The following is a 57,671-nucleotide window of genomic DNA, read 5'->3' as shown; positions in this document are numbered from 1 at the left end:
GCGGCGCGCCGCCGAGCACGAACAGCGTGTCGGTGTTGAAGCGCAGCGTCGCGCCGACCATCGTGAACTCGAGGCCGGCGGCGTCGCGCGGATTGCCGAGCAGCGCATTCGCGAGATCGAACGCGCGATCGTCCATCGGCCCGGACGGCGGCACGCCGACGGCCCAGTAGCCGACGCGGCCCGGCGTTTGCTGCACGGTCGTCTGCACGCCGCCGTCGAGCACGTCGATCGTGTGCGGCGCGAACGCGAAACGCGACAGGAACGCGGTGGTCTGCGCGCCGCGCGCGAACGTGTCGGAACCGGCGATCGCGCGCAGGTAGTCGAGATTGGTCTCGATCCCGTACAGCTCGGTGGCGGCCAGCGCGTCGCGCAATGCCGCGAGCGCATCGCGGCGCGTATCGCCGCGCACGATCAGTTTCGCGAGCAGCGGATCGTAATAGGCGCTGACCTCGGTGCCCGCATCGATCCACGTATCGACGCGCACCGCGTCCGGAAACGCGACATGCGTGAGCACGCCCGCGCTCGGCCGGAACTGCTGGTGCGGGTCTTCCGCATAGAGCCGCACCTGGATGCTCGCGCCGCGCGGCGCGACGGCGAGCGTATCGAGCGGCGGCAGGTCGCCTTCGGCCTGCAGGATCATCCATTCGACGAGATCGATGCCGGTCACGGCTTCCGTCACGCAATGCTCGACCTGCAGCCGTGTATTCACCTCAAGAAAATAGCAGCGGCGCTCGCGTGCATCGAACACGAACTCGACCGTGCCGGCCGACGCATAGGCGACCGCGCGCGCAAGCCGCACCGCGCTTGCGTGCAGCGCGGCGCGCTCGCCGTCGGCGAGATCCGGCGCGGGCGTTTCCTCGATCACCTTCTGGTTGCGCCGCTGCACCGAGCAGTCGCGCTCGCCGAGCGCGATCACGCCGCCGCGCCCGTCGCCGAAGATCTGCACCTCGATGTGCCGCGCGTGCTCGACGAACTTCTCCAGATAGACACCCGCGTGCGCGAAGTTCGCGCTGCCGAGCCGCACGACGGATTCGAACGCCGTCGCGAGCTGCGCGGCGTCGCGGCACAGCGACATGCCGATGCCGCCGCCGCCCGCCGTGCTCTTCAGCATCACCGGATAGCCGATCGCATCGGCTTCGGCGAGCGCCGTCGCGACATCCGCGAGCAGCCCGGTGCCCGGCAGCAGCGCGACGTCGTGCTCGCGTGCCAGTTCGCGCGCGGTGTGCTTGAGGCCGAACGCGCGCATCTGCGCGCCGCTCGGCCCGATGAAGCGCAGGCCGGCGGCCTCGCATGCGTCGGCGAACTCGGCGTTCTCCGACAGAAAGCCGTAGCCGGGATGCACGGCCTGCGCACCGGTCGCGCGCGCCGCAGCGAGGATCGCGGCGACGTTCAGGTAGCTGTCGGCCGCCGGCGCGGCGCCGACGCAGACGGCTTCGTCGGCGAGCGTCACGTGGCGCGCATCGCGATCGGCTTCCGAGTAGATCGCGACCGACGCGATGCCGAGCCGCTTCAGCGTGCGGATCACGCGGCAGGCGATTTCACCGCGGTTCGCGACGAGGACTTTTGCGAATCTCATGTTGCCTCCCGCCGGGCCGCCCCAAGGCAGGCAACCGCCCCTTTGGGGGGCAGCGAAAAATAGTGAGCGTGCGGGTCGTTCATCATGCCTCCCAGATCGTCAGCCGCACCGGCGTCGGGTTGTAGCCGTTGCACGGGTTGTTGAGCTGCGGGCAGTTCGAGATCAGCACCGTCACGTCCATCTCCGCGCGCATCTCGACATACTTGCCGGGCGCGGAAATGCCGTCCTCGAACGTCAGCCCGCCGAGCGGCGTGACCGGCACGTTCATGAAGAAATTGACGTTGCCGACGAGGTCGCGCTTGGTCAGCCGCGCGCCGGTGCCGCATGCGCAGTGCGCGATCGCGTTGAGGAAGCTGTCGCGGCAGTTGTGCATGTGGCGCTTGTCGAGCGCGTAGCGCACCGTGTTGCTCTCGGCCGCGCACGCGCCGCCGAGCGTGTCGTGGCGGCCGCAGGTGTCCGCCACGATCGTCACCATCGGATTGCCGAGACTGGACAGCAGCACGCTGCCCGCGCTCAGGTACAGGTTGCGCTGCTCGCGGATCGTGTCCTGCGCGCTGTAGCGCTCGTCGGGTGCGTCGGTGCGATAGAACAGCGTGTCGACGGCCTGGTTGCCTTCGAGGTCGAGGATGCGCAGCACCTGCCCGCGCTTCACGTCGTGCAGCCACGGTTCGCCGGCGTTCAGCGTGGTGTCGTAGATCGCGTGCCGCGGGTCGAGGCGGCTTTCGATGATCGGCATGTCGGGTCTCCTCAAGCGAACAGTCGGTCGGTGTTGACGAAGCCGCGCGTGTTCTCCGCGCACGCGGTGCGGCACGGATCGTCGTCCGGCGCGGCGCCGTCGGCCGGATACGCGCGGTATGCGATCAACTTCACGGGTTTCGGCGCATAGGCCGGCTGCGGATCGAGCGGATGCGGCGCGGTCGAGAACGCGGCGAGCGTGTTCATCTCGAAGCGCAGGTCGAACGCGCTGCCGGCCGGCGAGTGGCCCGCGACGAAGTCGAACGACCCGTCGTCGCGCGGCGCGAGCTTGCTGAAGAAATTGACGTTCGCGACGAGGTCGCGCGCTGACAGCCCGTATTTCGCGAGTTCGAGCACGAGGCTGTCGCGGCCGTTGCGGATCATCGCGTTGCGATCGGCCTGATACGACGACTCGCCGTACTTGCGCGCGAACAGCCGCGCATCGCCGATGCCGCCGAGCGGATCGTGCCAGCCGAGCGTATCGGCCGTGATCGATGCGATCACGCGGCCCATGTCCGTATACAGCGCGTGGCCGCGCGTCAGGTGCGCGGTGTGCTGCGCCTTCAGCGTATCGGCCATGTTGTAGCGTTCGAGCGGATCTTCGTGACGATGAAACACGGCGGACAGGTTCGCGCCGCCATCGAGATCGACGACGCGCAGCGCGAGGCCGCGGCGCAGGATGCCAGACCAGTGGGTTCCGGCGGGAACGACCGTTTCCCACACGACGTGCGGCAACGGGGCAAGCGGGGCTTGGGGGCTCGGCGACATGGCGGCTCCTCGGATCGGTTGGACAAAAGGCGTGAGAGGGCGACCGAACGACATCGCGACCTCCCGGGCTTTTGTCCCTCCGTGGAGCCTCGCCGGATCCTCGTGACAAGGCAGGCGGCAAGACCGGATTGCTCTCGGACCAGACATCGCACGGCGTGTGACGCCGCGCGACCGGAACCCTAGCGATCCTGAAGATGATGCAAATTGCTTCGCACCTCTCGGACGGTGAATAAGCGAGTTGCGTGCCAGCGCATGCATCCGAGCACGCGCGGCCCCGTTCGGCGGGGCATGCGAGGACGAACGGCGCGCCATGCACGCGCATCGGCCCGCCCTCCCGTTGGGCAGCGTGCGCACCACTCGAACGCGGCCGGCACCAGCGCGGGGCAGCCGCGGGCCAGCAATACGCACGCGCACCGCGTGCGATCGCAATGGCACGGCCATTGCTGAATACGCACACCGTCACTCTGTCCACCGATCGCTCATGAACAAACTCGACCTGCTTCGGCGCGCGCTGGCCGCGCTGTTTTCCGCGCGTTTCATCGAACTTCAGCGTGCGGCGCGCAGTCGCTGAACGGCGCGTTTCCGACGCACGTCAGCGGCCGGATCACATCGCTGGCATGCTTCTCGCTCGCTCCGATGCCGAGAGGTGCGGCGGAGTCGCATCTTAGGGATGCTAGGGTTCCGGTTCGTCGAACGTCTGGTCCGAGAGCAGCCCGGCGTCGGTGCGTACGGTCGTCTGACCGTGCGCGCGTGGCGCTACACGGCGGGACAAAAGCCCGGGAGATTGGCGATGGCGACGGCCGTCGCGCCTCTCCGTGGCCGGTCGTTCGTCCCGCATCCGCAGGAACCGGTCACGCGGCCGGATCGCGCATGGGCGCGACCCGTGCCGACGATCCCGATCCCGGTCTCCTGGAGAAAACGATGACCCGCCTCGCCTCGCCGTTCCGCCGCCTGCTGTCCTCCCGGCACCTTCGTTCCGTCCGTCATGCGCTTGCCGCCGTCGCCGTCACGACGTCGCTGTTCGCCGCGCCCGCCGCGCATGCGGCCCCGCCGCTGAAAATCGGCTACAGCGACTGGCCCGGCTGGGTCGCGTTCCAGGTCGCGCTCGACAAGGGCTGGTTCAAGGAAGCCGGCGTCGACGTCGATTTCGAATGGTTCGATTACTCGGCGTCGCTCGACGCATTCTCCGCGGGCAAGCTCGACGCGGTCGCGGTGACCAACGGCGATGCGCTCGTCACGGGCGCGTCCGGCGCGAAGAACGTGATGATCCTGCTCACCGACTATTCGGCGGGCAACGACATGATCATCGCGAAGCCGCCGCTGCGGACCGTCGAAGGCCTGAAGGGCAGGAAGGTCGGCGTCGAGCTCGGGCTCGTCGATCACCTGCTGCTCGAAACCGCGCTGCAGAAGCACGGGCTGAAGGACGGCGACGTCACGCTCGTCAACGCGAAGACCAACGAACTGCCGCAGGTGCTCGGCTCATCGTCCGACATCGCGGCGGTCGCGGCGTGGCAGCCGAATGCCGGCGAGGCGCTGAAACGCGCGCCGGGTGCGCGCGCGATCTTCACGTCGGCGGATGCGCCGGGGCTGATCTACGACGCGATCACGGTGACGCCGACCAGCCTCGCCGCGCGCCGGGCCGACTGGGCGAAGGTCGTCAAGGTCTGGTATCGCTGCGTGGCCTACATCAACGATCCGAAGACGCAGGCCGACGCGGTGAAGATCATGTCCGCCCGCGTGGGCCTCGCGCCGGCGCAGTATCTGCCGCTGCTGAAGGGCACGCACCTGCTCGATGCCGCGGCAGCGAAGCAGGCGTTCCGCAAGGGTGACGGTCTCGATTCGATCTACGGATCGACCCGCAACGCGAATGCATTCAACGTGCGCAACGCGGTCTACAAGCAGTCGCAGGACATCGACGCGTATATCGATCCGCGTCTCGTCGAATCGCACTGAAGGCGGCGGGCGGGCCGCCCGGAACGATGTCATCTGTCGATATCGAGCGGCCGCCGCCGGGATCCGAAAGGTGTCGAGGAGCCCGGCGCAGGCGTGAAGGCGGTGGATTGCCGGGCGAACGCCACGCCCTCGCGCGACTACAAGAAATGGCCCCACAGCCGGGCTGTCCACTCCTTGACGCGCAGCAGCAGCGACCTGTGCTTCCAGCTTTCCCTGCCGATCTCGTCGGAAGCGGCCATGTCCTCGTCGAAAGCGCTCTCCATTCGTTGTGCGAATGTCTGGCCCAGGACGACTGCATTGATTTCATCGTTGTCCAACGCGCTGCGCCAATCCAGGTTGCTGGAACCGACACATGACCAGACGCCATCCACGATCGCGGTTTTGGCGTGCAGCAGCGCGCCCCGCCTCTCATAGATTTTGACGCCTGCATCCAGCAGATCCTCGTAGTGCGAGCGGCCGGCATAAAATGCCAATGCCGAATCGGAGCGGCCGGGGAGGATCATTCGGACGTCGACGCCACGCTTGGCCGCGTCGACCAACGCGTTGACCAGTTGCGGATCGGGGACGAAGTAGGCGTTGGTGAGATACACACGTTGCTCCGCATTGCTGATCGCCGCGATGAGCATCAGATAAATGAGGCTGAACGGATCATCCGGCGTGCTTCCGACCGCGCGAACGATTTCCGGACCTTGCGGCCGCAACTTGGGAAAATAGTGGCGCTCGGCCAGCGGTTTTCCGTTCTGCGTGCTCCAGGTCTGCAGGAACAGTTTCTGAAATTCGGCGACGACCGGGCCGCTGATCTGCACGTCGGTGTCGCGCCACCCGCGTGCCGCGCCGGCCTCGTCGGTCGAGGCCGAACGATGCCTGCCGGATGAGCCGCTCGAGTAGACGCTGCTGATGTTGATGCCACCCAGAAATGCCGTACGCCCATCGACGATCAGCAGCTTGCGGTGATCGCGATGATTCAACGCCCAGGGCTTGCGCGTCGACAACGGATTCACCGGATTGAATTCCAGTACCCGTATTCCGGCGGCCCGCAGACGATCGAAATAGGTGCTGGGCGTGCCGAGTGCACCCACGCTGTCGTAGATCAGGTTCACCTGGACGCCGCGCGACTGCTGCGCGATCATCGCATCGGCGAATTGCCGCCCTACGTCGCTGTCGTCGATGCCGAAGGTCTCCAGGTTGATGTGATCTTTCGCCGCGGCCATGGCCTCGAACATGGCCTGGTACGTTGCCGGACCATCCTGCAACAAGCGGACCTCATTGCCGACCACGAGCGGGCTGCCACTGATGGCTTGCTCGAGTGCGATCTGCTTGTCCAGAAGCACTGTGCCCCCGGCGCTGCGCTTCAGATCCTTGACGATGGTGGCGCTACGCTTCGCCGATAACGGTCCCCAGGCGCTTTCAAAGCGTGCCGCCTGGGTGGCGTAGCGGCCGCTCAGGAACTGCGTATCGGGCAAGCTCGTGCAACCGCCTGCGATCGCCAGGCCGCAGGCGGCTGTCGCAATCCCTGTCAGTGCGCGAATCATCATCGACTGTTCCGAAAAACCGGTGCGGCGTGCCTGGCTTTATCTCATCGCACGACGCGGCAACGTACCTGCCATCCTCGCATTTGCGCGTCAATTTCCATGACGAATCGCAGTGCACCGGGGCCGGCGCCTGCGTATCTCGCCGGCTCGTCCACCCGAAGCTACTGCTTGGTCTGCTGGCGCTGGTATTCGTCGTATTTCATCTGCATGTACTGCTGCCGATCCATTTCATGCAGTTGTCGCGGATATCGCTCGCTGGCGTCGAACCAGTCGGTCAGGCGTTGCTCCAGCCGCTTGTCGGGCGGGCTGGACAGCGCGCCGAGGTACGCATCGATGGCCAGGTAGTAGCGCATCGTGTTGCGCTCCATGAGGCCGCGCACCCCGCCGATGTATTCCGCCTGAGCCGCGGACGGATCGGCGATGTCGGTGAAGCCGACCTTGCCGCGACCGAAGGCGGCCAGATAGGCCTTCATCGCAAGACGCCCGATCACGCCGTAACTATAGGCGTAGGTCAGATGCAGGAACGTGCGGTTGCCGTCAAGCGCCAGCGCTTCCAGCGCGATCCGGTAATCGCGGGTGTTCAATGGTCCTCGGTCCGCATGGAGCTTGACCTGCAAGTAGCCCGGGCCGGTGGTCGCCGCGTCGTATTCGAATTGCACCCGGTAGGTCGTGCCGAGTTCTTCGGCAACTTCTTTCTCGCTGACGTTCACGATCAGCGTACTGCCGCGGCCGCTGGTGGTTCGGCAATACTTGATGTTGGGGTGCAGGATCAATGCGTCGCACCAGTTCGACGGGCCGCGCGAAGGGTCGTTGAACGCGCCGTTGACGGCCGCGAACGGGTAGGCCATCACCGCGTAGACCTCGCCCTTGAGCGTGGAAGACGATTCTTCCGAATCGAGATACAACGGGCGTTTGAACTGGTTGTGATCGAGCCGGGGAATCAGCTTCCGGTACGCTTCGCGCAAGTTGGCCGCCTCGTCCGCACCGTCCGCAGGCGTCCCTCCCATGCATGGCAGGGAGCACGCCATCAGCACGGACGCCATCAACGCCGCCTTGCGTAGCGCGTGGCTGGCTGGGTTTCCGGCAGATGCACTCATTCGTTATGCTCCGGCTCGCGACGGTATTGTGCGGCGATCGGATGCCGCAGTATCGCGGCGTCCCTGTATCGCGACTGACGCTGCGATCAATGCGTCTTCTTCGCCTGCTTTTTGATCGCTTCCTTGGCGTCGCCGTACTTCTTCTGCGCTTCGCCAACTGCTTGCTGGACATCGCCTTTGACTTCCTGCTTCGTGTCGCCAGTGGCTCGGCCAACTACCTCGTTGACCTTGCCCCTCGCCTTCTCTGCGACACCCTTGACTTGATCCTTGTTCATGATGAACGCTCCGGTTACACCTGTTGCCTGGATGATCTGCCGCCCGTCGCGAGCAGCGCGTTGAGCGATGCGCGCGATACGGCAGAATCTGAAAAAATCAGCAATCGCTCACTGCATTCCGCAGTCACGCTGACGCGTGCATGGCGGAAAGCCGGCCAAGCCTGCTGCTGACGTACCACTACATCGGCGGCGTGTTACCCGAATGAAGCGCCCACGCCCATTGCGAATCCGCCATCGCAGGCCAATGGTCCTTGTCGAATCCGGAGGCGCTCTTCATCCGCTCTTCCGTTGCGTCGAGCCGGAAGCATTTCTCGTCGGTATCCAGGGTGAACGCTCCCCAAGGCACGGCAAAAAGTTTGTCGCCCATCCCGAGAAAGCCGCCACAAGACAGCACGACATACGAAATCCGGCCGTTGCATACGTCCAGCATGATGTCGATAACCTTTCCGATCTCCTTGCCATCGGACGATAGAACCTTGTCGCCGGTCAGCGTGGTAGCCGCCATGACGTTGGGGCCGGCCCCGCCTGTGCTGGTTGCGTGACCGATGATCCGGGCGCCGCTGCTGTTGCTCGGCGGTTGATTGCTGGGAGAAACGAGTGTCATGACCTGCTCCTGTGTTCATTGCGCGAAATGCCGGCGCGCGTCGCCGGCTAGCGTGACGGTGCGACGCTCGCGCCGATCCGGCTCTGTTTCGAGCCAGCGCGCCGCACGCTTCGCCTGCAATCGGCCGCCGTCATGCGGGCCGAAAAACATGCCCGATTCGAGTGTTTCGTGCCGGCATGCGCGCGGGTTGCCGTGACCTGCTCACAGCCCGAGCATCGCTTTGAGCGCCATCGTTTCGCGGTCCCGGTATCCGTAGTTGTCGAGGCGATGACATTGGAAGCGCGGCGCATGAACGATGCTCGTCGAGGTGCCCTGTCGAAGGTGTTCTGCACCGATGCGTGTTCTGTTCGCATCGCGCGTATGCGGCAGGAGGACACATCCGAACTGGCGCGACATGCGTTCGAATCAGGTCAACCTACCCTATGCGCGACCAGTCCTGAAGTCGGTACGCTGCCGTACCCATGCGGGGAGCAGCGGTAAGGCGATCGCGGCGCCGGTGGCGGCGCTGTCGCGGCCTCAAACGTCGGTTGCAAATGGCAAGCCGATTTTCGACGCATGCGGACATCGAGAATGGCGCACACGCCTCTGCCCCTCGAATGCCTGAGTCGCTCCAAATATGTCGGGCAAATCGGTGACCGGCGGCTTAACTGAAGCGATTCAGCGATCCGGGGCTGGAAAGCGTGTTGCCAGTCAGCCCCTGTCGATGCGCATCGCTAGAAATCATGCCGTCCTCCAGGACCGCGCACATCGCGACGAACAACATGATCGCGACTGCCATGAGGCCCGCGTAGCCGATGATCCTGAGCGTCTTCATTTCGCCTCCTGCCATAAACGATGGCTGTCGCGATCTGAATCATCTTGCGGCTTCACTGCCACGGATGAGATCGCCGCCGTTGACCAGCCATCGCATGACGAGCACGTGAACGCGACGCCCTATCTCAATCCGAAATAGCCGAGGACGAACAGAACGATGACCACGGCTCCAACGAGCCAGACGATGTTGTACATGACAAACCTCCCCTCAAGTTAGACACTGGCCTGCTCGGTTGCGCGACTGGTGGGCCACTGGGCCACACGGGCGGAACTTGCAGCGATACCCGGCGTTCTGCCGCAACAAAGGCTTGCGCGGTTGCGCCGGTTATCGGTTCAAATGCGCGCCTCGCGACCGAGATCCTGGAATCCCGGTGCGCGAAGGACGCAACGTCACGTTCTCGCATGCGGCAGCGTATGTCTGTACGGTAGTAGCCGAAGTGAGGTCGCGATGCGTTCCGTACGATATGCATTCGCCAACTCGGTTTGAGCGCATCCCTCGCCAGGTATACGAACCCGAATGGCCATGACCGACGGCCGGCTGCGTCAATGGAGCATGCGGCGCTCGTCGACGACGCATATTCGCGATGTGGTGCCTGGTCCCGCTGCCGTTGCCGAGCCGGGGGCTTCTATTTTTATTCTTCCGATTCGCGTCGCGATGTTCGATCGCACACGGCCGACCCCATGCCAGTCGGATGTAACCCGTTTCGTGAAGCACGGTGCGAGGGGGAATGCCCCCCCGCCCGTGAAGCCCCCGTATTCAATCAGGTCTTTTTGACAGATTCCTTCGCGTCGCCAAGATTCTTTCGGGCCTGGCCGGCCGCTTGCTGGAGATCGCCTTTGACTTCCTGTTTCGTGTTGTGCGTGGCCCGGCCAATGACTTCATTCACCTTGCCTTTTACCTTCTCGGCAGTTCCCTTGACTTGATCCTTGTTCATGGTAGAGCTCCAATACGTAACGGGTTCGTGGATGATGCAGCGATCTTTTGCCGTCGGGTGATGACACGGTCCGACCGATGGGTCGGCATTCGATGAAAATCCTCTGTTATCCAGATCGTTCGCCCGGCTGGCGAGTGCGCTTCAGTGTTGCGGCGGACGATTCGTGACAACGTCGCGCGTCGCTATCCAGTACGGCTGCCGATCGTAGAACTTGTGAAGCGACGCCCCCCACTGCTCGTCCGCCATCGACGGCCAATGGTCCTTGTCGAACGCGGGGGCATTTTTTACGTGGTCCGCGGTAACGTCGAGCCGGAAGCATTTTTCGTCCGTGTCCAGGGTCAGCGCACTCCACGGAATCGCGTAAAGTTTGCCGCCGATGCCGAGAAAGCCCCCGCTCGACAGCACGGCATACGCGATCCGGCCGCTGCGTACGTCCAGCATGATTTCTGTAATCTTCCCGATGTCCACCCGGTCGGACGTGAAGAGTTTATTGCCCTTGAGCGTATCGGCCTCCATCACGTTGGGGCCTGGTCCCTCGCCGGTCCCGCTGCCGACAATCGAGGCACCTGTATCGCTGGTCGATGACCGATGGGTCTGGTCTGGTATCGTCATGATTCCCTCCTGGGTTCGTTTCGCGGAACGCCGGCGCGGATCGCCGGCTCGCCGTGATGGACGGCACACACACCGGTCACGCGATATGCGTCGCATGGCCGCCGTTCGCGTCGTCTGCCAATGCCCGCCACTACACGAGCAAGATCGAGTGTTACGTTCAAACAGCCTTTCCGCAGCGGCACGCGCTACCGGAGCAGTCGTTGCCCACCGCCCGGTTTGCAGACCTGCCGTTGACGACGGCATCAGAATTCGCCGGCTGTCCCGGCCGTGATGGCGTCGGGTACACACAATGCCGACGGTTACGTGTCGTACAGGCATCGCATCTCGCCGCCCTGTGCACTGCGCGCCCGCCGTTCACGTGGGAGATCCAGGACATTGAAGATGGAGAGCGAATCGCAACAATGCGCGTAGCCAGGATAGGAAGTCGGTACGGCGCCGTACGGGGCCGCGAAAAGGAACTGGCGGATCCACAACAGCATGGCAGCGGCGACGTCTGCCGTGAGGACAATACGGGAGAGCGGGCGGTTGAATCCGCAGCCGGATTCGGTCATCGGGCCGAGCGTTCATGCCGACGTTCGAGCATCGGCCAAGTTCAGCTATCGGATGTTCGAGCACTGCTTCTTCACGAGTGGACCGAGCTTGTAGCCGGAGTTCCGCCAGAGCGATTGAGAGGCGCTCGCTCGACAGACGCACTGGATAACGATCGGCGCCCCCACTCGACCGCATGCCGATCGGAGCCGATCCTCAGATGAAAACGAACATAGCGATCACTTGGATTTCACCTTGGTGGTGATCCAGCTATCGGACACCGCGCGCTCCGTCTTCGCGACGGCGCCAGGTTTGGCCGGCTTGCCGGCATCCACCGGCACCGCGAGGTTGTCACTGACACGCTGAACCCCGTCGACCGACCGGGCCGCCGATTCGGCCACCGACTTCGCGTGCAAGCTGCTTACCGTTCCGTCGAGTGTGACCACGTCGTCGACGGTGGTGACGCTGATATCGGATTTTCCGAGACCCTCTTCACCCATCAGCCTGGCTTCGACCTTCGCCGCGATGGCGGTGTCGTCGATCGCGGTACCGACGCTGCTGGCAGTTTTGGACATCGAACTTTCGCCGGCAGCGAAGCACGCCGCGCCGGTGCCCAAACCGGCCACCAGCCCGACTGCAATCAGTGCAGTGCGGATCGATGTATGACTCGACAAGATCCTTTTCACGAGCTGCCTCCAATGCGTCGTATGAACGACTTGATCCGAACAACATGCACGATCTCCCGGTATCGAAACGTACGGTTCAATCGGCGTCCGATGTGCAGCGATGCCGCAGCCCGTTGGCAGCGGCGAAATCCTCGCGGATCTCGTGACGACAGAATCGCATCGCTGCGAGCCAATCTCGGTCCGGCGCGTAGTTATGCACGGGATGTACGGGCTCAGTCTGTCCAATGCCGGACGGTTTGCTCGCGCGCGCGGCGCGCGGAACCGGAGCGGACTCCGTACTTGCTCGAACCGGCCAGTCTCAGGGCCTTGCACAGACGACGGCAGTGAGGATGAACGGAATGACCTGATGCGCGACGGCCTTGCTGCCCGCTAACCGAGAATGCGCTTCGACCGAATCGATCGGCGCCTTGACGACTACGCCGTAAATCGAACCCGGCAGAGGTCGACCGGTTCCCTGCCTGAACAGCGCGTCATACTGCGCATAGGCGAACACGGCATAGACGCTGAAGCCGAACACCGTGAGCGCTGCGTCGCGGGTGGGTCGGAACGCGTTGACCGAATTCTGTTCGACCCGCATCGGATCGCGATCGATATAGCCGTGATTGAACAGGCGCACGATGAACGCGTGCGCGTCGGTGGTGCAGTCGAACTGCGCGTCCAGCGCATAGGCTTGGCTCGGCGCGGGGGTGAGCCCGACTCCGCCTGCAAAGCATGCGGCCAGCGCGTTGAGGAGGGTTTTTCTCATGACAGTCTGCGCGGACCTGATAAGTCCGCCATGCTCGTTAGCCGTACCACCTGCCCGGCCGCCTTGCGTCGGAATCGATTGCGGGCGATCTGCGCAAGGCGGCGCTTGCCGCGTCATACCCGGCAACCGCAAGCGCGCCGACCCGGTCTCACGGATGCGCGGCGGCCACCCGTTTCGAGATGCAACGGTACGCCAACGATGATCCACGAAGGGACCTTTCCCGACAGGATTCTCGAGCCTCCTATATCCGCCCCAGCAGGAGGAGCACAACTACGACGAGCAGCACCACGCCCAGCAGGCCGCTGGGCATATAGCCCCACGAACGGCTGTGCGGCCAGGTCGGCATCGCACCGATCAATATGAGCACCAGCACGACAATCAGTATTGTTCCCAACATGGACCTTCTCCTTTCGACTGAGTGTTTCGACGAACCCGTCGCCGCCCGCGCTTGGGACCCGGAACCTTCCGGGCCTTGCGCGAGGTATCGCCGCACAGTTCAATTTGATGCCGTTGGACATCTGCAATGTGTGTGAGAAACCTGCCCGGCAAAGTGAAATTGACATCGATCAGCCACGCAGTCGGTACGGTGGAGGACATCGAGATATCCGTTTTGCTGCCCCCGGGATCGGCAACGCCGCAGCGAACTCGACTCCTCGCGTCGTCAGCGTGCGCTGGCATGACTGTGTCCCGGGTACGGCACCGTACCGACTTCAATCCAGACGGCGAGCAACGTAGGCCGTACGCTCGAAGTGTCTGTTTTATCGCGTTCGATACGTATCGTCCCGTCTTACTTTCATCGTTCCCGCCACGCCGCGCCGCGTGACATGCACGAGAGTGATCGCTGACGCAACGCGTCGATCGCCCGTCGCAGTGTCTGAATCGACGGGCCGATCGCCAATGGGGTTGGGTTGGCAAGTCGAGTTTTTCGGCCTGCATGGGACGCATCCGCGCCGAAAGCACCCATCAGAATGGACGATATCGCGGGCGTCAGCCGTCATGTTCGATTTCAAGGAATTGCGCCCCGCGAGGCCAGCAGCGCGCATCGAGCCTCCTGAAACACCCAGCGTGCAGGGTTTGATTACGCTTGCCGTTGGCGTCACGGTCATCGCCGCGCTCTATTTTGCGCGCGAGATCCTGATCCCGTTCACGCTGGCGATTCTGCTCAGCTTCCTGGTCGCTCCCCTCGCCAATCTTCTTGGCCGCATCAAGCTTGGCCACGTGGCCTCGGTTCTCCTTGCGGTGACGATGTCGGTCTCGGTGATCGTCGTGCTTGGGGGGATAATCGCCACCCAGATCACGGACCTCGCTGTCGGCATCCCCCGTTATCAGGCGACGATCGACAAGAAGATCTCTGTCGTGCATGGGCTCACGGTCGGAAAATTGAACCGGCTGGCGGGTACCGCCGGTCAGGCGCTTCAACGGGCAACCGTCGATCAGCCGAAAACGATCCACGAATCTTCGTCATCCTCGTCCGGCGCCCAACCGCCTGCGGCGCTTCCCGTCGAGGTGCGCGAGCCGGCCCAGACACCATTCCAGCTTGCACGGCGCATACTGTCTCCCGTCGTCAGTCCGCTCGAGACGGCCTTCATCGTATTTGTCGTCACCATCGTCATTCTGTTGCAGCGCGATGATCTTCGGGACCGGGCTATCCGCTTGTTCGGTTCGAGAGATCTCCATCGGACCACCACCGCAATGGACGAAGCCGCGCGGCGCCTCAGTCGATATTTCGTTTCGCAACTCGGCTTGAATGCGGGCGTGGGCGTCGTGATCGGAACCGGGCTGTTCATCATTGGCGTACCCAGCCCGGTGCTGTGGGGGATTCTGGCCGCGCTGTTGCGTCTTGTCCCCTACGTCGGAATCTGGATCTCCGCCATTCTGGCTACCGCACTCGCCGCAGCCGTCAGTCCGGAATGGACGATGGCGATCTGGTCGATGGTGCTTTTCGTGACCGTCGAGCTGCTGGCCGGTCAGGCCGTCGAGCCACTGCTGTACGGCCATAGCACCGGCCTTTCCCCGTTTTCGGTCGTCGTCGCTGCAATCTTCTGGAGCTGGATATGGGGGCCAATCGGGCTCATCCTGTCCACTCCGCTGACACTTTGCCTGCTGGTCCTCGGTCGCCACGTAACGCGGCTCGAATTTCTCGACGTGCTGCTTGGCGACCAGCCCGCGCTGTCTCCAGTCGAAAATTTCTACCAGCGAGCGCTCGCCGGCGACCCCGATGACGCAGTAGAGCAAGCCGGGATACTGCTTCGCGACCGGCCGCTGTCCTCCTATTACGATGAAATCGTTCTCAAGGGCTTGCAGCTTGCGGCCGACGATGTCTTGCGCGGCGGCGTAACGCCGGCACAACTGGCGCGAATCGAGACTACGGTCAACGACCTCATCGAGGGCCTCGATGGTTTCGCGGACACCGATCCGGCTATCGATGCAGCAGCAGCCGACAGGGGCACACCGGCTGCGCCTGCTGCCGGACAAAAGGCATCGTGCCAACCGGCTCAGAACGCTCCTTCGCCTGGCATCGAAGCTCGCCCGGTTCGGCATGCTGACAATCAGGTCCTTTGCATAGCAGGCCGGGGGCCGCTCGACGAGTTGGCATCGGCCATTCTCGTCCAGCTTCTCGGCAAGCACGATCTCGATTGCCGGGTGGTCAACCATGATGCGGCCTCGCGCGTCCGGATCGACGGTCTGGACGTCACCGCAGTGACGATAGTGTGCATTTTTTATCTAGACATCAATGGAATCCCGTCCCACCTGCGTTACCTTTTGCGACGCGTGCGGCAGCGCTTGCCGGACGCGTTGATCGTCGTCGGCCTCTGGCAGGCAGGCGATACCGATCAGTGGCCCGAGGATCTCCAGAGTGCGATCGGCGCCGATCACTATGCCACTTCGATCAGGGATATGGTCGACGCATGCATTGTCTCGACCGGCACGGCAAGCGTGTTCGGACCCGAGCCGAAGCCTGACGGCGTTGCAGCGTAACTGGCATACGGCGACAAGGACGTGTGGCTGCTTGCATTTGCGGCGCAAGCGCCGGTCTTCGAGTCGGGTCACGCGCTGCTCCGTCGATCCGGTCGTGCAACGGCGGCGCGCAAGCGTCCGGCACCGGACAGACGCCGGTCGGGCGTCGGCGCACAGATGATCTATTCGATCGAACTCGCGCGCAATGACGGCAATCCCTTCGCGAGTCCATCGAATTCCTTTGGAGATCGATCATGAGCCTCATTGCCCCCCCATCCCGACCGCGAACTGCATCGGCGCTCGCGATAGCGGTTTTTCTCGCGATAACGGCATTCGCCAATCCTGCGAACGCTGCCTCCACCGTGCAGACTCAAGCACCTGCAAGCGCGATGACCGTTGCGACCCACGACCAGATCGATACACGCATCAATAACCTTCACGACAGGCTTCAGATCACCGCCGCGCAGGAAGAACTTTGGCGCAAGGTCGCGCAGGTCATGCGCGAAAACGCGGCCACGATGGACTCGCTCAGACAGGCGCGAACCAGTCACGCCAACAGCATGAGCGCCGTCGACGATCTCAAGTCCTATGGCCAGGTCGCCGACGCCCATGCGGACGGCATCAGAAAGCTCACTCCTGCGTTTCAGGCGCTGTACGACAGCATGTCCGACGCCCAGAAGAAGAATGCCGATCTGATTTTCCGGACTGACCATCAACACTCCGCAAAGAAGGGGTGATCTCGAGATACCCGCAGCAGGAAGCGGACCGGCGCCGCAGTCAGGTTCCGGATCTCAGACAGGAGAACATCATGAAAATCCCAGAAGTACACACCGCGTTCATAGGCTCGATGACGACCAGAATCATGACGACGGTCGGCTTGGCCCTGGCTATCGGCGGCATGTCCACGGCGCCGGCTTTCGGCGCAGACTACGGCAACTACGAGAACCAACAGCAGTATGGCGCGAATGACGGCTATCAGCGTTACCCAAGCCAACCACAGCAACATCGCATGGGTGACGGTTATTGGCAGAACCACGGGCATCAGTGGGATCACCGCAATCGGCAGGTTTATCGACATCCGGGCAATGACTACCGTCGCGGCGACTACTACGACAACCGGGACTATGTGTATGCACCACCACCCGTGGTGTATGCGCCACCACCCGTGGTCTATGCCCCGCAGTCGTCGCCGGGCGTCAGCCTGTTCATACCGCTCCGGTTCCGGTAGGGTGCGGGATCGCACGGGGCTTTGTCCGCTGGGTCGGATGGCAGCGAAACCGGGAGAGACCGCTGTTCGGGCTGTCTCGGTTTCTTTGCTTCGCGATTGCCGCGCAACCAGCCTTTTGCGGTGACCTTATTGCGATTCCATTCTGTTCGGATTGCGCGACCGCGCGGAGGACAACATGCATAAACCTGCGGAGCTTGCCGAAAAATTCTTTGGCGTACCCTATGAATCATTGGACGAGCGCGCGAAGAATGTTGCACGTCTCGTTTCGGAACGAAAGCGCATAGCGAGAGACTCCACGAAAGAACTGGATGCAGCGGCAACGCGCGGCCAGCGCGCGGCAGATGCCGTTGCCGCCTTCGGCGGGTCGTGGATATTCATCACGTGCTTTATTGTCGTCATGGTCGTGTGGGTCGGCCTGAATTCGCTGATTCTGGCAACGTACAGCAAGGCCTTCGATCCTTACCCGTATATCTTGCTCAACCTGTTTCTCTCGATGCTGGCAGCGATCCAGGCACCCATTATCCTGATGGCCCAGAACAGGCAGTCATACAAGGACCGGGTGTCTGCCGAACATGATTACGAAATCAATCTGAAGGCCGAACTCGAGATCATGTTGCTCCATGAAAAGCTGGACGGGTTGCGCGAGGAGCAATGGACTGAATTGCTGAACATGCAGAAGGAACAGATGGCGGCGCTGAAGAACCTGCTCGAGTCCGGCAGGACGTGAGCGATGGGGCATCAGGTTCGCCAGCGTCGCGAAACGACGCGAATCGGTCATGATGATGCGCGCCGGGCGAACGCTGACCGGCGATGTTCATGTGATGACCGCGGCCGACCTACCATCCTTCCCGCTGCCCGTCCTTATGCGGCCACCGGTCATCGGGATGCCAGGAATGATTCATGTGGTCGCGGGAAGCGCCGCCTCGGTTCCATCCGCTTTCGTGACCGCCGCCGTACGCGCCGCCGTACCCCCCATTTCGATCACCGCGATAGCCGTCGCCGGGTACCCAAAGGCATCCGGCAAGCACGGTTGCAATAGCCGCAAGACAGACATAGATAGACGCACGCATGTTGCTCTCCTTGCCAGTCGCATTCGAGTGTGGCGCTTCGTTCGATCGACCGGGGACGCATGACGGAATCGTTCGCCGCCGATGTGACCCACGTCGATGTTCGTGAAAAGATCACGCACGAATGGATGGTTTCAGCAGATATCCTCCGGTCAACGAGATCGCGTGTCTGTACGGTGAAGGACGCTTGCGGAGGCGGGCCGGTTGCGCGACATCGACCGACATTCACCCGCACACGACGCACGTGCTGCGAAGCTGAACGACACACCGGCCGACGCGGATGTCGCGTCTTTGTACGCTGTCGTACCGCGTCCGCGGCCGCCCTGGCGTAGCGTCGAAGCTCCACGAACAACCAGGAGACGATGATGCTGCGACGAACATTCCTGTGGGGCACGCCGGGATCCATCCTGGCGATCGGCCTCGCGGTCTCGGGATGCACGACGACCGGTACATCCGACGCGAGCGGCCACCAGGTCGACAAGCGCCACACCATCGATGCAGGCGTCGACTCGACCCTCGCACGTCTTTACACCAGCGCCAAAGGCTCGCGCGAACTCGTCGGCAAGGCGCGTGGCGTACTGGTGTTCCCGTCGGTCATCGCGGCCGGATTCTGGATCGGCGGTCAGTACGGCGAAGGCTCGCTGCGCGTTGCCGGCAGCACGGTCGGGTATTACAGCACCACGACCGGCTCGATCGGGCTGCAGATCGGTGCGCAATCGAAGGCCATCATTTTCCTGTTCATGACCCAGGACGCGCTTGACCGGTTCCGTAACAGCGAAGGCTGGTCGGTGGGCGGCGACGCATCGGTGGCAGTACTGAAAGTCGGCGCGAACGGCAACATCGACACCAGCACCGCGACCGCGCCGATCGAAGCGTTCGTGCTGACGAACAGCGGATTGATGGCGGGTGTGACGCTTGAAGGAACGAAGATCACCAAGCTGACGGCGCTGTAGCGCTCAAAAGCCAGCCAGGCGAACGAGCGGCCAACGCGGCGGCGAATCTGGACTCAACTCGCCTGATACGCACGTAAGCGCAAGCGTGTTCGTGCGTGGCGCTTGTCCGGCAATGTACCTGATGCACGCGAATCATCGCGGCGCGTCATTCCGCGGTCGACGCCGCCCAGGCCTGGCGACCGCGATTTCCCGTCAATCGCGCCGTGAGATATCGGTTCCGTATCGAGCGCGCGCGATTGCGCGTACCTTGATGAGACATGTATCGGCACTATAATTTTTGAAGGTCGATTCGCATTCGAACGGTCGGTCATCCCGAACTCATCGGGAAAAGGGACACATTGTCGTCACCCTCCCGTCCGGTCGCCGGATCGATAACGTATGATGGTTGGCCGCTCCCACCGATTCCCGCTGCATCCACGTCGGCCGGAGTCTCCATCGTCAACCGAGTGCAAGCGCAGGAGCCACGCATGCAGGACAACCCGCCCATTATCGAAAACCACCTGCTTGCCGCGCTGCCGGAAAACGAGCGCGCCCACCTCGCCGCACACCTGACGCTCGTCGACATGCCGTTGGGGAAAGTGCTGTACGAGTCGGGCGGCCAGCTTCATCACGTCTATTTTCCGACCACGTCGATCGTGTCGCTGCTGTACGTGATGGAGGACGGCTCGTCCGCGGAAATCGCGATCGTCGGCCATGAAGGCATGATCGGCGTGTCGCTGTTCATGGGCGGCGAAACGACGCCGAGCCGAGCCGTCGTGCAAAGCGCGGGGCAGGCCTACCGGCTCGACGCGGGCATCCTGAAAGAAGAATTCCGGCGCGGCAACTCGATGCAGCGCCTGCTGTTGCGCTATACCCAGGCGCTGATCACGCAGATGGCTCAGACCGCGGTATGCAACCGGCATCACTCGATCGATCAGCAACTGTGCCGCTGGCTGCTGCTCAGCCTCGACCGTCTGCCGTCGAACCAGCTGCGCATGACGCAGGAGCTGATCGCCAACATGCTGGGCGTGCGCAGGTCGGGCGTGACGGAAGCGGCATTGAAGCTGCAGGACGCGGGCCTCATCCGCTACAACTACGGTCATATCGAGGTGCTGGATCGGCCGGGGCTCGAAAAGCGCGTGTGCGAATGCTACAGCGTGGTCAAACGCGAATTCGATCGCCTGCTTCCTGATCTGAAGCGCCTCTAGCCGCGACTGCGACGCACCGTGGCGCGAACGGCCCGAATGCGATATTCCGTGAGCATACGACTGTCGACGCGACGAAACCTCTGCGTGACATCGTTTCATCCGGCTACCCAGTACGGCGTCCGGTTGTAGTACTGGTGAAGCGACATTCCCCACTGCGATTGCGTCATCACCGGCCAATGCTCGTCGTCGAAGCCCGGGGTGTCCTTGACATGCGCACCGGTCACATCCAGATGGAAACACTTGTCGCCGATATCGTATTTCATCGCACTCCACGGAATGGCGCAAAGCATCTCGCCCGTTCCTCCGCTGGAAGCAACCGCATAGGCAATTCTGCCGTGGTGCAAGTCGAGCACGATGTCGAAAACACTTCCAACATCCTCGCCGTCCGACGCAACGATCTTGCTTCCCTTCAGTACATCCGCAGTCCTCACCATAGGGCCGGGCTCGTCGCCTGAATCGCGTTCGACAAGCTTGCCCCCGTTGCCGTCATCCACAGGTCGATCGGGGGGGTGAAGCGTCGTCATGATGTCCTCCTTGGACAAGATTCGGGAATATCCGTCTCGTGCGCAGCGTCGACATCGACAATGGCACTCGACGCACGAGAAAACGCTGCGCGCACCGGCATCGGAAGTCGGTACGGTTCCGTACCCGGGAAGACCGGGAATATCGGCTCGCCGTCGCTCTGACCGATGCCTCCGCGTTCATCGATATCGCTGAATGCCGGCGACGACTCGATGGATCCCGGTCACGCAAGGCGTTGGCACGCATCGCGCAACCTGCGCTAACGGTGCTTGATGTGTGACGATTTCCGGTGATGCTTTCGATGGGCCGGGCGGGAAATCATCCGGGTGACACCGCCTATCGACGGCGGATCGCTGGCGGGGAACGTCCCCTCGACCGCGTCGTCGACATTGCGCTCGCTCTTGCTGCCGTTCGTATGCTTCTCTCGATACCTGCTGCGCATAACCGCCTCCATGGAGCTGATGGTCGGACCGGGCTGCCCCGGATTCGACTGGCCGCCTGCGGCCGGCCCGCCAATGTGGAATACCGCTGGTCACGACGCCAGCATAGGCCCCATTTGAAAATTACGCAGGGCACGAGCGGACCCTGGCGATCTTCACCGCTTCGTGATCCTGATGACAAAAAATCGACAGGATGTTTCGCGACATGTCGGGAGGGGGACGGTTCGCCGCCGGATCGCCCCCGCACACGCTTTGTACGGTTTCGTACCGCATCGGCCATTCGTCGCGTGTAGCGTCTCAAGCATGCCGGCCATCCGAGGGGACGCGCTCGGCAGGAATCGCTCCGCACCGACGGACGTACGGCTGGACGCCGCCGCACGGCAGGCATGCCAGCCGGATCACCGACGTGCCGAGCATCGATCTGGCGAGGAAATCATGTTACGAAGCATCCGAAGGTTGCACGGAGACACGGTTCGAGCGAAGGACGGCGATATCGGGCGTATCCATCAGGCCTACTTCGACGACGACAACTGGTGCATCCGCTACCTCGTCGTCGAGACGGGCGACTGGCTGCACGACAGGCAGGTGCTGGTCTCGCCGTATTCCGTCACGCATGCCGACCCCGAAACCCGCACGCTATACGTCAACCTCACGCAACAGCAGGTGAGAGACAGCCCGAACGTGGACACGCACAAACCGGTATCGCGCCAGCACGAGATCGAGTACCTGCGTTACTACAACTACCCGACTTACTGGGGCGGCCCGAACCTTTGGGGGATGGGCGCGTATCCGGCTTTCGATCCCGCCGGGCCGTCGCAGGATCCTGAAGCGGGCGATCCGCTCGTCTCTCGCACCGCGCCGGCCAGCGCAGCGGCGGATACGCATCTGCACAGCACCCGCGAGGTCGACGGATATCGGCTCGAAGTCAAGGACGGACATATCGGCCACGTGTCCGACTTCATTTACGACGATGAAGCCTGGGTGATCCGCTATCTGGCGATCGACACGTCGAGCTGGTGGTCGACCGGCAAGGAAGTGCTGATCGCGACTCACTGGCTCGACCAGGTGGACTGGCCGACGGAAACGGTATCGACCACGCTCACGCGCGACGCGATCCGCCGCAGCCCTCCATACGACGACTCGCAGCTCGTGCATCGCAGCTACGAGATCGAGTTGCACGAGTTCTACGGCAAGCACGGCTATTGGCACGGCGACCGATAACGCTGACCCGCGCCATGGCTAGCCAACGCAACCACCATCCCGTGCGGGATATCCCGTAACCGGACGCCAGGGAGCAACTGCATGACCTCAACCGATTTCCCGCCAACCGAAGGTTCGGCACTCGATGCACTCTGCATCAATACGCTGCGCTTCCTGTCGATCGATGCCGTGCAGAAAGCGGCGAGCGGCCATCCAGGCTTGCCGCTCGGCGCCGCGCCGATGGCCTATGCGTTATGGATGCGCCATCTCAAGCATCACCCCGCCAACCCGGCGTGGTTCGATCGCGATCGCTTCATCCTGTCGGCCGGACATGGCTCGATGCTGTTGTACAGCCTGCTTCACCTGACCGGCTACGACCTGCCGCTCGATCAGATCGGGCGCTTCCGGCAATCGGGCAGCCTCACGCCCGGCCATCCGGAGCGCGGCCTCACGCCGGGCGTCGAGACGACGACCGGCCCGCTCGGCCAGGGCTTCGCCAACGCCGTCGGCATGGCGATGGCGGAAGCGCAGCTCGCCGCGTGCTACAACCGTCCCGGCTTCGAGATCGTGGATCACCACACCTACGCACTCGTCAGCGACGGCGACCTGATGGAAGGCGTCGCAGCGGAAGCCGCATCGCTTGCCGGCCATCTGCGGCTCGGCAAGCTGATCTGCCTGTACGACGACAATCGCGTCACGCTGTCCGCCGGCACCGCGATCACCTTCACCGAAGATCGCGCACAACGGTTCGACGCCTACGGCTGGCATACCGAAACGGTCGACGACGGCAACGACCTGGCCGCCATCGACGCGGCGCTGGCCAACGCACGTGCGGAGAAGCTGCGTCCGTCGTTGATCCTCGTGCGCACGCATCTCGGCTACGGCTCGCCGAACCGGCAGGACACGTACCAGGCTCACGGATCGCCGCTCGGCGATGCCGAGGTGCGCCTGACCAAGCACAACCTCGGCTGGCCGCCCGACCCCGCATTTCATATCCCCGCACCGGCGCTCGCGCATTTTCGTCGTGCGTTGACGGAGGGGCGGGCACGGGAAGATCACTGGAACGCGCGATTCGCCGCCTATGCGCGCGCGTTTCCCGAGCTGGCCGAGATGCTGCTGAACACGGTGCGCGGCACGCTGCCCGACAGTTGGGACCGCGATATCCCGGTCTTTCCGGCCGATCCGAAAGGCATCGCGACGCGGGTCGCATCCGGCCAGGTGCTGAATGCCCTCGCCTCCCGCGTACCGTCGCTGGTCGGCGGCTCCGCCGATCTGAATCCCTCCACCTTCACCGCGCTGACCGGGCACGGCGATTTCGAGGCCGCCGGCATGAATGCGCTCGACCGGCAAGGCTCCGACGGCGGCGGCTGGAGCCGCAGCGGCCGCAATCTGCATTTCGGCGTGCGCGAGCATGCGATGGGCGCCATCCTGAACGGCCTGGCGACCCACGGCGGCATCCTGCCGTTCGGCGCGACCTTCCTGATCTTTTCCGACTACATGCGGCCGCCGATCCGGCTCGCCGCGTTGATGCGCCTGCAGGTGATCTATGTGTTCACGCACGACAGCCTCGCGCTCGGCGAGGACGGTGCGACGCATCAGCCGATGGAGCAGCTGGCCGGCCTGCGCGCGATCCCGGGCCTGCTGGTGATTCGACCGGCCGATGCCAACGAGACGGCCGTCGCGTGGCGGGTGGCGCTCGAAGCGCGGGAGCGGCCGACCGCGCTGGTCCTGACCCGTCAGGACGTACCGACCATCGATCGCCTCCGCTTCGCGCCGGCCGAGGGCTTGCGGCGCGGCGGCTACGTGCTGGCCGACGCCCCCGACGGCCGCCCCGCGCTGATCCTGATCGCGACCGGCTCGGAAGTCGCGCTCGCGCTGGCGGCGCAAGTCGAGCTGCTCGCGCGCGGCGTGGCGGTTCGGGTGGTGTCGCTGCCCTGCTGGCGATTGTTCGACGCTCAGCCTCAGCCATATCAGGACGCCGTGCTGCCGAAGTCGGTCGGCGCGCGGCTGGCGATCGAAGCGGGGGTGTCGCAAGGCTGGCACCGCTATGTCGGCGATCGTGGCGACGTGCTCGGCGTCGCGGGTTTCGGCGCGTCGGCGCCGGGCGCCGAGCTGATGCGCGATTTCGGCTTCACGGTCGAGAACGTCTGCGACCGCGCGATGAAACTGCTCGCTTGAGCCATCGGCGATAGAGATCCCCGGTACCCGATGGCCGGCCGTGCTCAATGCGCGGCCGGCTTGCCCGCTCGACGCTCGAGCATGAGGATAAGGGCGATGATGCTGACGAAATGCGTGCGTTCCGACGGCGTCAGACTGCCGTGTTCCAGAATCGATTCCAGCCGGATTCGCCAGAGTGCCCATGGCGCAGGCTCACCGGGCGCGACGCGTGCAATGAGTCGTTCGAGCGAACGCAGGTCTCCCTCGATTGCTGTGTGGGCCATGGCAGTGCTCCGGTGGTCGTCAGGGTCGGGGAACAGTCTATGACGACCCGCGGCGCCGCTCTGCCCGCTACCGTACATCGTATGCGTGCCGTTTCGGGTACGCGTTCCCGAGCGCTTCAGCCGCGGGCACGCGTGGCTGCGAATGCAATGGTCATGCCCGGTCCTTTGTCCGCCATCCGACAGACGCCGAACCGCCTCGCTGCGAACGTGGGACGATCGGCGCGATACTGTGCGATGAGTGCGAGGCCTCGACGCCCCGAGCGTGCCCCACGTACAGCTCCACGACGCCACATGGCGACCTGCAACCGAAGCGCGGCGAGCGCGACGTTATTCATGCGGGGAATGCAAATTGACCGAAACGATCGGATGCCTCATCTTCGGAGCCCTGCTGATTTTCATGGGACTCATCGGATCGTCGCTCGAGCGCCTGCCGCTGAGTGCGGCCATGGTGTATCTCGGGATCGGCTTTCTGATCGGCCCGGCCGGCATCGGCATCCTGTCCATGACATTGCCGGACGACGTCGCGCGGTTGCGCATCGCCGCCGAAATCGGCCTGCTGATCTCGCTGTTCGCGATCGGCCTGAAGCTGCGTGTCCCGCCCGTCGATCGCCGCTGGATGCTGCCGCTGCGGCTCGGCGTCGTCGCGATGATCTTCACCGTCGCGTCGATCGCCGCACTCGGCGTGCTGGTGTTGCATTTGAGTCTCGGCGTCGCGGTACTGCTGGGCGCGATGATCGCGCCGACGGACCCGGTACTTGCTCATGACGTCGGCGTGCGCGACGCGGGCGACGTCGAGCTGGTGCGTTTTTCGTTGTCCGGCGAAGGCGGGATCAACGACGGCACGGCCTACCCGTGCGCGGTGCTCGGCCTGCTTTTGTGCAGTTCCGGCACGACGTCGGCGCTTCACTGGAGCATGGTCGGCGGCATTGCATGGGGCATCGCGTCCGGCGTGGGCACCGGCTGGCTGTTCGGCTTCGTCACCGCCCGGCTCGTCGCATTCCTGCGCAGCCGTCACGGCCAGGCGCTCGGCTTCGAGGGGTTCTTCGCGCTGGGCCTGATCATGCTGTCGTACGGCGTGACGCTCGCCATTCATGGCTACGGGTTCCTGGCCGTATTCGCGGCGGGCGTCGCGATGCGGCGCGTCGAGCATCGAACGAGCGGCCGGAAGACGCCGAAGGAGACGGTCGGCGTCGTGGACAGCGAGGATGTCGAGGCCACCGCCACCGATCCCGACAAAGCCCATGCGTTCGTCGCGGAATCGGTCATGGGATTCACTACCGAGCTGGAACACATCGCCGAAGCCGTGCTGATCCTGCTGATCGGCGCGCTCGTGTCCCGCTATTGGGCAGGCATGCTGACCTGGACGGGCGTGGCCGTGGTCGCGACACTGCTGTTCGTGATCCGGCCGGCAGCCATCCAGCTCGCGCTGATCGGGTCCCGGGCGTCGCACCGCCAGCGCCGCTTGATCAGCTGGTTCGGCATTCGCGGCGTGGGTTCGCTGTATTACCTGATGCTGGCCCTCGAGCAAGGGCCGCGCGCGGACCTGTTGCCGCTGGTGCCGTGGGTGCTGGCCATCATCGCCGTGTCGATCGTGCTGCACGGCATTTCAGCGGCACCGCTGATGCGCCGCTATGCGTGAAATCGCGAACGTCGCGGCGCATCATTCCGGCCGCGCGACCTCGATTGCAATCGGCACGCGACGGCGCAACCGGGCAACGCACCGGCACATCGTTGCGCGGTCGACTCCGTGCGGACCTGGCGACGGCAGCGGTTCGACGATCGCGGGTGCCGCCTGCAAGGTTCGAGACCCGCTTTTTCGTGGCTGGCCCGGCTCAGTGGATATGTCCGCCGAACAGCCCGAGCAACCCGATGACGATCAGGTACATCGCGACGATGTAATTCAACAGACGGGGCACCACAAGAATCAGAATGCCGGCGATCAGCGAAACCAGTGGTCCCGCGCTCGTGAGGATGTTCATACGCCCTCCGCAAGATTGAAAACAACACATGAATACAAAGCCGCCCCGCCTCCGACGTTCGTGACAGCGGCTCGAGCCCGGCGACACGCGAGCCTTCGGCAGTCGTGCAACGGTGCGCAAGGGTCGGGCCGGCGCCCGCGTCGATGGTGTGGCGTTGGTCGATCTGGCTGCCACTGGCGTCGGCGGTGTCGGTCGTCGTGCATCCCGGAACTACTACACCGATAGCAAGGATCGATCCCGGCGCACCTCATGGAAATGTTCGTCGCAGCCTGATTCGCCGCGGATTGTTCGTGGATATACTGACGCTACACACGGGCGAATGCGAATGCGGTACGAAAGCGTACCGAGCGTGCTAAAACAGACAACCTATACAAGCCCTCGTCGCGGCGATCGCCCCGATCGCCGCCCGCATGCATCCGCTGGTGCGCCGGCGCCGACTCGCGTACGGCATCGTACCGACTTCCGTCACGATCGCGCGCAGTGTGTTTTCGGGCGTCCGGAGTGTCCCGCGCCAAAGCGCCCGATACGACGCTTCGATGGTTCCGGGTTTCGTACCGGTGAAACGGGCGCCCCATGTCAAGGAGCAATGTCATGAACAGGGATCAGGTGAGAGGCCGCATCGCGGAAGCGAAAGGCAAGCTGAAGGTCATGGTCGGCAAGGTCATGGGAAATCGATCGACCAGAATGCAGGGCAAGGTCGAGCAGGTCGTCGGCAAGACACAGGCGTCATTCGGCGACGCGAAAGAGCAACTCAAGAAGCGGCCGTAGGGCGTTCGCGCGAACGGTTCCGAAGCGAAGCGCCGCGCGATCGGGCGGCATGCCGCGGATTCGGTGGGTATCGACGGCGCGTGCGTGCATGCATCCGGCAATACCCGCTTCCCGACTGAGCGTCACGATGCCGCAGTGCGTCAGGTGTGATCGCCGTGTGCGGCACGTGGTTTGTGCTGCTCGTCTCCGACGCCGGGAAAGAACGCGTCCCACGCGTCCCGGACACCTTTCGCTGCGGTCGCATCCGCGGCAAACGTCTCCTGGTCGCCCGACTTGGCCGGATCGGAGCACAAGCCTCGCCAGCGCGTAAAGGCGAGCACCGGCTTTTCGGTCCATTCGCCGCCGCCGAACTTCGCAAATGCCGTGTCGCCGCTCACCAGTCGAACCTCATACCATCCGTCGCGAACCGGTGCATATCGATCCAGCGGAAACCATCGTGTAGATTGGATTTTCATCATTGCCTCACTTGTCCATTGGAGCGTTGTACGCGACAAAACTCCCGTCTCGTCCGGTCAATGCGCGCGCTAATCGGCGCACCGATTCAGCCACAGCCGGCCTGCGGCCGTCATATTGATCGAGCCGCCGGTGCGCGACTCGTATGCAAGCCCGTGAGTCAACAGTTCGTTGGCTATGGTGCGTGGAATATCCGCTTGGGAATCCGGAATTCGATCAAGCGATTTGAGGGTCTCGACGACCTCGGGTGAAAGTGGGATGCACATGGCTGCCTCCTCGGTATCGAGTTCATGGTAAATCTGGCAACACGCCTGCATCTGTACGGTATCGACTATTCTGAAGCGGGTTATTCCGGCACCGCAATTGCCGTATTGCAAACCGGCGATTCATCTGCATTGAAATATGCTTCGGCATCCGATATGTTCGTTGCCAAACCGGTATCGAACGCGCACACTGAAGACACCTGCCGGTTTGTTGTCAAGGCATCGGCGCCCTCGAATCCTTCGGCGCCAACGGTTGCTCTGTCAGGAGCACATCATGACCATTCCCACTGTCGAATATCGCGGACGTGAACTGCGTGTCTATTCGCAAATCCTGTTCCCGCCGTTCGGCGATCCCCACGCCCCCGGCCTGAAGCGCTTCGGTTCGATCGTGCGCATCGACACGATTCCGGCGACCTCGGCAACGGCACCGCGTTACTCGACCATTTTCGAGCATGGCGCTCCGCAAACGGCGGCGCTCGCACTCGACCTGGCGATGCAATTCGGCAAGGACATCGTGGATGGCAAGATCGCCGCTACGGCGATCTGATCCGTCTGCCGCATCCGGCTCGACGCGGCGCCTCGCGACGCGAGCACACCTCACTCAGAGGAGCAATCCATGAAATATCACTCAGGCCCCTCGATGGACCGGCGCGATGACGCGACCCGGCAAAAGCAACGGGACGATTTGGCCCGTGCCGACGTCGAACGCGCCGAAAAGCGCATCCGACACGATGCCGGCATCGATTCCAATGCGAGCAAGTGGCGTTATTCGCGTCCCGACAATCGGGCGAGATGAACTGCGCACCGTTGCACGCCGATCCCGCATCGCGGGCACGCCGGCGTGCCGCGATCACGCATACCGGCGCAGGCGCATCGAGAAATCGGCGATCGCCTTGATGCCGCTCTGCTCCGCACTACGGCACCAATCCTGCAACTGAACCAGCAATTGCTCGTGCGACGCGTGCGACCACGTCCATAGCTCGAGCAACGTCTCGTACATATCCACGTACACGCGTATTCGCCGGTTCGCATTGGGGCTCGTCAGCGCCCGTAGATCGGGCTTGTCCCGATGGCCCCAGGCCTGGCGCAGCCAGCGTTTCATGCCGAGCGCGAACGCGCGCTTGTCGTCGCGGCTCATGTCCTCGATGCGGCGCAGCTCCCGCCGGCAGGCCGGCTCGAGCATGCGCGCATAGGCGGCCAACACCGCATGCCGGTTGCGGATGATCGCTTGCAGCGTCGCGTCGTCGGCCACTGCCTTGTGCGGAAGCAGGCGCGGCTTCGTCGCGACTCGCCGAATGGTCGCGAGTCTCAACGCCGCCAGCAGGCGGATGTACAGCCAGCCGATGTCGAACTCGAACCAGCGGTTCGACAGCCTGGCGGACGTCACGTATGCGTGGTGATTGTTATGCAGCTCTTCCCCGCCGATCAGGATGCCCAGCGGGAAAAGGTTGGTGCTCGCATCGGGCGTCGCGAAATTCCGGTAACCGCTGAAGTGGCCGCAACCGTTGACCACGCCGCCGGCCCAGAACGGAATCCACATCATCTGGATCGCCCACGCCGCGACGCCGGGCAGCCCGAACAGCCCGACGTCGAGCACGGCCAGCAGCCCGACGCCGAGATTCGGATAGCGGGCATACACATGGCGTTCGAGCCAGTCGTCCGGCGTACCCGAGCCATATCTGCGCAGCGTTTCCTCGTTCCGCGCTTCCGCCCGATACAGTTCCGCACCGCGCAGGAGCACGGCCGCGAGGCCGCGGGTGCGCGGGCTATGCGGATCTTCCGGGGTCTCGCTTCTTGCGTGATGCTTGCGATGCACCGCGACCCACTGCGTGGTCAGCATGCCGGTCGTCAACCACAGCCAGAACCGGAAGAAGTGGCTGACGCCCGGGTGCAGTTCCAGCGCCCGGTGTGCCTGGCAGCGGTGCAGGTACACCGTCACGCTGATGATGGTGACATGCGTGAGCGCGAGCACGACCCACGCAAGCTGCCACCAGGACAGCCTCAGCTCGCCGTTCAGGAGAAATGCCGACATACCGGTCGTACTCCAAGCCACGCGCGTATCGCGCGCGCTTCGCCGTAACGGCGCATGCGCGTGCCGATTCCCTGCCCTTCAACCGGCCGGCCTATTTCCCGACCTGATTGCCGACAACCCCGCCGACGGCCGCGCCGCCCACCGTGCCCAACGCACTGCCGCCCGTCAGGACCGCACCGGCGACGCCGCCGACACCGGCCCCGATCACGGTATCCCTTCCGCGGCGAGACATATCGCCGCAACCCGCCAGCACGACAATCGTCATGGTGACTATCGTCATCTCGACTGCAACGGAATGTAGCTTTCTCATGATCATCTCCTCGGGTTGCCGCCGCGTCGGCCGATCCGGCACGACGCATGGAAACCCATGCGCCGACATCCCGATGGAATTCGAGACGTCGGTTCATGATGGACGGTGAATCGCGCACAGTCCGTCCGCTAACGTACCGGCCCGGATGCCGGCCTGCCGCTCACAGCAGCACCGCTTGCGCAGCCCCCAGCGTCACGACCACGCTGTGCCGCCGACCGTCGTCCACGAGCCGCACCGCCGCTTCGCCGGTGGCGAGCCGCACGCCATCGACGACGAGGCGCGACACGCCGCCGCTGACGTCGTCCGGATTCTCGACGACGATGTCGTAGTGCGACGCGCCATGACGCAGCGTTGCCCGGAAGCCCGGCCAGGATCGCGGGATGCACGGTTGAATGGACAGCATGTCGCCATGCCTGCGCAGGCCGAGCAGCCCTTCGACGCCCGCGCGATACAGCCAGCCCGCCGAGCCGGTGTACCAGGTCCATCCGCCGCGGCCGACATGCGGCGCGACCGAATAGACATCGGCCGCGACCACGTACGGCTCCACCCGATAGCGATTCGCGCCGCTGCGCGTGCGGCTGCGATTGACCGGATTGAGCAGCGCGAACAGCTTCGCGGCGCGATCGCCGTCACCCATTTGCGCGAACGCGAGCACCGACCACGTGGCCGCATGCGTGTACTGGCCGCCGTTTTCCCGGATGCCCGGCGGATAACCCTTGATATAGCCGGGATCGACCGGCGAACGATCGAACGGCGGTGCGAACAGCAGCGCCAGGCCATCGTCGCGGCGGATCAGCCGCGCGTCCAGCGCGTCCATCGCCTGCGCGGCGCGCGCCGGGTCCGCCGCGCCCGACAGCACGCTCCACGACTGCGCGATCGCGTCGATCGAACATTCGGCGTTGCCGGCCGAGCCGAGCGGCGTACCGTCGTCGAAGTAGCCGCGCCGATACCACTCGCCATCCCATCCCGCATCGGCGAGCGCGTCGCGCAACGCGTCGGCGCGCGTCAGCCAGCGCGCCGCCAGATCGCCCGCGCCGCGCGCCGTGGCGAGCGGCGCAAACGCCGTGAGCGTCGCATGCAGGAACCACCCGAGCCACACGCTTTCGCCCCGCCCGGCTTCGCCGACGCGGTTCATGCCGTCGTTCCAGTCACCCGTGCCGATCAGCGGCAGGCCATGCTCGCCGACGTGCGCGAGGCTGGACTCCAGCCCGCGCACGCAATGCTCGAACAGCGACGCGCTCGTTTCCGAGATGCGCGGGACGAAGAACGCGTCCTGCTCGTCGGCGGCCAACGGCCGCCCGTCGATGAACGGGATCGACGCATCGAGAATCGCCCGGTCGCCGCTGACGTCGACGTAGTGCGCGACCGCATGGGCGAGCCAGACACGATCGTCGGAGATCCGCGTGCGTACGCCGCTGCCGCTTTCCGGCAGCCACCAGTGCTGCATGTCGCCCTCCGGGAACTGGCGCGCCGCCGCCCGCAGCAGATGCTCGCGCGTCAGGGCCGGGCGGGCGGCCGCGAGCGCCATGCCGTCCTGCAGCTGGTCGCGAAAACCGTACGCGCCGCTGGCCTGATAAAAGCCCGCACGCGCCCAGATCCGGCACGACAGCGTCTGGTACAGCAGCCAGCGGTTCAGCATCAGATCCATCGCGCGGTCCGGCGTCTCGACCTGGAGCGCGCCGAGCGTCTCGTCCCAGAACGCCGTCACCGCGGCGAATATCGCGTCGAGATCCGCCTGACGGTAATGCTCGACCAACTGTCGCGCCGCCGCCGCATCGGCGCCTTCGCCGAGCAGCAAGACGATTTCGACGACACCGCCGGGTTCGAGATCGACCGTGGTCTGCAACGCGGCACACGGGTCGAGCCCGGCGCCGACCCGGCCAGACAGCGGCGGCGCGCCGACGCTGCCCGGAAAACCGGCGGGATCGCTCAGCACGCCATTGCGGCCGATGAACTCGCGCCGGTCCGCGCTCCAGGCGGTTTGCAGGCCGCACAGATCGGCGAACGCCACCCTGCCGCGATACGCGTGGCTCCAGTCGTTGCGGGCAAACAGCGCGCCGGTGGATGGATCGATCTCGCTCGCGGTGTGCGGCGCCGCGGCGCTGCGCGACGCGCCCAGCGCCCACTCCGCATAGGTTGCGACGGACAGCCGGCGGGTCCGGTCCGACAGGTTGCGCAGGGTCAGGCGGGAAATCTTGACGGGATCGGCCAGCGGCACGAACTGCAGCAATTCGACGGCGACCTCGGCGGCAGTATGCGCAAACCGGCTGTAGCCCTGGCCATGGCTCGCCACGAACGGAGTCGCACCCGGCGTATCGTCGCCGATCGAGTTCGCCTGCGGCCCCCAGCGCATGCCGGTCTCGTCGTCGCGGACATAGAACACCTCGCTGGGCGGATCGGTGACCGGGTCGTTCGACCACGGCGTCAGCGGATGCTCGCGGCTGTTCGTCACCCAGGTATAGCCGCCCCCTTCCGCCGAACTCAGGAAGCCGCACGACGGGTTCGCGACGACGTTGACCCACGGCATCGGCGTGCATTGACCGGGCTGCAGGATCACCACGTATTCGCGGCCGCCGCGCGCGAAACCGCCGATGCCGTTGAAGTATTCGAGACCGGCGCCGGCCTGTGCACCCTTCGGCGGCAGTAACGCGGGCGGCAGCGGCGGGCGCGCGGCATCCGCGCGGGCGGGTAGCGGTGAACCAGCGAGCCGCCGCAACTGGTCCACCAGCCGGCCGTTGCGCGCGGCGAGCACGGCGCGCGCAACCGACGGAAACAGCGCGCGCGCAGCCGCCGCCATCAGGTCGTCGCGCAGCACGAAAATACTGCCGCGCCCGGCTTCGTCCGGCTGCTGCCGGGCCCGCACCAGCCCCTCGAGCGCCGCCTGCAGATCCTGCACATACGACGCCGCGCGCTCGTTGACGATGACCAGATCGACCTCGAGCCGCTTCATCCGCCAATACTCGTGCGCGCGGATCAACTGCCGCACCATCGCGATGTGCTCGATGTCGTCGATCCGCACCAGCAGGATCGGCAGATCCCCCGATACGCCATGCGTCCATAGCGGCGACGCGCCCACGCCGCCCGCCGCCGACACCGCCGCCGCATGGCGCAGCAGTGCGGCGGAACCCGGCCGCATCGACGCATCGCTGTAGAGCATGTATCCGGCCAGCTGCTGGAACAACGCGGCCTCGTCGAGGCTCACCGCGCTATGCCGCAATTGCACCTGCGCCTGGGTCCACGCGAGCATCGCCGCACGCGCGAACGATTCGCCGTCGCGATGCTTGTCGACCAGGTCGAGCAGCTGCGCGCGCGAATCCGCGACGATGGTCCAGTAGACGATGCTCGCCTTCGCGCCCGGCTCGATGCGCAGACGCCGCCGCAACGTGAACGCCGCGTCCAGCACCGCGCCTTCGGAAGCGCCCAGCGCACGCCGTTCGGTCAGCGCAAGCGGCAGTCGAACGCCGCGCCCGCGCCCGATGAAACGCAATCGATCGGTGTCGAATTCTTCCGCGCCGACGGTTTCGCCGGACGTCACCGCCAGATGGGCGGCCCAGACCTCCGCCTCGTTCGGCGCACGCTTGCGCCGCGTCGCCAGAATCGCGCCGGACGCCGGCACGTACTCGGTCTCGATGAACAGCTTCGAGAACGCGGGATGGGCGTGATCGGCGGCGGGCGGCGCGAGCACGATTTCCGCGTAGGACGTGAATTCGATTACGCGGGCCCGGGTGCCCGAATTGGCCACCGACACCCGCCGCACCTCCGCGTCGTCCTCGGCGGATACCACCACCTCGAGCGACGTCGTCAAGGTGCCGTCGCGCCGCACGAACTCGGCGCGATCCTCGGTGAACGTCACTTCGTAGCTATCCGGCACCACCCCGGTGGGCTGCCATGCAGCCGACCAGACGTCGCCGCTGTCGACGTCGCGCAGATACAGGTAGCTGCCCCAATCGTCGCGCGTCGCGTCTTCCCGCCAGCGCGTGACGGCCAGATCGTCGCGGCGGCTGTAGCCGGAACCCGCGGCCGTGAGCATCACCGCGTAGCGGCCGTTGGACAGCAGATGCGTGACGGGCGCGGGATCGTCCGCCGACAGCAGGCGCCGCGCGACGCCGGCATCGATGCCATGCATCCTGCCGGCGGGGCTCGCGTCGACCCGCGGCCGCCCTGCCGCGACCCGGCCCGGCACCCGCTCCTGCAACAGCAGCTCGGTGGCGCGGACGGCCGGCTCGCCATGGAAGAACGCGCGAATGCGCCCGCCCAGCAGCGCATTGGCGATCGACACGATCGACATGCCCTGGTGATGCGCCATGAACGCCCGCACGATGGCCACCGGCATGCCTTCCGGCACGCGTGCGGGCGTGTAGTCGAGCGCTTCGTAGAAGCCGAAGCGCCCGCACGCGCCGGCCGCGCGCAGCCGCTCGAAGTTGCGCGCGGCGGCGTCCGGCGCGACCATCGCCGCGAGCGCGGTCGCATAGGGCGCGACCACCAGGTTCTGGTCGAGATCGCGCTTGAGCCCCAACTCCGGCACGCCGAAGCTCGAATACTGATAGGTCAGCTCGATGTCGCGCGTGTTGTATGCCGATTCGGACATGCCCCACGGCAAGCGCAGCCCGTCGGCATAGGCGATCTGCCGACGCACCACCAGGTGATTGGTGCGCGCGAGCAGGCTGCTGTCCGGCGCGCGCATCACCAGCGACGGCATCAGGTATTCGAACATCGATCCCGACCACGAGATCAGCGCCGCGCCGTGCCCGATCGGCGTCGCCAGGCGGCCGAGCCGGAACCAGTGCCGCGCCGGGACATCGCCCTTCGCGATCGCGACGAAACTCGCCAGCCGAGCCTCCGACGCCAGCAGGTCGTAGTTGCCCGGATCGAGCCGTCCGTCGGCCACCGCATAACCGATCGACAGCAGATTCCGCACCGGGTCGAGCAGAAAGCCGAACTCCATCGCATAGGCCATCTGCAACGCGGTATCGGCCAGCGCATGAAGACGCTTGTTCAACACGTCCGCTTCGTCCGGCGTGCGCGTCGCGTCGCGACCATGTCCCTGCACCGTGTGCTCCAGCGCCTGCGCCCAGAACAGCACGTCGTCGACGTCGCCGCCCCGCACCCGGCCGATATCGTCCATCAGCGCGCGCGCGACATCGGCGACCGTCGCGGCGAGGACCGTGATCGCGGGCCATTCCGGCGCGGCGCGGCCGTCCGGTGCGGCGTCGTCCCCGGCCGGCGCGGCGAGCGCCTCCTCCAGCTCGGTCGCGGCCCGCTCGAATTCGCCGTGCAAGGCCGTGCGGGCGTCGCCTTCCCGGCACACGGCGTTGCGCAGCAGCGCGAGCGTATCGCCGATCCCTTCATACGCGGCCTGCCGCCCCACGCCGGCGGGCTGATTCGCCCACGCGCGGCAACCGTTGCCGAGCGCGATCAGGTGGCCGGCGAGATTGCCGCTGTCGACCGACGACACGTACCGCGGCTCGAGGGGCCGCAGGTCGCGCGTGTCGTACCAGTTGTAGAAATGGCCGCGATAGCGCGCCATCAGCCGCATCGTCGCGAGGGTCGCCTCCAGCCGCGACACCGCGTCCAGCGTGCCGAGCCAGCCGAACTCGCGGGCGCTGACGGCGGACAGCAGGTACAGCCCGATATTGGTGGGCGAGGTCCGGTGCGCGACAACGGGCTTCGGGTCCTCCTGGAAATTGTCCAGCGGCAGCATCTGATCGTCCGCCGTCACGAAGGTCTCGAAATAACGCCAGGTCCGGCGCGCGTCGCGCCGCAGTTGGCGCGCATCGTGCGGCGCCACCGCGAGCTCGCCCGCCGGCCGCGGTGCGCGGCTCAGCCAGTAGGCGATCGCGGGCGCCGCGAGCCAGACCAGCGCGAACGGAACGGCCAGCCAGCCCGCATCACGATCGAAGCGCCAGCCCGCCGTCAGGCCGGCAGCCGCAGCCAGCAGCGCGAGCGTCACGCCGCCGCGCATCTGTAGATAGGTGAACGCCAGGGTCCGCCGCTCGCGCGCGCCGGCTTCGGCCGCCGTGGTCCATTCGAGCAGGTGGCGACGGCTGATCCCCACGCGAAACAGCGTGCGCGCGATCGCGTCGCCCATCGACCACGCCTGCTGCGGCAGCATGACGATCGACAGGCCGAACCGCGTCAACGCGAACCGCAGCTCCGTCGACCATGCATGGAGCACGCTGCGCGTGGTCATCTTCACGTGCGTGCGCCGCCAGCGCGGCACCAGCCCGCTCAACACGGGCAACAGGAACGGCAGCGCGATCGTCGTCAGCACGAACGCGCTCCACGCGAGCGACACGGGCAGCGGCAGCATCCATCCGGCGAGCAGCGCGACCAGCATCGCGGGCGCCGTGAGCGTGCGGCGCAGGTTGTCCAGCATCTTCCAGCGGCCGACCGCCGTCAGCGGCTCATGGCCGAAAATCAACCACGGCAGGAGCTGCCAGTCGCCGCGCGCCCATCGGTGCAGGCGCCCGGCCGCGACGTCGTAGCGGGACGGCGACGCTTCGACGACCTCGACATCCGACGCCAGCCCGGCCCGCGCGAAAATGCCTTCGAACAGATCGTGACTGAGCACCGTGTTCTCCGGCACGCGGCCGGCGAGCACTGCCTCGAACGCATCGACGTCGTAGATGCCCTTGCCCGCATACGAGCCTTCGTCGAACAGGTCCTGATAGACATCCGATACGGCCGACACGTAAGGATCGATGCCGTGCGCGCTCGACGACACGCGCTGGAACAGCGAGCCCTCGTCGCCGCTCGCGAGGGATGACGTGACGCGCGGTTGAAGGACGCCGTAGCCTTCGACGATGCGCCGGCTCGCCGAGTCGAATACCGGCCGGTTGAGCGGGTGCGCCATCTTGCCGACCAGGCGGCGCACGGTATCGCGCAGCAGCCGCGTATCGGCATCGAGCGTGATCACGTAGCGCACGTCCGGCGGCACGCGCGGCGGCCGGCCTTCCCGCGCGACGAACGTCGTGTCCTGCGCTCCGCGCAGCAAGCGGTTCAGCTCGTGCAGCTTGCCGCGCTTGCGCTCCCAGCCCATCCAGCACCGTTCGCCGTCGTTCCACACGCGCTTGCGGTGCAGCAGCAGAAAGCGCTCGCCTTCACCCGGTGCCGCCGGATAAAGGCGATTCAACCGGTCGATGCCGGCCGCCGCGAATGCCAGCAGCCCGTCGTCGCTGTCGGCGTGCGGGGCGGGCGCGTCCACCCAGTCGGACAGCAAGGCGAAGTACAGCGCGCCGCTGGGGCTCGCCAGATGGTGAATTTCCAGTTGCTCGATCTGCTCGGCGAGCGCCGCTTCCGTCGTCAGCAGCACCGGCACGGCGACCAGGGTGCGCAGGTCCGGCGGGATGCCGTCGAGCAATGCGAGGCCGGGCAGTATCTTCGCGCCGACATCGCGCATCACGCTGCGATTGACGAGTGCGAGCGCGGCGTCGAGCGCGGGCAGCAGGCCGGCGAGGCCGAGCCAGATCAGCCAGTGGCCGGGCGGTTCGACGCGCGTGAGCCACGCCAGCATGCCCGCCAGCAGCAGTGCGGCGATCAGCCCGATACGGGCGAGATAACCGCCGAGGCCGGCGTGGCGCGTCAGGCGCCGCAACCACAACGCAACGGGCGGCCGATAGCCGATCTCCGCTTCCAGTGCGGCGCGGCCGTCGGCCAGCAGGTAGTAACCGGGGTCGGTCTCGCGGCCCGGCACCGCGCCTGCGGCCGGTGCGCGGGCTGCCGCATCGGCGACGACGCGGCGGGTAATCTCGAGTTCGCTGACCGGCGCGCCGCGCGCAAGCGCTTCAACGGCGTCGCGATACAGGTTGCGCGTGGGGAAATCCATCTCCGCGAAGCCCGGGTGGCTGCGCAGCACCTGATCGACCAGGCTGATGCGTTCGAACAGATCGGTCCAGTCCACCTCCGAAATCAGCCGCATGCTGGTGATCACGTTGCGCACGGTCAGGCTGGCGGCGCCCTGCTGATGGTTGACTGACGCAACGATCTGGTCCGGCGTCGCGCCGCGCGCCGCCAGGTGCCGATGCAGCCACGCGAGTGCCGGCGCGACGGCCGGATCGGGATCATGCAGCCGCTGAATCAGCTGCACCGCGAACGCATCGTGCAATACGGCCTGCTCATAACGGGCGACGAGCGGCGCCGTCTCCAGCCGCGCTTGCCCGCCTTCGCCGAGCAGGCGATCGGCGAGCGCGTCGGCATCGAGCCGCGCGCGCCGGTCGTCGATGATCTGATCCGCGAGCCGCCGCAGGTTTTCGATCAGCACGATCCGCAGCGTGATCGCCACCGCCCACAGTTCGCCGATCGTCAGCGGTTCCACGGCCTGGTAGGCAAGCATGAAACGGCATAGCGCATCGGGATCGAAACGACTGTCGGTATGGGCGACGAATGACCAGTTGATCCCGAACACGCGCGGATAACCGGCGAACGGGCCGTTGCTCAGTTTGGGCAGTTGCCGGTAATAGCGAGGGGAAAGATCGTCGCGGATCTGCCGCACCTGTTCCGCGACAAGATAGTAGTTGTCGAGCAGCCACTCCGCCGCGGGCGTGATTTCCTCGCCGCGCGCATCTGCGGCCACCGTGTTCCGGTAGGCCTTCAGCAGATGATCCGCGTTGTCCTTCAGCCGTGTGGCCAGCGAGGGGCCCGACGCCGCACCGGGCAACACCTTCTGCGCGCGAGCCAGGCTGCCCGCATGCTGCGCGAGTCGCTCGTCGCCGAAGAACTCCTCGCGAATCGGCCGGGCATTGCTCCACGGCGAGGTCCGGCGTCGCGAAACGCGCGCAACGTGAATCTTCAACAGGCTTTCTCCCAGATGGCTGCACCGCTCGGCCAGGCGCGCCCGGGCCGTCAAACCGCTTCCGACAGCGATGTCGCGACAGGTTCGCCACGCAAGCCGCCGTGCTGCGCGGATCGGTCGACGGCGTGCTCGCACGCCATCGACACGAACGCATCGCGGGTCGTGTGCAGCGCGCCCGCCGTCCGATCGATGTCGTGCACGATGCGCTTCGGCAGGCACAGCTCGATCCGCACGGAACTCGACGTCACCCCGGTCAGGTCGATGTCGAAGAACCGCCAGATCCCGTCGCCGGCATCGACCTCCGACGCCTGCAATACGGACATGTCCGTGGTCGGCGGCGGAATGAGACGCGCGGACCGGTCATAACGGGCCACGACCCGCTGCGCGGCGGCCGCCTGCAACTCGCCATACGAGTTGCCCTCCACGTCGACCTCGGGAAAATCCGCAAGCGCGCCGCGATAGCGGGGATTCCCGTGCCGCGTGATATAGATCGGATATTTCATGAACCGCTCCAGACAGAAGAATGCGACGAACGTTATCGTGCATCGCGGCGGCCCGGTGAGTCGGTACGCTGAAGAACAGTCTTCGGGGCAGGTTTAGTGGTGACTTCTCGAATGGCCTGGAACCGATCGGCGACGATCCGCCGCTTCGACGCATCAGGCACAATACGCGGCTGAGAAATTCGACCGCGGTCAAACACATGCGCTTCGTCGTCGTCGGAACAAGCGGGTCGGGGAAATCCACCTTCTCCAGTGCGCTGGCGGCCGCTGCGGGTTGCCCATACATCGAACTGGATCAACTCTATTGGGGCCCCGACTGGACAGCCGTACCGCCCGAACAGTTCGAGAAAGCCGTGCTTGCCGCGACGGCAGGCGACCGGTGGGTCGCCGACGGGAATTACAGCGCCGTACGCGACGTGCTCTGGTCGAGAGCCACGCACGTCGTCTGGCTCAACTTCGGGCGATGGACTGTGTTCTCCCGGGTGCTCTGGCGCACGCTAAGCCGCGGGCTCATGCGCACCGAGCTTTTTCACGGCAACCGGGAGTCGCTGCGGATGGCGTTCTGCTCCAAAGACTCGGTACTGCTGTGGTCATACACCACCTTCGCCAGGAACCGCGTCAAATTCGCCGCCCTGCGCGACGATCCGAAATACGCGCATCTGCAATGGACGGAGATCACCGGGCCATCGCGTACCCGCGCGTTCATCGAAAGGCACGCCCGCGCCGGCAGTTGAGCATTCGATATATCAGGACTTCTGACTGAAAGTCCCGGACGCCGTGCAAACCATTCGCGGCCTGCCCTTGCCGGAACCCATCGCCGGGCGTATGGTTTATTTCTCTGTCGCCCTTTTTGGGGAGATATCGAAATGGCTGCCATGCAATCCGCGGCCACGCCCCTCTCCGACGAGGAAGCCCGGCGCCAGCTGCGCCGCGCCGTCATCGCCAGCACGATCGGCACCACGATCGAATGGTATGACTTTTTCCTCTACAGCACGGTCACCGGCCTGGTCTTCGCAAAGCTGTATTTCCCGCAATCCCACCCTCTCGTCGGCACGCTGCAGGCGTTCCTGATCTATGCGGTCGGCTTTGTCGCGCGGCCGGTCGGCGCCGCGATCTTCGGCCATTACGGCGACCGTATCGGACGCAAGGCCACCCTGATCGTGACCCTGTTGCTGATGGGGCTCGCCACGTTCGCCGTGGCCTTCGTCCCGACCTACGCGACGATCGGCATCTGGGGCGCCGTTCTCCTCACGGTGCTGCGCTTCATCCAGGGCGTCGGCGTCGGCGGCGAATGGGGCGGCTCGGTCCTGATGTCGATGGAATGGGCGCGCACCAATGCGCATCGCGGCTTCGTCGCGTCGTGGCCGCAGTTCGGCGTGCCGGCGGGATTGTTCCTTGCCAACCTCGCCGTGCTGGCCATGAGCTGGCTTTCCGGCAGCAGTTTCCTCGCGTGGGGCTGGCGCGTGCCGTTTTTCCTCAGCATCCTGCTGGTCGCGATCGGGCTCTATATCCGCCTGAATATTCTCGAGACGCCGATCTTCGCGAAACTGCTGGCCGAGCGCCGGATCGAGAAGACGCCGATGCTCGAAGTGCTGCGCAAGCAGCCGAGGGATATCGTGCTGTCGGCGTTCGCGCGGATGGCCGAACAGGCGCCGTTCTATATCTTTACGGCGTTCGTGTTCACTTACGGGATCACGGCGCTCGGCGTCACGCGCGAACTGCTGCTGACGGCGGTGCTGGTTGCATCCGTGGTCGAATTCGTCACCATCCCGCTGTTCGGGCACGTGTCGGATCTGATCGGGCGGCGGCGGATGTACATGATCGGCGCGGCTGCCGTCGGTGTATTCGGATTCCTCTACTTCGCGATGGTCGACAGCCGGAATCCGGTATGGATCTTCGCGGCCATCGTGCTGTCGCTGGTCCCGCATTCGATGATGTACGGGCCGCAGGCTGCGTTGATTGCCGAGTCGTTTACCGGGCGGTTGCGATACAGCGGTGCGTCGATGGGGTATCAGCTCGCTTCGGTCATCGCAGGCGGCCCGGCACCGCTGATCGCGACGGCGCTGTTTGCCTACTACCATTCGGGGTATGCGATCGCGGTGTACGTGCTGGTGTGTGCGGTGCTGAGCCTGGTCGCCGCGTCGAAGCTCGGGGATTACACGAACAAGGATATTTCGCGGGAATACGACGAAGCGCGGGATCTGGGGGATCACGGACACGCGCCGCCGGTAACTTGACGGCCCGGCCGCGCGCCCCTCACTTCTTGTTGTCCGCGCGAACGGCGCCCAGCGCTTCGAGCAACGGCCGGAGCGCATCGAGTTCGGCGCCGAAGCCGGCCCAGTCCCCCGCCTTCATCCGCTCGATCGCGCGGTCGTAATGGGCCAGCGCTTCGCGGGCGCGCGCATCCGCCGCGCCGCGGGCCGGTGCCGCCACCGACCCCGGCCCCGTCTCCTTGAAGAGCGCCGCGAGCGCTGCGCTCAGGTTTTCCTCCATCACGACGCGATCGCCGTAGGCCGCAATCACCCGCTTCAGCTCGGGCAATTGGCCCGACGCCGCGCGCAGATAAAGCGGCGACACGTAGAGAATCGAATTCTCGATCGGCACGACCACCAGATGGCCGCGGATCACGCGCGAGCCCATCTGGTTCCACAGCGAGATCTGCTGCGAGATTTCCGTGCTCTGCTGGATGCGCGCCTCGATCTGGTACGGCCCGTAGATCAGCTTGTCCTTGGGGAACGCGTAGACGATCAGCTTGCCGTACCCGGGCGGATCGCAACGCGCGGCCAGCCACGCGATCATGTTCTCGCGCTGGCTCGGCACCATCGGCAGCATCAGCACGAAGCCGGCCTGCGCGTCGCCGGGCAGCCTCATGATCGTGTAGTACGGCGCCATCTGCGCGTTCGCTGCGTCGCCCCCGTCGATATCGCCCAGCGCGCGAGGAAACTGCCAGAGGTCCTCGCGGTTATAGAACACTTCCGGCGCATCCATGTGATAAGCACGGTAGAGGTTCGCCTGGATCAGGAACAGATCCTCGGGGTAGCGGATATGCTGCCGAAGATCCGGCGGCATCGCGTCGAGCGGCTTGAACATGCCGGGGAAGATGCGCGCGTAAGTCCGCACCAGCGGATCGGAAGGATCGCTGACGTAGAAGTCGACCGTGCCGTTGTACGCGTCGACCACCACTTTCACCGCGTTGCGAATGTAGTTGGCGCCGTCGCCGACGCCGGGCGGCGCATACGGAAACCAGCGGCTGGTCGTATAGGCGTCCTGCATCCAGAACAGGCGTCCGTTGCTTGCCACCACATACGGGTCGTGGTCGAGCGCGAGAAACGGCGCAATCGTGCGGATCCGGTCCCGGATGTTGCGGTGAAACAGGATCCTGCTGTCGTTCGTGATGTAGTGCGTCAGCAGGATGTTGGGATCGCCGAACTGCCATGCGAAGAGGCCGCGCCGCGCCGCGCCGCCGATCGCGACACCGTCGCGCCCGCTGTAGGACGTGTAGACGTTGCTGTCGCCCTTCGGGTAGTCGAATTCGGGCACGCTGCCCTTCACGATCACATAGCCCTGCCCGCCTTCGCCGAAGTAGATGCGCGGTTCGTGGATCGCCGGCCCGCCGTCCGCGGCAGGCGGAATGTCGCGCAGATAGAGCGACGGCAGGCCTTCCGTGGATTTCTCGGTGACCGGCGACATCACGACGCCGTTGCCGTGGGTAAACAGCAGATGCAGGTTCACCCAGGTTCGGGCGTTCTCCGGCAGCATCGACTGCTCCAGCTCGCGCGCCGACAGCATGACCTGCCGGTAGCCGGAGTCGAGCCGGTAGCGATCGATATCCACGGAGAAGAACTTGTAGTAAGTCCTGATCTCCTGCAACTGCGCATAGGTATCCATCAGCGGCTGCACATCCCACAGCCGGATGTTGTCGACGGTCGCGCGATTGGCCTGCAGCGACGCGAGATTCAGGCCCTGTCCGGCCGCGAACGGCTTGACCTCGATCTGGGCGAGACCGTAAGCCTGTCTCGTCAACGCGATGTTGTGCTGGATATAGGGCGTCTCGAGCTGCAGCTCGCTCGGCTTGACGTAGAAGCGCTGGAACAGCGCGGGATAGACGATGCCGAGCGCAAACGAAGTGCCGAACACCAGCAGCACCGCAGCGCCCGGCAGCCGATAGCCGGGCCGGCGCAGGTTGACCAGCATCGCAACGGCCGACGCAGTGGCGAGGCCGACGAGCAGCCACAGCACCGGCAGCATCACGTGGATATCGGTATAACCGGCGCCGACCACGACACCGTTGTTGTCGTAGAGCAGCAGAAAGCGTTCGAGCCACCAGGACCAGGCTTTCAGCAGGAAGAACAGCGCCAGCAGCGCCGAGCCGTGAACGGCGGCAGCCGACGAAAGCCCCTTCTGCGGGCGCAGCATGATGTCGCCGCGCAGCCAGTAGACGCTGCCTGCGACGATCGCGCAGCAGGCGACCACTTGCAGCAGCAGGTTCTTCAGTACGATCCAGACGGGCAGCGCGAACAGATAGAAACCGATGTCGTTGCCGAAGATCGGATCGCGCGCGCCGAACGGCACCCGATGCAGAAAGCGCAGCGCGACATCCCAGCTCGACATCGCACCGGCGGCGATCGCAAGCCCGAGGAAGACGGCACCCGCGGCGATGACCGCGCGCCATGGAACGCGCGATGCGACCTCCGCTGCAAGCGCCCGAAGGACATCCTCCGCACGCGTCGACGAAGCTTCCTCTACCTGCCAGACATCGACGGGCCTTGCAAAACGATGCGCGAGCAGCCCCGACGCGCCGATCGCGGCCGCCGACACGGCGAGCACCGCGACGAACAGCAGCACCCTCGCGGACAGGATCGTCCAGAAGACGCCGGCATAGCCGATCGACGAGAACCAAAGCCAGTCGACCAGGATACCGGTGATGCGCCCGATGACGATCAGGCACGCGACGACGACCGCAGCCATGATCCCATAGCGCCTCAGGCGCGAGACGGACATTGCTTGCGAGCGCATCGATGCTCCTTTGCCGCGCCGTCATGCGAGGCCGGCTGCGGCCGGATCGGGGTGTGCCGCCGATCCGTCGGTCGGGATCGCGGCCGGCCGCATGTCTGAATGCTACGCTCGTTGCCGGCACGTCGCCATCCGACGGCATGCGCGACGTCACTCGCGGGCGATCGATCGCACTGCACCGCACTGCAGCAAATCCGCTCGTTCCCACTCGCGGGACGCGATGCGAAGCCGGGTGAGCGCACGGTCAACGGGGCGTTTGCGCGCCATCCGGGTCACGCTCACAATGAGCGTTCGGGCGGCTTGCCGCGCCGGAACGGACGGAGGGCGAAATGGACGATCCCCATGATCTTCAGCGCTTTGTCGACGCACAGGATTCGGTGTATGCGCAGGTATGCGACGAGCTGAAGAACGGACACAAGCGAAGCCACTGGATGTGGTTCGTGTTTCCGCAGATCGAAGGGCTTGGCAACAGCGCGATGGCGCAACGGTATGCGATCGCGACACTGGCCGAAGCCGTCGCGTATCTTCAGCATCCGCTGCTCGGCGAAAGGCTGCGGGAATGCACACGGCTGGTCAATCAGGTCGAAGGCAGTTCGATCCAGACGATTTTCGGGTATCCGGATTACCTGAAATTCCGGTCGTCGGTCACGTTGTTTGCGCATGCGACTGCCGACAACGCGGTGTTCGTGGAGGCGCTCGAGAAATATTTCGGCGGTGAGGCCGATCACGACACGCTCGCGCGAATCTAGGCGGGGCGGCGCGAATAAACCTCCACGTAACAACATGGGCGGTGATTTTGAGCGACGCGTCGAACAACGATGGCCCGGGGTCAACCGACAGACCCCGGGCCAGGGATGTCCCGCCGGGGTGCCGGGCATCGCATGCATTGCCCGGCACCACCGATCGCGCTACGCCGCGCGAACTACATCAGAACTGATAACCCGCGCCCACCACCGCGCCGAAGTCAGACCGGCTGTTGCCCGTCACCGATGCCTTGACGACCCAGCGGTTGCTCTCCGTCACGTACGAGTAGCCGGCGGCAAACCCCTGCTGACCGTGATAGTTCGCGGTTGCCGCCGACACCATCGAGCGACCCGCACCCGTCGGCTGCGGCAGGCCGGCCACTGCCATCGCCGACGCGACGCCGCCGTACATGTCCTTCTTCAGGTCGTTGAACGAGTTGTACACCTGCCCGATGCGCTGGTCGGTGTAGCTCTTCGCCTGCGTCGAAGCGGCCGTGAGGTTGTCGTTCAGCTGCTGCACGTTCACCGCGTCGGTCGGCGCCGTTCCGGCCGCGACGTTCGTGATCTGGCGTTCGCTGCCCTTCGCGCCGACCGAGAACGAATTGTCGCGATCGGCGACGGAGCCCTGGCCGACCGCCACCGCATTCTTGCCGGTCGCGGTCGCCGTCGACCCGATCGAACCCGCATCGGCACGCGCGATCCACGTCGTGTTCGCATCGGTTGCCGCCGTGCGGATCTTGTCGTTGGCCGCCACGCTCTTCATCGCGTTGTTGAACTGGCCGACGTTGACCGCATCGTTGTCGTTCACGCCCGCCGCGACACCGGTCAGCGTGCGGTCGCCCGCCGTGCCGGAGAAGTTCACGCTGGTGCCGCCCGTGTCCTTCCCGACCGTGATCGCACCGTTCGGGTCCTGCTGCTGCACGAGGCCGGCCTTGCCGTTCGCGATGTTGGTCACGCTGCCCTGCAGGTTCGAGATGTCGGTCGTGTTCTTCGACACCTGCTGGTTGGTCGCGTAGAGCTGCGAGCCATTTACCGCATCCGTGCTGGTGGCGCTGAGCGTGCCTGCCTGCACGTTGGTGATGCGCGTGCCGCCGGCACCGCCGAGCGTGATCGTGCTCTTCGAGCTGTCGTCGTACTGCACCGCAAGCGCGCCGAGCTGATTGAGATTCGACTGCACGTCCTTCAGTTGCTTCACGTTCACCGCGTCGGTGTCGCTGGTGCCCGCCGCGACGTTCTTGAGCACGACGGCCGAGTTCGTGTCGCCGCCGACGAGTGAAACCGAATTCAGCCGGTTGCCGTTCGTGTCGACGTCATACTTGACGACGTTCTTCACGGCTTCGCCGGTCTGGTTCGACACCTGCGTGATCTGCTGTTCGAGAGCGGATCTCACGCCCGACAGCTGGCCGCCGTTCACCGCGTCCGTGCTGCCCGCGGCGACGTTGCCGTCGGCCACGTTCGTCAGCTTGGTCGGGGCACCGCCGCGCGCCGCGCTGTAGGCGCCGAGTTTCGGGTCGAACTGCAGCGCGTCCTGCTGCAGCCCGGCGATCGCGGCCGTATTGCCGGCGATGTTCGTTTCGGCATTGCCGAGGCGCGTTTCATGATTCTCGAGCGTCGTCGTATTGCTGCCGACGCGGCCGTCGAGGTTCGTCAGCGCGTCGCCGACGTTGTTGAACGAGCCGCCGCCGACCTTATAAGCCGGCGCGCCGATCGAGCCGTCCGGATTCGCCGTTGCGCCGCCGCCGAGCGCGGCCGCGGTGCCGTCGATCGCGCGGCGCAATTGCGCGCCGTTCACCGCGTCCGTGCTGCCGGACGCCACGTTGCCTTCCGCGACGTTGGTCACGCGCACCGGGCTCCCGCCGTTGCCCGCGCCGAGCGAAACCTGCCGCTTGCTCGCATCGTCGTACTTCACGGCCAGCGCATCGAGCTGGCTCGTGCCGTCGTGAATCGCTGCGGTCAACTGATCGACGTTGACCGCGTCGGTTCCGTTCTTGCCGGCCGCGACGTTGCTGATCAGTTGCGGGCCGTTGCCGCCGTGGCTCGCGTCGTACGCGCCGAGGCTCGCGTTCCACTGGAGCGCATCCTGCTGGAGCGCGGCGATGTTGCCCGTGTTCGTCGTCACCTGGTTGCCGACGGTCGTGATCGACTGGTTGAGCGTGTCGGTCGCCTTGCCGAGCTGGCCGACGTTCACCGCGTCGCCCGCGGCAATGCCGTCCGCGACATTGTGCAGGCCGACCGGCGCCTGCGCGCCCTGCCCGCCGAGCGTGACGCCGCCGTGCGCGTCGTCGTCGTACTGCACGGCGTTCTTCGTCGCGGCGCCGATCTGGCTGGTGATCGACGTGCTCAGGTTGCCGAGCGTCGTGCTGAGGTTGTTCGTCACGCTCGTGCTGAGCGATGCGAGGCCGCCGTTCAGTTGCCCGACGTTGACGGCGTCGTGCACGTCCTTGCCGTCCGCGACGTTGTGCAGCGTGGTGCCGTTGGTGCCGGCGAACGTCACCGAGTCGAACCCGCTCGCGCCGTCGTACTTCACGTTGCGCGTATCGGCCGCCTGCAGGTTGCCGATGTTCGAGGCGGCCGTGCTCAGCGACGTGTTGATGCCGGAGACGCTGTTCTGCAGGTTCGCGATGTTCGAAGCCGCCGTCGAAATGGACGTTTGCAGCGGCGCGACGCTGCCCTTCAACTGGCCGACGTTCACCGCGTCGGTATCGGCCACGCCGGCCGCGACGCCGCCGATCGTGGTGCCGTTGCTGCCGTCGAGCGCGATCGCCGCATGCGAATCGTCGGTGTATTTCACGACGTTCTGCGTTGCCGACACGATGCTCGTGCTGAGGCTGTTGCCCACATTGGTCACGCGCTGGTCGACGTTCGTGATCGACGTCGACAACGAATTGCCGACCGACGTCACGCGTGCGTCGACATTGCCGATGCCCGTGCTGAGCGTGCTGTTCACGTTCTTCAACTGCTGGACGTTGACGGCGTCCGTATCGGCCGCGCCCGCCGCGACGTTCTTCAGCTGGCGTTCGCTGCCGATCGCGCCGAATGACACCGCGCCGCCGACCGGTGCGGCCGTGCCGCCGAATACCGGCGTGCCGCCGTTGTTCGCGCCGACGCTGCCCGAGCCGATCGCCACCTGGTTGTTGTCGTTCGTCTGCGCGCCCGCGCCGATCGCCACGGATTGCGTGCCGCCGGCGCGCGTCTGCGTCGCCGCGTCGTACGCGGCGCCGTTCGATACGCCGTCGCTCGATGTCGGGTTGGCGCCGCCGATCGCGATCGAGCGATCGCCGCTGGCCAGCGCCGAGTGGCCGAGCGCGATCGAGCTCGTGCCGTGCGCATCCGCGACGTTGCCGAGCGCCATCGAGAAATCGCCGACCGCGGCCGACTGGCGGCCGACCGCGAGCGACGTATTGCCTTGCGCGACCGCCACCGTGCCGATCGCCATGGCCGAGTTCGCCAGCGCCTGCGAGCCGACACCGATCGCGATTGCACCGCCGCTGCTGCTGCCGCCCTTGCTGCTTGCATTCGACTGGTCGCCGATCGCGATACCGCTGGTACCGGCCCTGGCATTCGTTCCCTGCGTCACGTTCGAGGTGCTCACCGCCACGTAGCTCCCGCTCTTCGTTGCCACGCACAGCGGGTTGGTCCCGTCGATGCACTGGCCGTTCAGCGCGTTGTCCGGGTTGCCGCGGTCGACGAAATTGTCCGCGTGCGCGACTCCCGCGATCAGCACACCTGCACCCGTGAACATGGCGGCGGCAAGCGCCGAAATCTGATTCCTCTTCATGCTGTTCTGCTCCGTTTTGTAGCGTCTGGTTTGAATATGGACTACTTACTTTTATTGACAGCTTCGACTTCGACTGCGATTGCGACTCCAGTGCGGAACCTGTTCCCGATGCCCGGCCTGGCCGTGTCGAACGCGACACGCAACGACCGCGCAAATCGACAGGGCGTCCGATAGCCCGGGCATGCCGTCTCTTTGCGGCCCGTTCTGTTAATCCGTTACATACATTAGGAATACGTAGTGTTATTTATGGACGAGCTCTCCCCCGACTGAATCCGGAGATTCAACCCGTCTTTATAACCACCCCGAATCCGACGTCGCGCCGACCGCGACCAACCTCGTCTCTTTTATTTCATCTCCGGCAACCGGATTTCCGCTTCGATGCCCAGGACATTCGCTCGGGCATGCATCGACTGATGCTTCGGACTCGACTCGCGCAACGTCCGTCGCGGTTCGCGGAGCCTTCGGTTGTTCCGTGCCATCCGGCGCTCAAAGTTCGGACGAATTATGAGACACGATCGATGATTATCAAAGGCGACATTGTTTATAGATTGCAAAATCCAATATATTCAATGCGTTACTTAAAATATTGCCGTCTCGCAAACGATTGCGCATCGCCGCACTTAATCGGAATGTTTTTTGAGGCAGATAAATACTTTGCCGAAGCGGATTTGAATTAAATGCAATCGAACGACTCGCAGCCAGAAAATCGACCAGACAGCAGACGTAAACCGCAGCACATCCCGAAAATGCGTAAAACGGCATGGCACGAATATCGACAAGCCATCTGGCGGGATTCGAAATATGCTCCTACAATTCCGCTCGCATCGATACCGGCAGCCGCGACCATTCACGACGCGACCGCGGCAATCGTCCGCGCCTTTACCGGCTCAGCGATCAAAACAACGAACGCCGGGTATTGCGCCGGGCGGTTGCGTGCCGCGCAGTCCGGCCCGAACCGATTATCGATGCGAGCGTGCGATGCGTTTGCGCGTCGTGATAGAGCGGCATCCGACGATTCCCCGAACCGGGCAGGCCACCCGCGGGATCGCGGCCAACCGCCTTTCCAGAACAGGTGCACGATGTCTCCATCGATCTCCGCATTGAGCGACGCCCATCTCCTGATCGTCGACGATCAGCCCGACCAGCTGCGTTTGCTGATCGACATCCTGCGCAGCACCGGCTGCCGGATCAGCATCGCATCCGACGGCGCGCAGGCGTGCCAGCGCGCGCAGGCGCTGATACCCGACCTGATCCTGATGGATGTCCGCATGCCGCGCATGGACGGTTTTACCGCGTGCCGGCTGCTGGCCGCCGATCCGCTGACGAGCGCGATTCCGGTCATCTTCCTGACCGTGGCCGGCGAATTGCACGAACGCCTCGAGGGGCTGGAGATCGGCGGCGTCGACTATGTGGTGAAGCCGTTCGAGCCAGCCGAAGTGCTCGCGCGGATTCGCGTGCAGCTCGCGCGGACGAAGCGCGAACGGCCGTCGGACACGGAAAGCCCGCTCGCGGCCGGCCAGGACGACGACATCATCGTGCGCGCGGCCATTCGCCACCTGTCGCGTACCTTGAACGATCCGCCGACGGTCGAGCAACTGGCGCGCGCGGTCGGCACGCATGAAAAGCGGCTGTCGCGCGCGTTTCGCGACAATCTCGGCCAGACGGTGTTCGAGTATCTGCGGCACGAGCGGCTGCGGATCGCGCAGGATCTGCTGGATTCGACGTCGCTCAGCATCGCCAGCATCGCGAAGGAAATCGGCTTTTCCACGCCGGCGAACTTCGCGACCGCCTTCCGCGAACGTTTCGGCATCACGCCGACCGAATGGCGGCGCCAGCGCCATGCGGGCCGGCGCGCCTCGACCCGCGATCCGCAGCGCGGCGCATAGGCCGGGGCGGCGCGAGCGCGATTACCAGTTGTATTTCGCGCTGGCCAGCACGGTCCGCTCGTTGCCGAACACGCACACCGTGTACGACGTGCAGCCGCTGACGTAACGCCGGTCGAACAGGTTCGCGACGTTCAGCGCGAACCGCCAGTGGCGCATCTCGTAGTGCATCGCCAGGTCGTACAGCGTCGTGCTCGGCACCGTCAGCGAGTTGTCGGGGGCGCCGGCCGACGCGCTCTGGTAGCGCACGCCGGCGCCGATCCCGAGGCCCGCCAGCGCGCCCGTATGCCAGGTCCAGTCGGCCCACATCGACGCCATCTGCCGCGGCAGCGGCACGGACACCGGCCAGTTGTTCAGCGACGCGTCGTTCGCCTGCACGTTCTTGACGTCCTGATACATATACGACGCGACGACCGACAGCTCGCGGGTCAGCTTGCCGACCGCGCTCAGCTCGATGCCGCGCGAGCGCACCTTGCCGGTCTGCACGGATGTCGTGCCGGTGGGATCGAGATTCACCGGTGTCGGGGTCACGACGTTGGTCTGGTCGATCTGGTAAATGGCCGCGTTCAGCATCAGGTTCCGGCCGGGCGGTTGCCAGCGCAGCCCGGCTTCCGTCTGCGTGCCGCGCGTCGGCTTCGGCAAACCGCCGCCGGCCATCCGCACGCCGATGACCGGATCGAACGACGTCGAATAACCCACATACGGCGACAGCCCCGCATCGCCCTGATAGGTGAGCCCGACGCGCCCGGAGAACGCACTGACGTCCTGCCGCGACTGCGTGCCGGCCGTCTGCGACTGCGTGCCGGCCGTCCGGTCGTCGAACCGCGCATTCACGCGATCCTCGCGGCCGCCGAGCGTCAGCGTCCAGCGCTGCCAGCGGATCTGGTCCTGCGCGTACACGCCGACCGCGTTCATCGCCGTGTACTGGTCGACGTGGCCGAGCGACGTCGGGCCGGAGAAGATCGCGGCCGTCACGGGCCGATAGACGGGGTGGTACAGGTTCAGCGACGGCGCCAGCGCGAGCCACACGCTGTTGGTCGTCGTCTGCCGGTCGAACTGCAGGCCGAACAGCAGCGTGTGTTCGAGCGGCCCCGTGCCGAAGCGCGCCTGCGCGCGGTTGTCGATATCGAGCCGGCTGTAGTTGAGCTGGAACAGCCCCGCGAAACGCATCATGTTGGTCGTGCTGCGGGGCGCCAGGCCGACGCCGAACACCGTCGCGTCATCGAGCGACAGGTGCGACCAGCGCACGTCCTGGTGCAGCGTCCAGATCGCATTCACGCGATGCTCCAGCGCGTAGCCGAGCGACCATTGCTTCTTCCGGTAGTCGTTGAACGCCGGGTCGCCCATGTAGATGTCCGGCGACAGGCGACCGTTCGGGTTCGGCAGCACCGTGCCCGACGCGGGCAGGAAGTTCGACGTGATGTCGCCGCTGTCCTGCAGGAACGACGCGGAGAACGTCAGCGACGTATCGGCGTTCGGCCGCCATCGGAACGACGGCGCCAGCGCGACGCGCCGGTCGCCGTTCGGGCCGGTCACCGCATTGCCGTCGCGCGCAACGCCGACGAAGCGATACGCATACCGGCCGGCCGGGTCGAGCCGGTCGCCGACGTCGAGCATGAACTGCTTGCGCGCATCGTTGCCGATCTGCACGCCGGCTTCGCGCACGCGCTCGCCGTCGGCGAGTTTCGTGTGCGCGTCGACGATCGCGCCGGGCTCGCCCGCGCCGTACAGCACCGACGTCGGCCCGCGCAGCACCGCGATCGAGTCGATCGTGTACGGGTCGACGCGCCAGTTCGCGATCACGGCCGTATTCGGCGTCGGCATACCGTCGACGTATAGCGTCGGCGTGAAGCCGCGCAGCGCCGCATACCAGTCGGTCCGGCTGTCGGAGCCGAACGTCGCGAAACCCGGCACGTAGCGCAGCGCCTGGTTCAGGTCGGCCGCGCCGGTCATCTCGATCTGTTGCGCGGTCACGATGTTGGTCGTCTGCGGGATCTCGGCCACCGGCGTGTCGGTCTTCGTGCCGGCCGTGGTGCGCAGCCCGACGAGCCCGACGGACGATCCGCCGGCCGTTCCTTTCACATCGATCGGCGGCAGCACGGCCGCCGCCGTGCCGGCCTGCGCCGCCGCCGCTGCGTTCGACGCCTGCGCGTGCGCGCCGCCCGCTGCGGCCACGCACAACGCTCCCCCGGCAGCGATCGCCCATGTGCGTCGCACCGCCCCTGTCTCCGTCAACATTGTTTCAATACTCCGTCGTGCTGTCTCGGCCCGTTCGGCCCCGGCGACGAGCGGTGCGTCGCCGCGGCCGTCCTGTGTTGTCGTGCTCGTGATGTCGTTGCGCGCGGGTCGGCATGCACCGGCCTGCACTGTCCAATGGCGCCGTTCGCGAGCGCAGCGATCATACCGGTCGAACGTGGCGCGGTCTTTAAAAAAACTGAGCGGGCGTTTGAAAGTCCGCACGCTTCGAGTCATGCCGTCGCCGATCGCGGCACGACGTCATGCGAAGCCGTATATCGCGAACGTTCCGGGCAAATTGAACATGCGCATCGAAACCGATCCGCAGCCACGCTGCCGGTACCTGGAATGCCGCGCAGCCGAAAGCGTAACGGGCCCGTTCGACGGAGAACACGCCGAACGGGCGGCGGGTGCGCCACGCCATCGCCGGCGTGGCGCGCATGCCGGCCGGATCGGATCGGCGAAGCCGGCGCGACGGATTTCAGCGTCGTGAACGCGGCGCTGCAGTCGTACGGCGTGGACGTGCCCGGCGTGCCGGTGACCGCCACGTCGTTCGCGCTCGACGTGACGATCGAGCCGGAGAAACTCACGGCGCCCGGCCCGGGCGTGTCGTGCGTCGCGGCGCCTTTCTCGAACGTCGGCTGCGTGCCGTCGAACACGACGTTGTTCTGCACGATGCCGAGCGGAAAGTGCCGCCCGTTCGCTTCGTAGCCGGAGAACATGATCTTTCCGCCGCCGAATTTCGCGCTGACGACGTCGTGAAAGTCCTGGACCGCGACGTTCGTGAAATCCGGATACCGCGTGCCGGTCGATGTGCTGGAGAACCTACCGCGCATCGCGCGAATCGATCGTCAAGGACTGCGATCCTGCTCGTCATCGTGTTGTTCTCCGTTTTTTTCATCCGTCGAGCGACACCGGCGTTGCTGCGCCGGCATGAAGTCGTATCGGCCCGCAAACCGGCATGCGATACGCAAAACATCACAAGTTGTCAGTTGTATGACAACAAAGAAAATAGCGCACCGCCATCGATCCGCAGACGTGAAGCGCCTCCTGCTCGCTGTGCCGGCGACGATAATATCTCGCAAACGTATCAATCACCATTTATTCCCATTTTTATTAGCATGTTAATCAATTGATTTGCAGCAATCACTATTCGATCGACGAGTTGTTTCGTGACAACTTTTTATTCCGAAACGATGACGCGTCCGCTACACTCCGCGTCGTTATGCGATGACTGATTTCGACCGCGCTCAAGATGACGCTCGGCGGTCGGTCGCCCCGCTCGCCCTCGGTGCTCGCGAGCGGGTCTCGTCAAGGAACGATGCAATCATGAACGACACGCAATTTGGGCCCGGATCCGGCGCAGGCATCTCCCGGCGCACCTTCCTTTACAGCGTCGGTGCGCTCGCGCTGTCGGCATGCGGCAGCACGAACGCGAGCGGCAGCGTCACCGGCATCGCAACTTCCGGGGCGGGCAACCGCGCGCTCGCACGCGTTGCGACGGGTACCGCGACCGTCGCGACGCGCGAAGCGTTCGCGCATCCGGGCTTGCTGCATACGCAAGCCGATTTCGACCGGATCGCGCAGAAGGTATCTACCGCCGCGTCGCCCTGGCTCGACGGCTGGAACCGGCTGGTCACGAACGGTCATGCACAGTTGTCATGGTCGCCGCGACCGCAGGCCGTCGTGACGCGCGGCGGCACCGGCGCGCAAAACTACCCGGTGCTGTACAAGGACATCGCAGCCGCCTATGCGTGCGCGCTGCGCTGGAAGATCTCGGGCAACGTCGCGTATGCGAACAAGGCCGTGCAGATCATGAACGCGTGGTCGTCGACGCTGCAGAACCTCGCCGGTGACTCGAACGTCGATCTGGCAGCCGGCATCTACGGCTACGAATTCGCCAACGCCGGCGAAATCATGCGCACCTATCCCGGCTGGGCGGCGGCCGACTTCGCCGCGTTCCAGGCGATGATGGCCGACAAGTTCTACCCGATCAACGCCGACTTCCTGAATCGCCACAACAACACGGACATCACGCACTACTGGGCCAACTGGGATCTGTGCAACCTCGCATCGGTCATGGCGATCGGCGTGCTGTGCGACGACCACGCGAAGTTCGACGAGGCCGTCAACTATTTCATCGACGGGCCCGGCAACGGCGCGATCGCGCAGGCCGTCTACTACGTGCACCCCGGCCATCTGGGCCAATGGCAGGAGTCGGGCCGCGACCAGGGGCACAACACGCTCGGCATCGCGCTGGGCGGCGCGATCTGCGAAATGGCGTGGAACCAGGGCATCGACCTGTACGGTCACGACAACAACCGTTTCCTCGCGGGCGCGGAATATGTCGCGAAGGCGAATCTCGTGCGGCCCGACGGCACGTTCCTGCCGGTGCCGTACGCGTCGTACTCGAATGTCGACGTGACCCAGACGCAATTCTCGACCGCCGGCCAGGGCACGATCCGCCCATGCTGGGCACTCGTCCACAACCATTACGTGAACCGCAAGGGGCTGTCGGCGCCGTGGTCGACGAAGTTCGCGCACGCGATCCAGCCCGAAGGCGGCGGCGGCAATTACGGCGAAGCGAGCGGCGGCTACGATCAGCTCGGCTACGGCACGCTCACCTGCACGCGCGATCCCGTCGCGCCCGCCGCCGCGCCGAGCGGGCTGACCGCGTGGCCGGGTGCCGGACGGGTCGTGCTGTCGTGGTGGGGCGTCGCGAACGCGGCAAGCTACAACGTGAAGCGCGCGTCCAAATCGGGCGGCCCCTACACGACCGTCGCGAGCGGCATCGCCGATCCGCTGACGTACACGGACAGCCCGGCGGCGGGCACCTGGTACTACGTGATCAGCGGGCATACCGCGTCGGGCGAAACCGCGAATTCGGCGGAAGTCGCCGCGTCGACGGCGCTGCAGCTGCATACGCTGCTGACGTTCGACGAGACGGGCGGCACGGCCGCCGCGGACGCGTCCGGCAACGGTCATGCGGGCACGCTCGCCGGCGGCGTTTCGCGCGGGCCCGGGAAAACCGGCAACGCCGTGTCGCTCGACGGTTCGACCGGTTACGTCGCGTTGCCGAACGACATCGTCGCCGACGTGTCGGATTTCACGATCGCGGCCTGGGTGAACTGGAACGGCGGACAGACGTGGGCGCGCCTCTTCGATTTCGGCTCGGGCACCGGACGCTATCTGTACGTCACGCCGAGGAACCATCGCGGGACGATGCGCTTTGCGATCACGACCAACGGCGGGCACGGCGAACGCGCGATCGACGGCAACGCCGCGCTGCCGGCCGGACAATGGGCGCACGTGGCCGTCACGCTGGCGGCAACGACCGCGACGCTCTATCTGAACGGCAACGCGATCGGCACGGCGGGAGACGTCATCTTCGCGCCATGGCGCATCGGGCACACCGCGCAGAACTGGATCGGACGTTCGCAGTATCCGGGCGATCCGTTCTTCAGCGGCTCGATCGACGAGTTCCGCATCTATCGCGGCGCGATGTCGGCCGATCAGGTAAAGGCGCTCGCGCAGCACGCGTGATGCGCGTCAAGCGGCGCTGTCGACGAGCCCTGCCGGTCAGGTAGAACGGCCGCAGGCCGAACTGCGGCAACGCAAGCGTGTCGGGCGCCGAGGGGCGCCCGCGTCGGTTCGCTGATTTTCATGCGCATCTCCGGCAATCGAGGATCCGTCATTCATCCCGGCGCCACAACGCGCACCGACGGGCCGTTTCCCTATGAGCCGAGGTGGCATCGTCCGGATTCCTGACGTACGTCAAGTACCCGTTTTCGCGCGCGTGACATGACGCCCCGGGAATGCGCGCCCTTTCGTACCTCGCCAGATAGTAGGCAACGCATGCGTTCTTTGCGTGTGCGACGGCGGGTGCGCTACGCTCGATCCGGCCTCGTATCGAGGCCTGAAATTTAAGCGCTTAAAAATTTGAAGCCGACGGCCCCGTGCCCGACGGGGTCCATCACATGGAGGATGACGTTGACGTCCTTATATGAACACCTCCCTGTTGGCAAGGTCGGGTTTTAGTGTGCGAGACATCGAGGTTGCGTTTGCAGT

The 57,671-nt window shown here is 65.2% G+C and carries 50 protein-coding genes and 2 riboswitches (1 of these 52 running past the window's edge); of the genes, 20 read left to right on the top strand and 30 right to left on the bottom strand.

The window, feature by feature from the left end; translation table 11 throughout:
- The 3 genes from uca to KVT39_RS32375 all read right to left on the bottom strand — a co-directional run.
- Positions 1–1,576, bottom strand: partial view of an urea carboxylase gene (uca, locus tag KVT39_RS32385; protein ID WP_217590985.1) — the 5' portion only. 2,021 nt of this gene lie to the left of the window's left edge; the window shows 1,576 of its 3,597 coding nt (coding positions 1–1,576); it begins with the start codon at positions 1,574–1,576; its stop codon lies off the left edge, out of view.
- Between the two features lie 82 nt (positions 1,577–1,658).
- Positions 1,659–2,312: an urea amidolyase associated protein UAAP2 gene (locus tag KVT39_RS32380; RefSeq protein WP_034182276.1), complete on the bottom strand. Its 654-nt coding sequence runs from the start codon at positions 2,310–2,312 to the stop codon at positions 1,659–1,661.
- Between the two features lie 11 nt (positions 2,313–2,323).
- Complete coding sequence (locus KVT39_RS32375) at positions 2,324–3,079, bottom strand: urea amidolyase associated protein UAAP1 (RefSeq protein ID WP_217590984.1); 756 nt, start codon at positions 3,077–3,079, stop codon at positions 2,324–2,326.
- Positions 3,080–3,137: 58 nt separating this feature from the next.
- Positions 3,138–3,273: riboswitch (guanidine-I (ykkC/yxkD leader) on the bottom strand.
- Positions 3,274–3,741: 468 nt separating this feature from the next.
- Positions 3,742–3,864, top strand: a riboswitch (guanidine-I (ykkC/yxkD leader).
- Positions 3,865–4,000: 136 nt separating this feature from the next.
- Here KVT39_RS32375 and KVT39_RS32370 point away from each other — a divergent pair.
- Positions 4,001–5,032 carry an ABC transporter substrate-binding protein gene (locus KVT39_RS32370; RefSeq protein WP_175749119.1) on the top strand — a complete coding sequence of 344 codons (1,032 nt, stop codon included), beginning with the start codon at positions 4,001–4,003 and terminating at the stop codon, positions 5,030–5,032.
- Between the two features lie 137 nt (positions 5,033–5,169).
- Here KVT39_RS32370 and KVT39_RS32365 read toward each other — a convergent pair whose 3' ends face one another.
- The 12 genes from KVT39_RS32365 to KVT39_RS32310 all read right to left on the bottom strand — a co-directional run bounded on the left by KVT39_RS32365 (position 5,170) and on the right by KVT39_RS32310 (position 13,256).
- Complete coding sequence (locus KVT39_RS32365) at positions 5,170–6,567, bottom strand: phosphatidylserine/phosphatidylglycerophosphate/cardiolipin synthase family protein (protein WP_235212525.1); 1,398 nt, start codon at positions 6,565–6,567, stop codon at positions 5,170–5,172.
- 158 nt (positions 6,568–6,725) lie between these two features.
- Positions 6,726–7,661, bottom strand: a complete 936-nt coding sequence (locus KVT39_RS32360) for a hypothetical protein (protein ID WP_034182278.1) — start codon at positions 7,659–7,661, stop codon at positions 6,726–6,728.
- Positions 7,662–7,747: 86 nt separating this feature from the next.
- Entirely contained in the window at positions 7,748–7,936 is a 189-nt protein-coding gene (locus KVT39_RS32355) for a CsbD family protein (protein WP_034182279.1), read from the bottom strand.
- Positions 7,937–8,114: 178 nt separating this feature from the next.
- On the bottom strand, positions 8,115–8,540 hold the full coding sequence (locus KVT39_RS32350; RefSeq protein WP_034182280.1) for a PRC-barrel domain-containing protein: 426 nt from the start codon (positions 8,538–8,540) through the stop codon (positions 8,115–8,117).
- A gap of 201 nt (positions 8,541–8,741) precedes the next feature.
- A complete protein-coding gene (locus KVT39_RS32345) occupies positions 8,742–8,936 on the bottom strand; it encodes a hypothetical protein (protein ID WP_175749120.1) in 195 nt (64 codons plus the stop codon).
- Between the two features lie 247 nt (positions 8,937–9,183).
- Positions 9,184–9,354 (bottom strand): hypothetical protein, encoded by a 171-nt coding sequence (locus KVT39_RS32340; protein ID WP_175749121.1) that lies wholly within the window; start codon positions 9,352–9,354, stop codon positions 9,184–9,186.
- A gap of 760 nt (positions 9,355–10,114) precedes the next feature.
- Positions 10,115–10,288 (bottom strand): CsbD family protein, encoded by a 174-nt coding sequence (locus KVT39_RS32335; RefSeq protein ID WP_034182579.1) that lies wholly within the window; start codon positions 10,286–10,288, stop codon positions 10,115–10,117.
- Positions 10,289–10,429: 141 nt separating this feature from the next.
- Complete coding sequence (locus tag KVT39_RS32330; protein ID WP_105390910.1) at positions 10,430–10,900, bottom strand: PRC-barrel domain-containing protein; 471 nt, start codon at positions 10,898–10,900, stop codon at positions 10,430–10,432.
- 299 nt (positions 10,901–11,199) lie between these two features.
- On the bottom strand, positions 11,200–11,451 hold the full coding sequence (locus KVT39_RS32325; protein ID WP_105390911.1) for a hypothetical protein: 252 nt from the start codon (positions 11,449–11,451) through the stop codon (positions 11,200–11,202).
- Positions 11,452–11,667: 216 nt separating this feature from the next.
- The gene (locus KVT39_RS38135; RefSeq protein ID WP_217590983.1) at positions 11,668–12,114 is read right to left on the bottom strand and encodes a BON domain-containing protein; all 447 of its coding nucleotides are present in this window, start codon (positions 12,112–12,114) and stop codon (positions 11,668–11,670) included.
- 298 nt (positions 12,115–12,412) lie between these two features.
- The gene (locus KVT39_RS32315) at positions 12,413–12,859 is read right to left on the bottom strand and encodes a hypothetical protein (RefSeq protein ID WP_034182284.1); all 447 of its coding nucleotides are present in this window, start codon (positions 12,857–12,859) and stop codon (positions 12,413–12,415) included.
- A 241-nt stretch (positions 12,860–13,100) separates the two neighbouring features.
- Positions 13,101–13,256: a DUF3309 family protein gene (locus tag KVT39_RS32310; protein WP_034182285.1), complete on the bottom strand. Its 156-nt coding sequence runs from the start codon at positions 13,254–13,256 to the stop codon at positions 13,101–13,103.
- A gap of 599 nt (positions 13,257–13,855) precedes the next feature.
- On the opposite strand from KVT39_RS32310, the gene KVT39_RS32305 reads away from it, so the two are divergent.
- The 6 genes from KVT39_RS32305 (at position 13,856) to KVT39_RS32280 (ending at position 20,252) form a co-directional block, all read left to right on the top strand.
- Positions 13,856–15,838: an AI-2E family transporter gene (locus tag KVT39_RS32305; RefSeq protein ID WP_217590982.1), complete on the top strand. Its 1,983-nt coding sequence runs from the start codon at positions 13,856–13,858 to the stop codon at positions 15,836–15,838.
- 233 nt (positions 15,839–16,071) lie between these two features.
- A complete protein-coding gene (locus KVT39_RS32300; protein ID WP_254640707.1) occupies positions 16,072–16,554 on the top strand; it encodes a Spy/CpxP family protein refolding chaperone in 483 nt (160 codons plus the stop codon).
- A gap of 71 nt (positions 16,555–16,625) precedes the next feature.
- The gene (locus KVT39_RS32295) at positions 16,626–17,045 is read left to right on the top strand and encodes a hypothetical protein (protein WP_034182581.1); all 420 of its coding nucleotides are present in this window, start codon (positions 16,626–16,628) and stop codon (positions 17,043–17,045) included.
- A gap of 175 nt (positions 17,046–17,220) precedes the next feature.
- Positions 17,221–17,772, top strand: coding sequence for a DUF1003 domain-containing protein (locus KVT39_RS32290; RefSeq protein ID WP_034182582.1), 552 nt, complete (start codon positions 17,221–17,223; stop codon positions 17,770–17,772).
- Positions 17,773–18,477: 705 nt separating this feature from the next.
- On the top strand, positions 18,478–19,065 hold the full coding sequence (locus KVT39_RS32285) for a YSC84-related protein (RefSeq protein ID WP_034182583.1): 588 nt from the start codon (positions 18,478–18,480) through the stop codon (positions 19,063–19,065).
- Positions 19,066–19,532: 467 nt separating this feature from the next.
- A complete protein-coding gene (locus KVT39_RS32280) occupies positions 19,533–20,252 on the top strand; it encodes a Crp/Fnr family transcriptional regulator (protein WP_034182288.1) in 720 nt (239 codons plus the stop codon).
- Positions 20,253–20,347: 95 nt separating this feature from the next.
- On the opposite strand, the gene KVT39_RS32275 is transcribed toward KVT39_RS32280, so the two are convergent.
- A complete protein-coding gene (locus KVT39_RS32275; RefSeq protein ID WP_175749127.1) occupies positions 20,348–20,776 on the bottom strand; it encodes a PRC-barrel domain-containing protein in 429 nt (142 codons plus the stop codon).
- A gap of 257 nt (positions 20,777–21,033) precedes the next feature.
- On the bottom strand, positions 21,034–21,216 hold the full coding sequence (locus KVT39_RS38130) for a hypothetical protein (RefSeq protein WP_078041933.1): 183 nt from the start codon (positions 21,214–21,216) through the stop codon (positions 21,034–21,036).
- A gap of 433 nt (positions 21,217–21,649) precedes the next feature.
- Here KVT39_RS38130 and KVT39_RS32270 point away from each other — a divergent pair, with 433 nt between their 5' ends.
- Positions 21,650–22,435 (top strand): PRC-barrel domain-containing protein, encoded by a 786-nt coding sequence (locus tag KVT39_RS32270; protein WP_217590981.1) that lies wholly within the window; start codon positions 21,650–21,652, stop codon positions 22,433–22,435.
- Between the two features lie 81 nt (positions 22,436–22,516).
- Positions 22,517–24,592: a transketolase gene (gene tkt, locus KVT39_RS32265; protein WP_217590980.1), complete on the top strand. Its 2,076-nt coding sequence runs from the start codon at positions 22,517–22,519 to the stop codon at positions 24,590–24,592.
- A gap of 44 nt (positions 24,593–24,636) precedes the next feature.
- Here the strand turns inward: tkt and KVT39_RS32260 are convergent, their stop codons facing one another.
- Positions 24,637–24,855 (bottom strand): hypothetical protein, encoded by a 219-nt coding sequence (locus KVT39_RS32260; RefSeq protein ID WP_081938515.1) that lies wholly within the window; start codon positions 24,853–24,855, stop codon positions 24,637–24,639.
- Positions 24,856–25,204: 349 nt separating this feature from the next.
- On the opposite strand from KVT39_RS32260, the gene KVT39_RS32255 reads away from it, so the two are divergent.
- The gene (locus KVT39_RS32255) at positions 25,205–26,494 is read left to right on the top strand and encodes a sodium:proton antiporter (RefSeq protein ID WP_217590979.1); all 1,290 of its coding nucleotides are present in this window, start codon (positions 25,205–25,207) and stop codon (positions 26,492–26,494) included.
- 193 nt (positions 26,495–26,687) lie between these two features.
- On the opposite strand, the gene KVT39_RS32250 is transcribed toward KVT39_RS32255, so the two are convergent.
- Positions 26,688–26,834 carry a DUF3096 domain-containing protein gene (locus KVT39_RS32250; protein WP_217590978.1) on the bottom strand — a complete coding sequence of 49 codons (147 nt, stop codon included), beginning with the start codon at positions 26,832–26,834 and terminating at the stop codon, positions 26,688–26,690.
- A 591-nt stretch (positions 26,835–27,425) separates the two neighbouring features.
- Here KVT39_RS32250 and KVT39_RS32245 point away from each other — a divergent pair.
- A complete protein-coding gene (locus KVT39_RS32245) occupies positions 27,426–27,602 on the top strand; it encodes a CsbD family protein (RefSeq protein ID WP_034182585.1) in 177 nt (58 codons plus the stop codon).
- 140 nt (positions 27,603–27,742) lie between these two features.
- On the opposite strand, the gene KVT39_RS32240 is transcribed toward KVT39_RS32245, so the two are convergent.
- Entirely contained in the window at positions 27,743–28,057 is a 315-nt protein-coding gene (locus tag KVT39_RS32240) for a hypothetical protein (RefSeq protein WP_034182586.1), read from the bottom strand.
- 69 nt (positions 28,058–28,126) lie between these two features.
- Entirely contained in the window at positions 28,127–28,321 is a 195-nt protein-coding gene (locus KVT39_RS32235; protein WP_081938517.1) for a hypothetical protein, read from the bottom strand.
- A 271-nt stretch (positions 28,322–28,592) separates the two neighbouring features.
- Here KVT39_RS32235 and KVT39_RS32230 point away from each other — a divergent pair, with 271 nt between their 5' ends.
- Together KVT39_RS32230 and KVT39_RS32225 are read left to right on the top strand one after the other, a co-directional pair.
- Complete coding sequence (locus tag KVT39_RS32230) at positions 28,593–28,865, top strand: hypothetical protein (RefSeq protein WP_034182292.1); 273 nt, start codon at positions 28,593–28,595, stop codon at positions 28,863–28,865.
- A 69-nt stretch (positions 28,866–28,934) separates the two neighbouring features.
- Positions 28,935–29,114 carry a hypothetical protein gene (locus KVT39_RS32225; RefSeq protein ID WP_217590977.1) on the top strand — a complete coding sequence of 60 codons (180 nt, stop codon included), beginning with the start codon at positions 28,935–28,937 and terminating at the stop codon, positions 29,112–29,114.
- A 54-nt stretch (positions 29,115–29,168) separates the two neighbouring features.
- Here the strand turns inward: KVT39_RS32225 and KVT39_RS32220 are convergent, their stop codons facing one another.
- From KVT39_RS32220 to KVT39_RS32205, 4 genes are all read right to left on the bottom strand, one after another.
- A complete protein-coding gene (locus tag KVT39_RS32220) occupies positions 29,169–30,350 on the bottom strand; it encodes a fatty acid desaturase (protein WP_217590976.1) in 1,182 nt (393 codons plus the stop codon).
- A gap of 91 nt (positions 30,351–30,441) precedes the next feature.
- Positions 30,442–30,666 carry a glycine zipper 2TM domain-containing protein gene (locus KVT39_RS32215; RefSeq protein ID WP_175749130.1) on the bottom strand — a complete coding sequence of 75 codons (225 nt, stop codon included), beginning with the start codon at positions 30,664–30,666 and terminating at the stop codon, positions 30,442–30,444.
- Between the two features lie 154 nt (positions 30,667–30,820).
- Positions 30,821–39,451: a glucoamylase family protein gene (locus KVT39_RS32210; protein WP_217590975.1), complete on the bottom strand. Its 8,631-nt coding sequence runs from the start codon at positions 39,449–39,451 to the stop codon at positions 30,821–30,823.
- Positions 39,452–39,501: 50 nt separating this feature from the next.
- Positions 39,502–39,954: a type II toxin-antitoxin system HicB family antitoxin gene (locus KVT39_RS32205; RefSeq protein ID WP_217590974.1), complete on the bottom strand. Its 453-nt coding sequence runs from the start codon at positions 39,952–39,954 to the stop codon at positions 39,502–39,504.
- A gap of 197 nt (positions 39,955–40,151) precedes the next feature.
- On the opposite strand from KVT39_RS32205, the gene KVT39_RS32200 reads away from it, so the two are divergent.
- Both KVT39_RS32200 and KVT39_RS32195 read left to right on the top strand, forming a co-directional pair.
- A complete protein-coding gene (locus KVT39_RS32200) occupies positions 40,152–40,685 on the top strand; it encodes a toxin (RefSeq protein ID WP_217590973.1) in 534 nt (177 codons plus the stop codon).
- Positions 40,686–40,817: 132 nt separating this feature from the next.
- Complete coding sequence (locus KVT39_RS32195; RefSeq protein ID WP_034182297.1) at positions 40,818–42,188, top strand: MFS transporter; 1,371 nt, start codon at positions 40,818–40,820, stop codon at positions 42,186–42,188.
- 19 nt (positions 42,189–42,207) lie between these two features.
- On the opposite strand, the gene KVT39_RS32190 is transcribed toward KVT39_RS32195, so the two are convergent.
- Positions 42,208–44,967, bottom strand: a complete 2,760-nt coding sequence (locus tag KVT39_RS32190) for a UPF0182 family protein (RefSeq protein WP_217590972.1) — start codon at positions 44,965–44,967, stop codon at positions 42,208–42,210.
- A 326-nt stretch (positions 44,968–45,293) separates the two neighbouring features.
- On the opposite strand from KVT39_RS32190, the gene KVT39_RS32185 reads away from it, so the two are divergent.
- Positions 45,294–45,713 (top strand): DUF1810 domain-containing protein, encoded by a 420-nt coding sequence (locus KVT39_RS32185; protein WP_034182299.1) that lies wholly within the window; start codon positions 45,294–45,296, stop codon positions 45,711–45,713.
- A gap of 178 nt (positions 45,714–45,891) precedes the next feature.
- Here the strand turns inward: KVT39_RS32185 and KVT39_RS32180 are convergent, their stop codons facing one another.
- Both KVT39_RS32180 and KVT39_RS32175 read right to left on the bottom strand, forming a co-directional pair.
- Positions 45,892–49,485, bottom strand: a complete 3,594-nt coding sequence (locus KVT39_RS32180) for a YadA-like family protein (RefSeq protein WP_175749135.1) — start codon at positions 49,483–49,485, stop codon at positions 45,892–45,894.
- A 525-nt stretch (positions 49,486–50,010) separates the two neighbouring features.
- Complete coding sequence (locus KVT39_RS32175; protein WP_217590971.1) at positions 50,011–50,247, bottom strand: hypothetical protein; 237 nt, start codon at positions 50,245–50,247, stop codon at positions 50,011–50,013.
- 317 nt (positions 50,248–50,564) lie between these two features.
- On the opposite strand from KVT39_RS32175, the gene KVT39_RS32170 reads away from it, so the two are divergent.
- Positions 50,565–51,371 (top strand): response regulator, encoded by an 807-nt coding sequence (locus KVT39_RS32170; RefSeq protein ID WP_217590970.1) that lies wholly within the window; start codon positions 50,565–50,567, stop codon positions 51,369–51,371.
- A 21-nt stretch (positions 51,372–51,392) separates the two neighbouring features.
- Here KVT39_RS32170 and KVT39_RS32165 read toward each other — a convergent pair whose 3' ends face one another.
- Together KVT39_RS32165 and KVT39_RS32160 are read right to left on the bottom strand one after the other, a co-directional pair.
- Positions 51,393–53,606 (bottom strand): TonB-dependent siderophore receptor, encoded by a 2,214-nt coding sequence (locus tag KVT39_RS32165; RefSeq protein ID WP_217590969.1) that lies wholly within the window; start codon positions 53,604–53,606, stop codon positions 51,393–51,395.
- A gap of 187 nt (positions 53,607–53,793) precedes the next feature.
- Positions 53,794–54,045 (bottom strand): hypothetical protein, encoded by a 252-nt coding sequence (locus KVT39_RS32160; RefSeq protein WP_146120831.1) that lies wholly within the window; start codon positions 54,043–54,045, stop codon positions 53,794–53,796.
- A gap of 47 nt (positions 54,046–54,092) precedes the next feature.
- Between KVT39_RS32160 and KVT39_RS32155 the strand changes: the two genes are divergently transcribed.
- From KVT39_RS32155 to KVT39_RS32145, 3 genes are all read left to right on the top strand, one after another.
- Positions 54,093–54,314, top strand: coding sequence for a hypothetical protein (locus tag KVT39_RS32155; protein WP_217590968.1), 222 nt, complete (start codon positions 54,093–54,095; stop codon positions 54,312–54,314).
- Positions 54,293–54,739, top strand: coding sequence for a hypothetical protein (locus KVT39_RS32150; RefSeq protein ID WP_217590967.1), 447 nt, complete (start codon positions 54,293–54,295; stop codon positions 54,737–54,739). The genes KVT39_RS32155 and KVT39_RS32150 overlap by 22 nt, the downstream gene beginning before the upstream one ends.
- A 193-nt stretch (positions 54,740–54,932) precedes the next feature.
- A complete protein-coding gene (locus KVT39_RS32145) occupies positions 54,933–57,146 on the top strand; it encodes a LamG-like jellyroll fold domain-containing protein (protein ID WP_217590966.1) in 2,214 nt (737 codons plus the stop codon).
- Positions 57,147–57,671 lie beyond the last annotated feature (525 nt).

Source organism: Burkholderia sp. GbtcB21 (assembly GCF_019091065.1).
Taxonomy (GTDB): Bacteria; Pseudomonadota; Gammaproteobacteria; order Burkholderiales; family Burkholderiaceae; genus Burkholderia; species Burkholderia pyrrocinia_C.
Note: the sequence above shows the minus strand (reverse complement) of the source record. Positions and strands in the feature narration are given on the sequence as shown.

Coding starts and splice junctions, on each gene's coding strand:
- KVT39_RS32295 (WP_034182581.1), top strand. CDS start 16,626: ATGAAAATCCCAGAAGTACACACCGCGTTCATAGGCTCGATGACGACC.
- KVT39_RS32195 (WP_034182297.1), top strand. CDS start 40,818: ATGGCTGCCATGCAATCCGCGGCCACGCCCCTCTCCGACGAGGAAGCC.
- KVT39_RS32165 (WP_217590969.1), bottom strand. CDS start 53,606: ATGTTGACGGAGACAGGGGCGGTGCGACGCACATGGGCGATCGCTGCC.
- KVT39_RS32240 (WP_034182586.1), bottom strand. CDS start 28,057: ATGAAAATCCAATCTACACGATGGTTTCCGCTGGATCGATATGCACCG.
- KVT39_RS32275 (WP_175749127.1), bottom strand. CDS start 20,776: ATGACGACGCTTCACCCCCCCGATCGACCTGTGGATGACGGCAACGGG.
- KVT39_RS32185 (WP_034182299.1), top strand. CDS start 45,294: ATGGACGATCCCCATGATCTTCAGCGCTTTGTCGACGCACAGGATTCG.
- KVT39_RS32345 (WP_175749120.1), bottom strand. CDS start 8,936: ATGTCGCGCCAGTTCGGATGTGTCCTCCTGCCGCATACGCGCGATGCG.
- KVT39_RS32335 (WP_034182579.1), bottom strand. CDS start 10,288: ATGAACAAGGATCAAGTCAAGGGAACTGCCGAGAAGGTAAAAGGCAAG.
- KVT39_RS32225 (WP_217590977.1), top strand. CDS start 28,935: ATGAAATATCACTCAGGCCCCTCGATGGACCGGCGCGATGACGCGACC.
- KVT39_RS32215 (WP_175749130.1), bottom strand. CDS start 30,666: ATGATCATGAGAAAGCTACATTCCGTTGCAGTCGAGATGACGATAGTC.
- KVT39_RS32175 (WP_217590971.1), bottom strand. CDS start 50,247: ATGCCGTTTTACGCATTTTCGGGATGTGCTGCGGTTTACGTCTGCTGT.
- KVT39_RS32365 (WP_235212525.1), bottom strand. CDS start 6,567: ATGATGATTCGCGCACTGACAGGGATTGCGACAGCCGCCTGCGGCCTG.
- KVT39_RS32370 (WP_175749119.1), top strand. CDS start 4,001: ATGACCCGCCTCGCCTCGCCGTTCCGCCGCCTGCTGTCCTCCCGGCAC.
- KVT39_RS32190 (WP_217590972.1), bottom strand. CDS start 44,967: ATGCGCTCGCAAGCAATGTCCGTCTCGCGCCTGAGGCGCTATGGGATC.
- KVT39_RS32205 (WP_217590974.1), bottom strand. CDS start 39,954: ATGAAATATCCGATCTATATCACGCGGCACGGGAATCCCCGCTATCGC.
- KVT39_RS32235 (WP_081938517.1), bottom strand. CDS start 28,321: ATGTGCATCCCACTTTCACCCGAGGTCGTCGAGACCCTCAAATCGCTT.
- KVT39_RS32220 (WP_217590976.1), bottom strand. CDS start 30,350: ATGTCGGCATTTCTCCTGAACGGCGAGCTGAGGCTGTCCTGGTGGCAG.
- KVT39_RS32375 (WP_217590984.1), bottom strand. CDS start 3,079: ATGTCGCCGAGCCCCCAAGCCCCGCTTGCCCCGTTGCCGCACGTCGTG.
- KVT39_RS32300 (WP_254640707.1), top strand. CDS start 16,072: ATGAGCCTCATTGCCCCCCCATCCCGACCGCGAACTGCATCGGCGCTC.
- KVT39_RS32245 (WP_034182585.1), top strand. CDS start 27,426: ATGAACAGGGATCAGGTGAGAGGCCGCATCGCGGAAGCGAAAGGCAAG.
- KVT39_RS32250 (WP_217590978.1), bottom strand. CDS start 26,834: ATGAACATCCTCACGAGCGCGGGACCACTGGTTTCGCTGATCGCCGGC.
- KVT39_RS32280 (WP_034182288.1), top strand. CDS start 19,533: ATGCAGGACAACCCGCCCATTATCGAAAACCACCTGCTTGCCGCGCTG.
- KVT39_RS32260 (WP_081938515.1), bottom strand. CDS start 24,855: ATGGCCCACACAGCAATCGAGGGAGACCTGCGTTCGCTCGAACGACTC.
- KVT39_RS32180 (WP_175749135.1), bottom strand. CDS start 49,485: ATGAAGAGGAATCAGATTTCGGCGCTTGCCGCCGCCATGTTCACGGGT.
- KVT39_RS32310 (WP_034182285.1), bottom strand. CDS start 13,256: ATGTTGGGAACAATACTGATTGTCGTGCTGGTGCTCATATTGATCGGT.
- KVT39_RS32355 (WP_034182279.1), bottom strand. CDS start 7,936: ATGAACAAGGATCAAGTCAAGGGTGTCGCAGAGAAGGCGAGGGGCAAG.
- KVT39_RS32325 (WP_105390911.1), bottom strand. CDS start 11,451: ATGACCGAATCCGGCTGCGGATTCAACCGCCCGCTCTCCCGTATTGTC.
- KVT39_RS32170 (WP_217590970.1), top strand. CDS start 50,565: ATGTCTCCATCGATCTCCGCATTGAGCGACGCCCATCTCCTGATCGTC.
- KVT39_RS32350 (WP_034182280.1), bottom strand. CDS start 8,540: ATGACACTCGTTTCTCCCAGCAATCAACCGCCGAGCAACAGCAGCGGC.
- KVT39_RS32230 (WP_034182292.1), top strand. CDS start 28,593: ATGACCATTCCCACTGTCGAATATCGCGGACGTGAACTGCGTGTCTAT.
- KVT39_RS32315 (WP_034182284.1), bottom strand. CDS start 12,859: ATGAGAAAAACCCTCCTCAACGCGCTGGCCGCATGCTTTGCAGGCGGA.
- KVT39_RS32160 (WP_146120831.1), bottom strand. CDS start 54,045: ATGCGCGCCACGCCGGCGATGGCGTGGCGCACCCGCCGCCCGTTCGGC.
- KVT39_RS32200 (WP_217590973.1), top strand. CDS start 40,152: ATGCGCTTCGTCGTCGTCGGAACAAGCGGGTCGGGGAAATCCACCTTC.
- KVT39_RS32290 (WP_034182582.1), top strand. CDS start 17,221: ATGCATAAACCTGCGGAGCTTGCCGAAAAATTCTTTGGCGTACCCTAT.
- tkt (WP_217590980.1), top strand. CDS start 22,517: ATGACCTCAACCGATTTCCCGCCAACCGAAGGTTCGGCACTCGATGCA.
- KVT39_RS32285 (WP_034182583.1), top strand. CDS start 18,478: ATGCTGCGACGAACATTCCTGTGGGGCACGCCGGGATCCATCCTGGCG.
- KVT39_RS32145 (WP_217590966.1), top strand. CDS start 54,933: ATGAACGACACGCAATTTGGGCCCGGATCCGGCGCAGGCATCTCCCGG.
- KVT39_RS32270 (WP_217590981.1), top strand. CDS start 21,650: ATGTTACGAAGCATCCGAAGGTTGCACGGAGACACGGTTCGAGCGAAG.
- KVT39_RS32340 (WP_175749121.1), bottom strand. CDS start 9,354: ATGAAGACGCTCAGGATCATCGGCTACGCGGGCCTCATGGCAGTCGCG.
- KVT39_RS32330 (WP_105390910.1), bottom strand. CDS start 10,900: ATGACGATACCAGACCAGACCCATCGGTCATCGACCAGCGATACAGGT.
- KVT39_RS32380 (WP_034182276.1), bottom strand. CDS start 2,312: ATGCCGATCATCGAAAGCCGCCTCGACCCGCGGCACGCGATCTACGAC.
- KVT39_RS38130 (WP_078041933.1), bottom strand. CDS start 21,216: ATGCGCAGCAGGTATCGAGAGAAGCATACGAACGGCAGCAAGAGCGAG.
- KVT39_RS32360 (WP_034182278.1), bottom strand. CDS start 7,661: ATGAGTGCATCTGCCGGAAACCCAGCCAGCCACGCGCTACGCAAGGCG.
- KVT39_RS32305 (WP_217590982.1), top strand. CDS start 13,856: ATGTTCGATTTCAAGGAATTGCGCCCCGCGAGGCCAGCAGCGCGCATC.